Origin of the sequence: Enterococcus sp. DIV0421 (assembly GCF_051713745.1) — a bacterium.
Lineage (GTDB): Bacteria > Bacillota > Bacilli > Lactobacillales > Enterococcaceae > Enterococcus_D > Enterococcus_D casseliflavus.
Genome location: NZ_JBIOQM010000001.1, coordinates 720,857 through 778,527 on the forward strand (window position 1 = coordinate 720,857; position 57,671 = coordinate 778,527).

Below are 57,671 nucleotides of genomic sequence, written 5' to 3' on the forward strand. Positions count from 1 at the left end.
GGAGAATAAGAAGACAAGTGTACTTAATGCATTGATTTCTAAACTGATTCCTTGACGTGCTCTAGAATAGATCTCTACCGATAAGGTACTAAAGCCATTGCCTGTCACAAAGAATGTCACGGCAAAATCATCGAGTGAATAAGTAAAGGCCATGAAATAGCCAGCGATGATGCCTGGTGTCAAGAAAGGCAAAATGATATTTTTAATGACTTGAAAATTATTCGCGCCTAAATCACGGGCAGCATCAATCATTGAATCGTTCATCTCTTGCAGTTTCGGCAAGACCATCAACACCACGATCGGGATACTAAAGGCGATATGCGAAAGCAATACGCTGAAAAAGCCTAAGCTAAACCCACGGAACAAGTTGCCGATCATCGTAAAGAAAATCAAGAAGCTGGCACCAATGATGACATCTGGTGAAACCAACAAAATATTATTCAAACTCAACAATGCCGTTCTCGTTCGGCGTTTGCGGGTATAGTAGATGCCCATCGCACCAAATGTGCCGATGATCGTTGCCAGTAATGCTGATAAAAATGCCAGCATAAAGGTGTTCAACACGATGATCATCAAGCGGGTATCTTGAAAGACGGATTGGTAATGTTCAAAAGTGAAACCCGTAAAAGCATTCATGGTGCCTCCTTCATTGAAGGAATAGAAAATCAAATAAAAGATCGGCACGTACAAAAGAATAAAGACGACGATCAGATAAAGATTCGACCAGCGAAATTTTTTCATTTACGTTGCCCTCCTTTTTTCTTTTCTCCCGTAAACAGCATCACGAGGAACATAGCGATGATCAAAATGACGCCGATGGTTGAACCCATGCCCCAGTTTTGGGTAACGAGAAAGTGCTGCTCGATCGCCGTACCAAGCGTGATTACGCGATTGCCCCCAATCAAACGGGTCAACATGAAGAGGGAGAGCGACGGAATGAAGACGGCTTGGACGCCGCTTTTCACACCGTTTAACGACAGAGGGAAAATCACTCGTCGAAACGTATCATAGCTGTTTGCCCCTAAATCGCGGCTGGCACTGATCAAAGAGGGATTCATTTCTTCTAAGGCATTAAAAATCGGCATAATCATAAAGGGCAGTTCGATATAGACGGCAACCGTCAAAAAGCTAAAGTCGGTAAACAAAATCTGCTTTGGTCCAACACCCATGATTTCTAGGAAGTTGTTGACACTGCCATGAATGCCGAAGATCCCAATAAACGCATAGGCTTTTAACAATAAGTTGACCCACGTTGGTAAGATGATCAACAGCAGCCATAAATCTTTGTGACGCAGCTTAGTTAAGAAATAGGCTGTCGGGTAGCTGATCACTAAGGTAATCAAGGTGATCAAAAAGGCATACCAAACCGAGTTTAAGGTCATGATCAAATATTTGCCAGAACCTAAGTAGCTTTGATAATTGACCAGCGAAAAGTTGCCGTTCATATCAAAAAAGGATTGGTAGATGATCAATAAGACTGGTGCAATAACAAATAGCAATAACCAAAAGACATAGGGTATCGCATAAAAACGACGCATTTTCGTCATTAGCTTTCCCTCCTAATCTTCGTAGCTCTCTAAACGAGCATCAAAATCTTCTTCGGACTCATTGAAACGCATGACGTGGATATCTTCTGGTTCAAAGGAAAGACCGATCTTGCTTCCTTCAGTGGCTTTTCTTGTAGAGTGAACCATCCACTCGTTGCCTTGTTCGTCGTAACAAATGATCTCGTAATGCACGCCTCGGAACAATTGCGTGTCTACTTCAACGACCAGCTTGCCTTTTTCCGCCGTCGTCAAATTCAAATCTTCTGGACGGATCACGATCTCAACAGCTTCATTCGGCCGCATCCCGCCATCGACACATTCAAATTGCTTGCCGACAAACTCCACTAAGTTGTCTTCGATCATCGTACCTGTGACGATGTTGCTTTCACCGACAAAATCCGCCACGAAATGGTTGATTGGTTCATCGTAAATATCCACTGGTGTGCCGCTTTGGACGATCTTCCCTTTGTTCATAACGAAAATCTCATCACTCATGGCCAACGCTTCTTCTTGGTCATGGGTGACAAAAATAAAGGTGATGCCTAGTCGCTGCTGCAATTCCCGCAGCTCGTATTGCATGTCGGTTCGCAATTTCAAATCCAATGCGGACAATGGTTCATCCAGGAGCAATACTTTGGGTTCATTGACGATCGCTCGTGCGATTGCGACCCGTTGGCGTTGGCCTCCTGACATTTCGCTGATTTCACGATTCTCATAACCAGGAAGCTGCACTAGCCGCAACGCTTCTAAGACTTTTTTATTCACTTCATCTTTTGGTAATTTTTTGATTCGCAGACCAAATGCCACATTTTCAAAAACGTTCATATGTGGGAATAAGGCGTAATCTTGAAAGACAGTATTCACTTGCCGTTGATTGGCAGGAACGTCATTGATTCTTTGTCCATCAAAATAAACGTCGCCTTCTGTTGCGTCCGAAAAACCCGCAATGATGCGTAAGATGGTTGTTTTTCCACAACCTGAAGGACCTAACAATGTATAAAAGCGACCTTCTTCAATATCAAAACTCACTTTTTTCAAAACTGTTTCATCATCATCAAATCGCTTCACCACATTGTTGAATGAAATTATTGTTTTTCCCACACTCTTTCCTCCTGTACTATAAATAAGAATCTGTCACGACTACAAGCACACGGCTTTTTTTGCCCGCAATATTTTTTAATTGATGCGGCTCAGTCGCCTGATAATAAATCGATTGGCCTTTACGAGCCTTGTACTGCGTTTCTCCTAGTGTCAAGGCCACACTGCCCTCTAAGACATAGATAAATGTTTCTGCTAACGATGGTTCAAAGGTCTTGTATTCGCCCGCTTTATCAAAGGTCAGCAAGACTGGCTCCATTTCTTTTTCATTGGAATCGGGAATCAGCCACTTCAATTCATAGCCATTTTCTTCATCATAATAAAGCGTGCTGTCTTCTTCGCGATAAACCACTTGATGCTGCGCATTTTCTTCTCGGAAAAATTCCTCTGGTGTCACGCCTAAAACTTCTAAGATCGTAAAAAAAGTTTCCATAGAAGGCGAACTCAAATCACGCTCCAACTGTGAGATATAGCCTTTCGTCAAATCGGTCCGCTCGCCTAATTCTTCTTGGGTCAAATTCTTTTGAACGCGCAAATTGCGCAGCTTCTCGCCAATCTCCATGTTCATTCCCCCTTTGATTGACACAACTTCAAATAAAAAAGTTTGCTATAAGTAAACTTCATGTTTAATTTCACTTTTTCTAGTATACAAATAATTGCAAAAAACACAAGCCTTTTTTCTTCATTTTTTTGAATTCTTTTCTCCCTGATCAAAAAAAGGAGTGACGCTAAACGCTTGTGTTATAAAGGAAACAATTGGCGGTCCCGGCATTTTCGCTTTTCAAAGGTTTAAAAGAACAACTTCTATTTTAACGAAGAAAAGGTAGATTTAATAATAATCTGTTTTTACTGATTTTTTGATAAGAAGACCTGCCTTTTCTTGCTTCACTGGTTAAAAAAATAAAACTTATGGTATTATGAGTACAAACCATCAAAGGAGTGTCTGAAATGACGAATTTCTCTACCTTTCGTGTCATGAATGAACCAAATTTTACTGCTTCACTCACAACTGCAACCCTTGACGAGCTGCCAGCAGGCGATGTGCTTGTCCGTGTTGATTACTCAGATGTCAATTACAAAGATGCCTTGGCAGCAAAAGAAAATGGCGGCGTGATCCGCACGTATCCGATGACGCCGGGAATCGATTTAGCAGGGGAAGTCGTGGACAGTCAGTCTGCTGATTTTGCCCCAGGCGACCAAGTCTTAGTGACAGGTTATGGCTTAGGGGTTTCTCACCCAGGCGGTTACAGTCAATTTCAACGGGTCCCAGCCGAGTGGCTCGTGAAACGTTCTGCTGGTTTTTCAGCAAAAGACAGTATGACCTATGGCACTGCTGGGTTCACAGCAGCTTTAGCAGTGCAAGAATTAGAACAGCTGCACTTAGCAAAAGACGCTGCTATTTTGGTGACAGGCGCTAGCGGTGGCGTCGGCAGTGTCAGCATTGCTTTATTGAAAAAACTGGGCTATACAAATATAGTGGCGCTATCTCGGAAAAACGATGCGCAATGGTTGTTAGACCTAGGCGCAGCAAAAATCATTAGTCCTGATGACGTGGTACCAGAAAAGGTCAAACCATTAGCAAAACAAACGTTTGCAGCGGTCATCGATACAGTTGGCGGTCCATTGCTTGCGGCAGTGCTTCCGCAAATCGCGTATGGGGGCGGTGCCTTCTTATGCGGCAATGCTGGTGGAATCAAAATCGAAACGACTGTCTTACCCTTTATTTTGCGTGGGATTCGCGTAATTGGGATCGATTCGGTCAATGTTTCCCATGAGATCCGCTCGGCATTATGGGAGAAATTAGCGGGTGAGTGGAATGTGATCGATCAGCTTTACACGAAAGCCATCACTTTGGAAGACTTGCCAGAAACATTGGCAGCTTTATTAGCTGGTACGCACCAAGGACGGACGATCGTTGAGGTGTCACAAGCGCAATGAGAATTTTGATTACGGCTGGCGGTACTTCCGAAAAAATCGATGATGTCCGTGCAATCACGAATCATTCCACGGGCTCACTTGGTCAAGCCATTGCCAAGGAATGGCTGCAATACCCTGAGGTGGCCATCGATTACGTTACGACGAAAACTGCCAAACAACCGCCGACCGATCCACGCGTTACCTGTCATTTCATTGAAGGGACCACGGACTTGTTGACGCGGTTGACCGATTTATTGACGACCCATTCGTATGCTGCTGTGATCCACAGTATGGCAGTCAGTGATTTCACCCCTGCTGCTCATTTTTCAGAAGCAGCGTTTTATGAAGCAATCAACGATGCCCTACCAGCTTATGACAACCAGGTCACTCCGGCATTGATGGCACATGTGCTCTCACAATCTGAAACAACGGCAGGCAAAGTTTCTTCCAATACTGATCATTTGTTTTTAGTGTTGAAGAAAACCCCAAAAGTGATCCAAACCATCAAAGCATTACAGCCGACAACCTTATTAGTCGGATTCAAATTATTAGTAGACGTAGCGGAAGTCGAGTTGTTTGCGGTCGCACGAAAAAGTCTGCTAGCTAGCCAAGCGGATTATGTGTTGGCCAACGACTTGACGCAAATTTCTGGAAACCAGCATGTCGGACACCTTTTGACACAAGAAGGACAAATCGGGACTGGCCGCACAAAAGCTGAGATCGCAACCTTGATCGTTGACACATTACGCAATGACCTGCGTGCTTAGCTAGATGTTTTTTAGAAAAGGAGAAAGAAACATGAAACAAAAACACGTTCTGCTTGGCGTCAGCGGCAGTATCTCTGCATACAAAGCAGCCGACCTAACCAATGAATTAACCAAAAAGGGCTATGCAGTGGATGTCTTAATGACTCAAAACAGCACACAATTTATTACGCCTTTGACGTTACAGTCATTATCCAAACGCCCGATCCATGTAGATGTTATGCAAGAACGTCAACCAGATCGGATCAATCATATTGAACTAGCCAAACAAGCCGATCTTTTCTTGCTCGCCCCAGCTAGTGCCAACAGTATTGGCAAGCTGGCGCATGGGATAGCCGATGATTTGATCTCAACAGTTGCCTTAGCGTTGCCGTTATCCGTGCCCCGCTTGATTGCGCCAGCCATGAATACCGTCATGTACGAAAACCCGATTGTTCAAAGAAATTTGGGGATTTTGAAAGAAGTCGGCTTCCAAGAGATTGAACCCCGTGAAGCGTTACTGGCTTGCGGTGATTTCGGCAGAGGCGCATTAGCAGCAACAGAAACGATTCTCGAAAAAGCATTGACTGCTTTGGAAGTACGGAGTGTCTAACAATGAAAAAAATATCAACTTTTGAACTTGTCTTAACAGCTTTCTTTTTAGGAATCTTGATTCTTTTAGCATCGGTTCCCTTTCTTGGGTTTATTCCCTTAGGACCAATAAATGCGACAACGATGCACATTCCTGTGATCATCGCTTCCATTGTATTAGGCCCTCGGATCGGCGGCTTTTTAGGCGGCGCCTTTGGGATCATCAGTATGGTGCGTTCGACCTGGATCATCACCCCGCTTTCTTTTGTCTTCTCCCCTTTCGTACCGATTTATGGGAGTGATCAAGGAAGCTGGAAAGCGATCCTCGTAGCGTTGATTCCTCGTATTTTGATTGGTGTCGTTCCTTACTTTGTGTACAAAGGCTGTCAAAAAATCTGGAAAAACAAACAGCAAAGTCTTTCGCTACTGATTGCTGGTGTCGCTGGAGGCTTGACGAATACGATCCTGGTAATGAACTTGATCTACTTCTTGTTCCAGCAAGAATATGCGGAGGTTGTGGGGAAAGCTGGCAATGCTGTCTATGCAGCGATTTTAGGTGTAATCTTCGCCCAAGGTGTACCTGAAGCCATTGTAGCGGGAATCGCCACGATGGCAGTTGGAACCGTCCTTTTACGCTTAGTCATGAATCGCAAAAAAAATCGTATCTAAAAAAATAGCGACCGCCCAAAGTTAGCTTTTTGGCTAACTTAGGCGGTCGCTTCCCTTTTGAGTGTCTTATAAACTTTGTGTCACTTGGAGTGCTTCGACAAGCTCTTGATACTGCTCTTGGGTCAAATACTCTTCATAAAATGTCAGATAATCATCGATATCTGCTTGGGTCAAATAAGGCAGCTCTTGCTTGATTTGCAGCAGCAGTTCTTCAAACTCCTCATCCGTCAGCATATAAGAAGACCAATCATCGGTTTCATCATAGCTATCCCAGTACTCATCATCATAATCATTTTCATACCCATCGTCATAGCTGTCATCCCAACCATAATCATAGGGAGAAAACAATTCTTCTGGGTCAATCAATTCTTCCGCTGTAGGGATTGCAACAGCAGTATCACTTTTCTTCCCTGTAAAAGTCACCGTGGCTCCGATAGTGGTTTGCAGCTCATCCGCTTGCACGAAGTGAAAAGCCATTTTCTGCTGATTTGTTTTCGTATTGACGGTCATGGTTAAGTCAAACTGCTCGACTTCTTCCAACATCGTTTCTAATTCGGCGACTTGCTTTTGATCGGCGCCGTGTTCTTGGGCATAATCTGCATAATCTGCCAATTCTTCTTTGGTAAACGTGTGGCTGATCGTATCTCCATCTCTTTTGAAAGCATCCGGTTCAAAGGTTTTCAGATAGTCTGCAAATGTCTCATTATGAAAAAGACTGTTCATGGTAAAGAGGTTTTCAGGCTCTTTTTCTGCTTCGGTTGTCCCCTCGCCGTCCTCTGCAAAAGTTCCTTCGCCAAAGTAAGAATCTAAGGTTTCTTGATCGATGCGCAGGTATTTGCCTTCATATTCCGCAGCGTCTGGTTTTGTCCCATAACTGTCACTACCAAATGCGCTGATATACCCTTGCAGTGTTTCATAGATTTCAGCTGACACATACGCTTCTTGTTTTTCTGGATCGACGATCAGCTTGATCGGCAGCTCCTGCCCCCCAAAAGCGACTGCCAGATTGAGTAAAATCGCTTTGGTTTCTTTGTCCTGGACGAAGTCCCCTTTAAATGACGAGCCGACTAACTGTGACATCAACATAGAGGCATACCTATCGGCTTCTTGACCGTATTCGCTGCTGCTGCCCATCTCAAAGGTATCGATCGTCGCTTGGAATTCACCAGCATTCGCTGCTTGCTGATTCGTCAACTGTTCGGCAAACTGTTCTTGCGGTAATTTCGTACAACCGCCGAAAAGAAAGGCGAACCCAACAAACAAAATGACGCGTCCCCACTTTTTCATCCTGCTCACTCCTTTTCGTTTATTGTACCGAAGACTGAGAAAGCTTACAAACCTAAGCTCTTTTTTATCAGCTCTCATAAAAAAAGACTGCCCCTCGGGACAATCTTTTCGCTAATCTATTCTTCGCCGATGATTCGGACTTCTGTTTCTAAGGTGACATCAAAGGTTTCTTTGATGACTTGTTGGATATGAGCGATCAGTTCAACGTAATCCGTTGCAGTGGCTTGATCGACATTCACGATAAAGCCCGCATGTTTTTCCGAAATTTGGGCTCCGCCCCATTTCAATCCTTGTAAGCCTGCATCTTGGATCAGCTTTCCGGTAAAATGACCGACTGGACGTTTAAAGACACTCCCACAAGAGGGGTATTCTAGCGGTTGCTTCAATTGCCGCAATTCTGTCAGTTCATCCATCCGCTTTTTGATTTGCTCTTGATCGCCTTTTGCTAAATCAAAGCGACTGCTTAAAATGATCATCTTTTGCTCTTGTAATTTGCTATGACGATAAGCAAATTCCATTTCTTCCTTGGTATAAGTCACGATTTGACCATTAGCCAGCAAAACGTCGCAGGACGCAAAGACATCTTGGATCTCGCCATCATAGGCGCCAGCATTCATAAAGACGGCACCGCCGACACTGCCAGGAATCCCGCAGGCAAATTCAAAACCAGTCAACGATTCATGCAAAGCGACATAGGTGGTATCGATCAACTTTGCTCCAGCATCGACGATCAAAGAAGTGCCGTCCACCACGATTTGGTTCATTTCTGATAGCATGATCACCACGCCACGAATACCACCGTCACGGACGATCAAGTTGCTGGCATTTCCTAAGACGATCCAAGGAATCGCTTGTTCTCGGCAATAATCAAGCAGCTGTTTGGCTTCATCTGCTGTTTTGGGAAAAGCCAAAATGTCTGCCGGCCCACCAGTTTTTGTATACGTATAGTTCAATAAGGGTTCATCTTTTAATAAGGCAATTTCAGGGAATTGCGCAATCATCAAGTCTTTATTCACGAGAAGGTTTCCTTTCACAATAAACATCTCACTTATTTTAGCATGTTCAAGGAAAAGTTGCTACCTCTGGTGAATATGATCTTCAACCAATCCCCCCTCTTGAAGGCAAGCATTCCTCCTTGTTTTCCTCATTCCGCTCACTTGCTTTGCGCTTCTGGCTTTTTTAGGTAAAATGGGAGGCGTAGTGGAAAATAAGGAGGAGTCTCAATGAAATTTATTTCTTGGAATGTGAATGGTTTACGGGCCATCGTTAAAAAAAATTTTTCTGAAGTGTTTGAAGCCCTCGATGCTGATTTCTTTTGTTTACAAGAAACAAAGCTGCAAGAAGGTCAGATTGAATTGGATTTACCAGGCTATCATCAATACTGGAATTATGCGGAGAAGAAAGGCTATTCTGGCACAGCAATTTTCGCAAAAGAACCTGCACTATCGGTCCGTTATGGATTAGGAATCGAAGAACATGATACGGAAGGTCGCGTCATCACGCTGGAGTATCCTGAATTTTTCTTGATTACTTGCTACACACCGAATTCCCAAAATGAATTGCGCCGCTTGGATTATCGCATGACTTGGGAAGATGCCTTTTTGGCTTACTTGACTGAATTGAAACAACAAAAGCCAGTGATTCTCTGCGGTGATTTGAATGTTGCCCATAAAAATATCGACATCAAAAATTGGAAAACCAATCAAAAAAGTGCTGGGTTTACACCTGAAGAACGGGAAAAGTTTTCGACTCTTTTGGCTGCTGGCTTTACCGATACGTTCCGCTATTTCTATCCAGATGCAGAAGGTATTTATTCTTGGTGGAGCTACCGTTTCAACGCTCGCAAAAACAATGCTGGCTGGCGCATCGATTACTTTGTCGTTTCGGATGACTTAAATGAGCGCTTGCTAGACGCCAAGATCCATACAGATATCATTGGTAGTGACCATTGTCCGGTGGAACTGGATCTCAACTAACCGTAAGAAAACTTCAGTTTTTCTTAACGTTTGTTCGCTTTTCATTCTTTGATTTTGTGCTAGAATGGCAATGAGGTGAGTCTGATGAATTTTATCGCAATGGACTTTGAAACAGCAAATTATCAAAAGCATAGTGCCTGTTCCCTTGCACTAGTCATGGTACAAGATAGCAAAATCGTGGGCGAATATTACACATTGATCCAACCGGAAACGGAATTTTTTTGGAAAAACATTCAAATTCATGGCATCCGTCCAGAAGATGTACAAGAAGCGCCTAAGTTTCCTGACGTATGGAAACAAATCCAACAATATTATCAACTGAACAGTTTGATCGTTGCGCATAACGCTGGTTTTGATACTGGAGTTTTGGCGGGATGTCTTGATTATTATGGGTTGTCACAACCAAATTATCTTTCCTTATGCACGGTGCGAACGAGCCGCAAGCTGTATCCAGAATTTACGAACCACAAATTAAACACGGTTTGTGAGCAATTACAGATTCCTTTACTAAACCACCATGATGCACTAGAAGATAGTCGGGCATGTGCCCAAATCTTATTGCGTCAAGAAGAAGAATTTGGTATCGATCCATTAAAAAAATTGGTTTTAGTCAAATAAATAAGAACGTGCGTCCTAAAGTCAGCATTGCGCTAGCCTTTAGGACGCACGTTTTCATTTAAGGAAGGATTCATTTTAAGTCAGATCGATCCAATAATGACAGATTATAGCGCCATCTTCAGGATCAATGACTTTTTCTGTCAATTTACCACCGTTGTTTTCAATGACTTTGGCGGAGGCGCGATTGGCTTCTTCACAGGTTACTAACACGTTGTTCAAGCCAAATTGTTTGGCCTTTACCAATGACTGTGCCAACATTGCCGAGCCGATGCCTTGATTTCGATGGTCTGGGTGCACTGAATACCCGATGTGTCCGCCAATTTGGCGCAAATACGCATTAAGTGTCAGACGCAGATTCAAGAGACCGACCACTTTTTGATCTTGGATAGCCAGATAGGTACGGGCGGGAACGAATCCTTCTGGTACCGTTTCTGCTGTTTTAAAATCCACCAATCCCTCTAGCCAGTCTTTGGCTGTCGGACTTTCTACAAGTCCTGCCCCACCATGGATGACTTCTTGATTCTTCTCGAAGGCTTGCCGATACGCTTCGATTTGATCGCAGTCTGCGATCGTCGGTTCCCGAAACTCCATTTCCTTCACTCCTTTTTTATGATTCAAAAAGACGTGCCATCATCAAGACGTCAACTTTTTGCCCCTCGCGGGTTTGCACCGCTTCTTTCATACAGCCTTCTGTTAAAAAACCAAATTTTTGATACAGATGGATCGCCCGTAAATTTCTCGCTTGAACGGTCAACTCGATGCGGGTCAATTCGCCAACTTCTACTACCCAGTCCAGTAATTCTTCAATCAGGAGCGAACCTAAGCCTAAGCCCCAATAGTCTTTTAAAATCGAGATACCGATCTCCCCGACATGGGCTAATTGCCACTCTTCATGGCCTTTGACTGATGCCATGGCGATCAATTGTTCTTGATCAAATGCCAACAACAGCAAATAGTCGTCCCGTTCATAGATAGCGTCCAGCTGTTCTGCCAATAAGGCTTCTGGCAACGCCAAGCCGCTTTCGTCCATCAAAAGAAAATCCGTTTCTTCTCCTAGCTGTTGACTGACTGCTAACACAGCTTTGGCATCAGCACCCGTGGCTTCTTTGATCTGTAATTGGATCTCACTCATGGGCTGCCTGCCATTTTGTTGTGATCCGTTGCAAAAAGGCGGTTGCTTTGGTGCCATATGCATGACATTTCACAAGACGTTTTTGTTCATCTGTATCATCTTTTTCCAAAATCAGTTCTAAATAATCCTCTGGCAGGGAGGCTTCTAAGAGATTGCCCCATTCGATCACACACAAGCCATCCCCTTCGAAATAATCATCCAGTCCTAAATCTTCTGCACCGTATTCCACCCGATAGACATCCATATGATAAAGCGGTAGCCGCCCATTGGTATATTCACGAATGATCGTATAGGTCGGACTTTTGATCAGTTGCTCGATTCCTAGCCCCAAGGCGATGCCTTTCGTCAAGGTTGTTTTGCCAGCACCTAAATCGCCCGTCAATACCAGATTATCCCCTGGCTCGGCTGCCTCTCCAATGATTTTTGCAAATGCTGCGGTTGCTTCTAAGTCGTTAATGGTAAACATAGTCCCCATCCTTTGATCAATCTAATTTACTAGTTGCTAGTATAGCTTGTTTTTCAAGGAATTGTAAAGAAGGAGCTTAGGGAAAATTTCCCGACGATCACTGGATCGTTGCTTTTGCGCACACTTCCTCCTTTGCTGCCCTCAACTTTCCAAGAGCAAAACAAAAAACTGACCCTCAAGGGATCAGTTTTTCATAAGTGCAGCGATTGGCTGCTTATTTTTCCATTAGTGTTTGTGCCGCAGTAATGATTGATAATTTGTAGACATCTTCTTCATTTGAACCACGAGACAAATCAGAGATTGGTTTGTTCAATCCTTGTAAGATTGGTCCAATCGCTTCAAAGTTACCGAAACGTTGGGCGATCTTGTAACCAATGTTTCCTGATTGTAAATCTGGGAAAACAAAGACGGTTGCTTTACCTGCTACTTCAGATTCAGGAGCTTTCAATTGCGCAACTGCTGAGATATACGCAGCATCGAATTGCAATTCTCCATCGATTTGGTATTCTGGTGCCAATTCTTTGGCGATTTTTGTTGCTTCAACGACTTTATCTACTTCTGGTGCTTTCGCAGACCCTTTCGTTGAGAAGCTTAACATAGCAACTTTTGGATCGATTTCAAATAATTCAGCGGTTTTCGCTGAGTCAACAGCGATTTCTGCCAATTCTTGTGCAGTTGGGTTTACATTGATGGCACAGTCTGAGAACAAGTATTTTTCTTGGTCACGACCACGAACCATTAAGAAAGCACCACTTGTACGGCTCACACCTGGTTTTGTTTTGATGATTTGTAAAGCGGGTCTTACTGTATCACCCGTAGAATGGATCGCTCCTGAAACCATTCCTTCAGTAATGCCCATGTAAGTCAACATTGTACCGAAATAGTTGACATCTTTTAAGATTTCTTCTGCTTGTTCTTTCGTTGCTTTGCCGTTGCGGCGTTCCACAAAAGCTTCAACCATTTCATCCCAACGATCATAATTTTCAGGATCTAAAATTTCAAAGTTTGATACGTTGATTCCGCGAGCTTCCGCTGCTTTTTCGATTTCAACCGGGTTACCGATCAAAACAGGTTCAATTAATTCTTCTGAACGTAAACGGCTAGCAGCACCTAGGATACGAGGATCTGTTGCTTCAGGAAAAACGATTTTGATATGACGACGCACGATTTTAAATTTTAAACTTTCGAATAATTCCACGGGTAAAGACCTCCAGTTTTTTTATACCCTTCCATTGTACAATAATTGCGAAAAAAAGAACAGATAAAAATCCTGTATTAGTCGATTATTTTAAATATCGTTACCTTTTTCACAAGTTTACTCATTCTAAATAACACAGTTTTACAACTGTGTTATTTTTTCTGGCAACGCCCAGGAAATCGGTTCTTCTCCTAACGCCAGCAATGCTTGATTGATCTTAGAAAAAGGCTTCGAACCAAAGAATCCTCGATGCGCTGATAACGGACTTGGATGAGGCGCTGTTATAATAATATGTTTGCTAGTATCTAGCAAAGCGGCTTTCTTTTGGGCGGGTTTGCCCCAAAGCACAAAAATGACCGGTTCTTCTCGTTGATTCAATTTTTCGATGATCGTATCAGTCAGCTGCTCCCAGCCATGCCCGTGATGTGAATAGGCTTGCCCTTCACGTACTGTCAACACGGTATTCAACAATAAGACCCCTTGTTGCGCCCAAGGTACGAGATAACCGTGGGACACAGGTGGAATCCCTAAGTCATCAGCTAATTCTTTGTAAATATTCCGCAACGAAGGCGGTATTTTGACCCCCGGCTGCACGGAAAACGACAGTCCGTGGGCTTGGTGAGGCCCATGATAAGGATCTTGACCTAAGATGACAACTTTTACGTCATGGTATGGCGTCAGTTTTAAGGCTTCATAAATATGATCCATCGCTGGATGGATCGTTTGCTGGGCATATTCTTGTTTCAAGAAAGCCCGCAGTTGTTGGTAGTACGGCTGCTCAAATGATTCCTGCAATTGTTCTTGCCAATCATTGTCCAATAGTCGTTTCATGGCGAATCTCCTTTGTTTTCTTCTAGGATAACAAATCCCTCCCCTTAGAAACAAGAATTACTCTTCGAAAGAAAAAAAATGCGCGATTTATGGTACACTATTTGTAGAAACGATTAAGAAAGGACGCTGACAATGATCAAATTAATTGCTTCTGATATGGATGGTACGCTTTTAAATGCTAGTATGCAGATTTCAGAAGAAAATATCCAAGCAATCAAATATGCCCAATCCAAAGGAATCGAATTTATGGTCGCAACTGGCCGTAACCGCAAAGAGGCTTTGCCGCCGCTGCAAGAAGCCGGGATCGACTGTGCAATGATCACCTTGAATGGTGCCCAAGTCTACGACGAAGCGGGTAATTCATTATTTACTGTGCCGATCAGCCATGAACAAACTCGTTCGTTGATCGACCTACTCAAAGAAAACGACATCTATTTTGAGATCTCCACGAGCAACGGGATCTATTCGGAAAGCCAAACACGTCGGATCGAAAATTTTGCGATCCACACGGCAGAAGCAATGCCCCATTTAACCCATAAGATGGCGATTGCTATGACAGCAGCCCGTTTGGAATTTTTACCGATCAATTATGTCGATGATTTCAGTGAGTTGTTTTCGATCGAAGAATTAGAATTTTTGAAAGTGATCTGCTTCCATCAAGATGGTGCGCGGGTATTGGGTCCTATCACGAAAATCATCGATGGGTACGGCGATCTAGTGGTGACTTCTTCTGGACAAAACAATATTGAGATCAACCACCGAAACGCGCAAAAAGGAATCGCAGTGGCGCATGTCGCTAAAGATCGGATGATCTCACTGGCGGAAGTGATGACGATCGGTGACAACTTAAATGACGTAAGTATGCTGCAACTGGCAGGCGTTAGTTTTGCAATGGGAAATGGCGAGTTAGAGGTAAAAGAAGCCGCGAAGTATTTGACGGACACCAATATTGAGTCTGGTGTCGGCAAAGCGATCGTTCGGGCAATTGATGAAAATCTTTAAATCACGCAGCTTTTTGGGGATACATGAGGAGGCGTAAGTATGTCAGAATTTTTCATCCAAGACAGACAACTTAGCAGAGTCACACGCACCATTGTCAAAGATGAAACAGGCAAATCACTGTTTTTAATGGTGGGCCGTTGGGGAACTAAGGGCGATGCTCTTTCCCTTTACCGCTTGAATGGGCAAATGGTTGCTAGTATCAAACAAATCAGTTTTACTTTTGGTACGCGCTTTGAGATCTACAAAGACTTTGAGAAAGTCGGTACACTGCAGAAAATCTTTAACTGGCCGGGTGATTTCTACTATATCCAGCAGCTTCACTGGGCGGTCCACGGCGATATCTACAATCATCGCTATGGGATCCATCATTTCAATAAAAAGATCATGGAAATGGATAAGGCGACCTTATTGACGGGGGATTATTATGTACTGGATGTCGTTGATGATCAGGATGCACCGGTCTGCATCTGTATCGCTGCCGTCATGGATTACTGGCTGTACAATCGGCACCGCAAGAAAGACCATCCTCTTGAGCTTCGACTAACAAATGGAACCAGCTGAAAAATCAGCTGGTTCTTTTTTGCATATGGTCGTATAGGTGGCCACTGATCTCTCTTTGGGCCACGACTTCAAAGCCATGCTTTTCATAGAGCCGCTTCGCATGGGGATTTGCTCGGTCAACACTCAAGCCGATCACCTCATAGCCATCTCTAGAAGCAATTTTCGGCAACGCTTCTAATAAGGCTGAGCCGACACCTTTGCCGCGAAATTTCTCAGCCACACAGATGGTATCTAAGTACCATTCATTTGGTAAGGTTTCTTCATCGATAAACAGCTTCATGTCTTTACTCAAACCGTACTGTTCCAGCACTTTATCTAGAGGCTGATCGATCGTCGCCTCTTCTTTGTCTGGGTATCCAAAGGCGACCCCAGCAACCTCCCCGTCGATCTCATTGACCAACGCACGGCGAAAGCCGTAACGATAGTCGGGTTCTAGCATGGCATCTGCCAAGATCTCTAAGGTCTTTGCTTCACCGATCTCTTTGACAAACGGCAATTCCATATCCTTTAAAATGACTAAAACGAGTTCAGCCATGACAAAGCGATCTTCTTTTTTTGCAAATCTTATCACGTTTTCTCCTCCTTACTTCTATACATAGAATAACAATTCTCTCAAGAAAAACCAAGTTGAATCGACAAAGGATCCACACAAAGTTTTCCTTATTTATTCATGCAATTCCAACGGCAAGCCGTCCGGATCTTGGAAAAAGGTCATTTTCTTATTCGTAAAGGTATCGAAACGAATCGGTTCACACGCAATTCCTTTGGCGGCTAACTTTGCCACGACTGCTTCAATATTTTCCACCGCAAATGCCAAATGTCGCAAGCCAGCTGCTTCGGGGAAACTTGGTCTTGCTGGTGGGTTTTCCACCACAAACAGTTCTATTTCTGATTCCCCAAAGCGCAGGTCGATTTTTACATCTTTCTTTTCTGGGCGCGCATGTTCACGAATCACTTCAAAGCCTAATTTCTCTACATAAAATTCTTTGGTCTGCTGGTAATCACTGGCGATGATCGCCACATGATGCATTTTTGAAAACATTATTGCCACTCCTTTGTATTGGACTCCTCTCTCAGTTTAAAGCCTTTGGCTGCATTTTACTAGAAAAGACTGCCGAAGTTCTCCTCTTTTCATAAATGGTTTCTGTTATACTAGAAAGCGGAAGGTGATGAAAAAAATGAAACTACTTTATATTTCAATCTCTGGAAATACCCGTGCATTCGTCAACCGCTTGTTGGCCTATGCGGATCAGCAAGACACTCCGAGTACTTGGGAAGCCAAAGAAATTCATGACAATAGTGTCTTTGAACAAGAAGACGAACCTTATGTGGTTTTTGTCCCTACCTATTTAGAAGGTGGAAATGGCGTCGATAACGGCGATCAGGAGATTCTCACAGAAACCATGCGGGAATACATTGACTATGAAAACAACGCAGCTCTTTGCTTAGGCGTGATCGGCAGTGGCAACAAAAACTTCAATTATCAATATTGCTTGACCGCAAAGCAATATGCGGAGCAATTTTCGATCCCGTTCTTAGCGGATTTCGAGCTGCGAGGCACGACCCAAGATATTGAACGGATCTATGCTTGTTTGAAAGAAATCGATCCTGCCCACAGCAACACTTAACTTTAGCCAGCATTCATTAGCCATTAGGAGGACTTTTGCATATGGAACCACAAACGATGGTCATTTTGATCATACTCGCCAGCATTCTCATCTTGACCGCATTAGATATCTGGAATCGATACAAAGTACGCCGTTACGTTCGGCTTGCTTGGGGAAAGCTTCCCCGTCAGCCCCGCTTTGATAAAGAAGCGAGTTTGAAAAAGGCTTGGCTGACTGAGAAGAAGTTTCACGATTTTGATAGCGAGGTCGATGACATCACTTGGTATGACTTGGATGGCTTTTCGTTGTTTGAGTCCATTAATCTGACGTTTTCCAGTGTTGGTTCAGAAGCGTTGTACCAGCAGTTACGCAATTTTCGCTTCAGGACGGACAAACAGCTGACCAAATTGATCGACTTTTTTGCTGCTGACAGTGCTGCACGCGAACAATCCCAATATACGTTTGCTCGTTTAGGAAAACAAGATGATAATTTTTCGAAAGCCTACTTGGCCAATGAAGCGGCGCAATCGATCGGTTCTCTGCCTTTCTTTGTCTTTTTAGGTGTGCTGCCGTTAGTCGGCATCTTGCTGCTCCTGCTGGGGTTTGTCCAAGGCATCCTGTTGACGTTGGTCAGTGTCGTTTTCAATACGATCTATTACTCCATCAAAAAAGCCAAGCTGGAAACAGAACTGAACAGCATGCGCTATTTGGTTCAAACGATTGCCTGTGGCAGTCAGATCGCTAAAATCAACACGCCCCTCCAAGATGAGATCAAACAATCCTTGGCACCATTAAAAAAGATCACTCGTTTCGCTTTCTCGTTTCGTGCCAAAAACGGCAGCGAAGGAGATATGTTGTTTGAATACATCAATATCATTTTTATGCTGCCGTTTATTTCCTATCAAACGGTCACTACTACCCTGGCAAAGCACCAACAAGCAGCCATCGATCTGTGGAATTTGCTGGGAAAATTGGAAGTCGCAGCCGCCATTTTAAATTTTCGCACGTATATGCCCATCACTTGCCTACCGACCTTCCAAACAAGCGGAGGTGTACAAGCAACGGGTACGTATCACCCGCTTCTAAGTGAAGCAGTCATGAATGATGTTGCTTGGACCCACAATACCCTCGTGACTGGCTCCAATGCCTCGGGCAAATCGACGTATGTCAAAAGCATCGCCATCAATTGCATTTTGGCACAAACGATCCAGACAGCAGTTGCCGAAACTTTTACGATGGTTCCCGGTCACGTCATTACCTCGATGGCTGTTGAAGATGATTTATTTGAAGGCGACAGCTATTTCGTGGCGGAGATCAAATCCATCAAACGCCTGCTAGACACCGTTGCCACGAACCAGCGCTGCTATTGTTTTGTTGATGAGATTTTAAAAGGAACCAATACGGTGGAACGGATCGCTGCTTCTGCCAGCATCATCCATTGGCTGCGAGCCTACCCATCATTGGCATTTGTCGCCACTCATGATATTGAGCTGACTGAAATATTGAAAAATGACTGCTGCAACATCCATTTTTCTGAACAAGTCACGGAAGATGACGGCATCTCCTTTGATTACAAGGTCAAATCCGGTCCTGCCTTGAGCCGCAATGCAATCGCCCTCTTAAAAGTCATGGGCTACCCTGAAACGATCGTTCAAGACGCCTATGCCGCCGCCAATGATTTTGATCAAAACCGTAAATGGCAGGATTTATAACTTCATACAAACAAAAGCGCCTTATCCTGTGACTAACACTGGGATAAGGCGCTATTTTACGTTTCAGTTAGTCAAACAAACCAGTCGTTAAACTGTATTGCTCTCCTTGTAACACATCGTATTGGATCAAATTGTAGGCATCATAGATTTCTTGGGCTTCTTGATCCAATGCAAGGGTCGTCTGCCATTGCCCGCCTTGATAGTATTGACCCATTTCAAAAGCTGGCAGCTCATCTTGCAAGGCCAATAACAACTGGTAAAACCCGCTCGTTGGTTGGTCACTGGCTTCTAATAGGTTCGGCGCAAAGTAAAAGGGACTTGTTACAGGTACATCTTCTGGGGCAAAATTTCCTTGCGAATCGACCATCAAAAACTCCGTTTCATGCAGGGCAGCCGTTTCATTTTGCTCCTTGATCTCATCGGCATAAATGCCTGGTAAATGATCCCCCCAAAAGACGACCAGCGTTCGCCGATCCAGCTGTTCTAATTCAGCTACAAAGTTTTTCAATGCTGTACTGCTGTAGGAGATATCCTGCAGGTAGTTTTCCAAAGAAGCCATATTGCCCGGACCGCTTGCTTGGTAAGTCAAGGTATCGTATTTACCAGCATACGGCATATGGGTCTGCATCGTCACTAAATGGACAAATTGCGGTTGCTGATCGTTTTCCAACAATGCCAGCACTTCTTTGTAGGCCGCCTCATCAGAAATATAAGGATTATTTTCGATTTTGTCGGTATAGGTCATCGTCTCTTGATCGATAAACTGTTCAAACCCCATCACGCCATAGACATCCTTGCGTTTGTACATCGATGTATCGTAAGGATGGATCGCCGTTGCCGTATACCCGGACTGTTCCAAGAAAGAAACCAAGGATGGCAGTTGCGTCAATTTCGGCACCAGCATCGTGTAAGGCGTTGTCATCTGTGGATTCAATAGGCCCATGGCAAAACCAGTCAACGCTTCAAACTCGATGTTTGCCGTACCGCCCCCATAATTTTGCGAAAGCATTTTTCCACTGATGGTTTGATCAGCGACGTGGTAATAGTCTTTCAACGGATCGCCGGTGATCGACAAGCCATTTAAATGGCTCGGGTCGGAAAAGCTCTCGCTCATCACATAGACGATATTTGGTGCTTCACTTTCACGGTCTTGATTTTTCTCCGCAGCCTGTGCATTGTAGGTGTCCGCAATCGCTTGGATCGCTTCTTTTGAATACCCCTCAGGCTTCGTCATGGCATCTACCCGCAGGTTGTACAAAAACCCACCGATAAATCCCGTATTGTAGTAGTTCATTTTTTGTGAATACGGAATCCAGAGCGCCGTCTGATTGTAGGCTTTGCGTAAAAGGTTGTTGCTGTCATTGAAGTGAGAAACATAGACTAAGCCCAGCGAGCATACGACCAGCACCGCTCCTCGCATCACTTGCAAACGCAGGTTTAATTTGCGGCTGCGATAGATACTCCAGCCGATTGCCCCGATCGCCGCCAGAGCGAAGAGGATGGCTACGAAAAAGGCGCCATTGCCGATCATGGTTCGTAGAAGGTCGAATTGAGTGACCATCTTTAAATCATCGGGATAGATTGGTTCTTGGCGATAGACCATCTTTGTGTGGTTGGCATATCCTAAGATTCCGATGACGACACTATAAAAGACGCCTCCGATCAGTACCGAACCTGCCAAGCTGGCAAACACCCCATACACCAGCAGTAGCACCCCACAAGCCAAGAAAAACTTTGCTGTATGCCACGAAAAGGCAAATTTCAGAGCTAATTCAACGGAAAGATTGTTTTGACACCATTGCAAATATAAATTACTGAAAATGATCAACAGGACGATGGCGATGCCTTTTAATGCGATCTTCAGATAAGGATGGATATTTATTTTCACGAAGGAACATTCCTCCTTTTCTACACGTTCTAGGTACCCTCGTATTTTATGCTTTCGAGGCAAGAAAGTAAAGCCGAGGTAAGAAGCTTTTGTTATTTTTAAAGAAAGCAAGCCTCATAAAAAAAGAGTCTAAGGTTTCTTGCCCCCTAGACTCTTCTTTCTATCCGAATGGAACTCAATCATTGGTTTCGTTTATTTCCAAAAATCATCAAAAATCGTGACTGGCAAGTGGCGTTTGTGTTGCGTTTTGTTCCACCAGTTTTCAATGGTTTGTTGGGCTTCAGCCGAAATTTCCTTGCCTTCTAAATAGTCATCGATGTCGTTGTAGGTCACTCCTAAAGCTGCTTCATCTGCCACTAAAGGTTTGCCATCTTCCAAGTCCGCAGTTGGGACTTTTGTATACAACGCTTCTGGCGCGCCTAAGTATTGCAAGAGTTGACGGCCTTGGCGTTTATTCAAACGAAACAGTGGTAAAATATCGGCTCCGCCATCCCCGTACTTCGTAAAGAAGCCGGTGATGTTTTCCGCAGCATGATCTGTTCCCAGAACAGCCCCTGCTTTTTCACCCGCAATAGCATATTGCGTGATCATCCGTTGACGGGCTTTGATATTGCCTTTGTTAAAGTCGGAAACCGCTAACCCTGCTTCTTCCACCGCTTGTACTTGCGCATCGACGGCGGCTTTGATGTTTACCCGCAGCTCAATGTCTGGTTGGATAAACGCTAGTGCTTTTTTGGCATCTTCTTCGTCTGCTTGTTCCCCATAAGGTAAGCGTACCCCTATGAACTGATAGTTAGGATTCCCAGTTTCGCTGCGCATTTCCTCCATCGTCAATTGCGCAAGCCGTCCAGCTAACGTCGAATCTTGTCCACCACTGATCCCCAAGACAAACGTATGCAAGAACGGATTCTTTTGCAGATACGCCTTTAAAAAATCAATACTCTTACGAACTTCTTCTTTCGGGTCGATGGTCGGTAAGACTCCTAATTCTTTGATAATTTCTTGTTGCATGGTCATAGAAACGCCTCCTCTTATTTTTTGAAGCAGCTGACTGATCCTAGGACCAGCGCAGTTGCGGATTACAAAATCGCGCCATTGGTTTGTTTGCGTACTTTTTCAATCGTGCGCATTTTATGATCCCAGCATTCTTGCGAAAGATCGACTGGGTATTTCTGTGGATTCAAGTCACGTTTGTACTCGTCCCAAAGGGAATCCAAGCAATTCGTCGCATAGGCTTTGATGTGTTCTAAGTCAGGCACTTGATACACTTGCTGGCCATCCACAAAGATGTCTTGCAATAATGGTCGCGCATCAAAGTTCGTCACTGTTTTGTTGATAAAGGTATGAACAGGATGGAACATGAACAGTTCGTCTTCTGCTTGTGGATTTTCTTCCCATAGCGTGACATAATCGCCTTCTGACTTGCCGTCAGATTTACGGGTGATCCGCCAAACTTGTTTTTTCCCAGGAGTCGAAACCTTTTCAGCATTGCTGGATAATTTGATGGTGTCGATCATTTCTCCCTGCTCATTTTCGATGGCCACCAGTTTATAAACCGCGCCTAATGCCGGTTGATCGTAAGCGGTGATCAGCTTGGTGCCGACACCCCACACATCGATTTTCGCCTTTTGCATTTTCAAGCTTAGAATCGTATTTTCGTCTAGATCATTGGAAGCATAGACTTTGGCTTCCGTGAATCCCGCTTCATCCAGCTGTTCACGGACTTTTTTCGAGATATACGCCATATCGCCGCTGTCGATTCGCACACCTAAGAAATTGATCTTATCCCCCATCTCTTTGGCCACACGAATCGCATTTGGCACACCTAAGCGCAATGTATCATAGGTATCGACTAAGAATACGCAATCTTTGTGGGTTTGGGCATACGCCATAAATGCATCATAGTCATTGCCGTAGGATTGCACGAGGGAATGGGCGTGGGTTCCGCTGGCTGGGATGCCAAAAATCTTCCCTGCCCGCACATTACTCGTCGCATCTGCTCCGCCAATATAAGCCGCTCGGGTCCCCCAAACGGCTGCATCCAATTCTTGTGCCCGCCGTGAACCAAATTCCAACAAGGGATCCGTGCCGATCACGGATTTGATGCGGGCCGCTTTCGTGGCGATCAGTGTTTGGAAATTGACCATATTCAGTAACGCCGTTTCGATCAACTGTGCTTGTGCCAACGGCCCTTCTACTTGAATGATCGGTTCATTGTTGAAGACTAAATCGCCTTCTAAAGCAGAACGAACGGTACAAGCAAACTTGAACTCCTTTAGATACTCTAAAAAGGCTTCTGGATAGCCACCGATTTCTCGCAAGTAGGCAATATCCGTTTCTGAAAAGGATAAATCGTTCAAATAGTCGATCAATCGTTCCAGACCGGCAAAGATCGCATAGCCGTTTTCAAAAGGCATGTCACGGAAATAGCATTCAAACACCGCATTACGATCGGCTCTGCCTAACTCCCAATAGGTTTGCATCATGTTGATTTGGTAGAGATCGGTGTGCAGCGTCAAGCTGTCATCTTTAAATAATTTCTGCATGTTCTTACTCCCTCTAGCTTACTTCTTCTCATTATAGCAAAAAAAACACAAAAGACAGAAAATCTTGTTTTTTCAAAAAAAAGTTGGGTTTTTGCTAGTAGAAGGCAATCCATCTGAGAACAAATTGCTCAAAAGCATGGGTCAGCCTCCTACTTATTGGCGCATCATTCCTGCGCGCGTGTAAGGTCGCCCCTTTGTTCAACGTTTGATTGCTCTTGCAACGTGCATGTCCCAACTTCTTTCAACTACTATTCTTTCACAGGCAATTGAACAAGAATGACATCTTTCCTCGGTTTAGAAAAGGTGATGCCTCTTGCTTCCATTTCTTTACGAATATTAACATTGACGGTCACGTCTTTGCGATCGACCTTCAGCAAACGATGAATCGCTGTGTCGACTTCTTCCCGACTGATTTTCTTTTTATTGTTGATCAATACTAAAGAAATCGTATCAAAACTATCCACATAGAGAATCTGCGTCCGATCAAGCGAGTACAATTTATAGTATTTGATCGCTATTTTGTCGAATAGATACTTGGAGATGTTCGGGTAAAAAGTTTCCATATTTAGATTTTGGTTTACTGGGGTTTCAATCAACTTCATGCACAACATCCTCTCTCGAAACTAATTCTGTTAAAATAAAGCGGCCAACACCGCCGTCTTCCGCGCGCTCAATGGTTCGATCACAAACTGCTTTGATCGCTGGGCTGGCATTTGCTACAGCCAAAGAAACATCCACCGCTTCAAACATCGCAAGGTCATTTTCACCATCACCGATCCCGTAGCTTTTGGCAGCGGGAAAAGCTTCTAAAAAGGAACGGATCGCGGCACCTTTGGTCGCCAATGGATCAACGATCTCCAGTGTTTGGACAAAGGATTGAAAAATCGCAGCCGTTTCTGATTGGATCATCTCCCGTAGCCGTTCTCTTTTTTCGTCTGACGCTTCCATCAGTTCGATTTTGATGACCTTTATCTCTGGATGTTCCTTCATAAACTGCAGCACGTCGTCTTTATGAAGACATTCGTTGTAAAAGAACTCATATTTGTAGTCAGCGATGATTTGTCCTCGCTCCCCTAACTCCGCGAGTAACTGCTTGCGGCTTTCTTGAAACTGCGCTTCATACAAATGCGCTTGTGGGGAAATGATGCCATGGTCAGTATGTAAGAAATAAAAAACCTCTTCTGTTTCTAAGATACCAATCACTTGCGCCAATGTCTTATAGGGCAAGGTATGCGTCAAAACAGGCGCTTCTCCTTTTACCATCAGACCAGCGCCGTTTCCAAAAATCACATCGCAGGAAAGGCCTTCTTCCGCCATCATATCTTGAACAAGCTCAAATCCTCGCCCTGTGACAAACACAAAGTGATCCCCTTGGGCTTGCAAACAACGGATGGCTTCTTTATTGATCTCATGAATCGGGTGCCCCATTTCTTGGAACGTCCCATCAATATCAGAAAAAACTATTTGCATCTTATCTTCCTTTCTTTGTTATAATTATAGCACATTTTAAAAAACGCAAAAAAATTTTCTTGACTTTGTCGTTACGTCAACCTTTAGGATACAGGTGTAAGGAGGGAAAAGCCGATGGAATATACGATCAGTGCCTTAGCTAAACTGTCAGGAGTCAGCAGCCGTACCCTGCGGTATTATGATCAGATCAAGTTGTTACAACCGCAACGCACCAACTCAGCTGGTTACCGTATCTACGGGAGACAGGAAGTCGATCGCCTACAGCAGATTTTATATTTTAAGTCTTTTGGGCTGTCATTAGAAACGATCCGCGGAATCTTGGATGAGCCACAAGAATCGATCCAAACGGTCTTGTTGCAGCATTACCAACAGCTTTTACAAGAGCGAGCAGCCCTGGACAGTCTTTTGACCACCTTAGCGCAAACAATTGATTATTATGAAGGAGAAAAGACGATGACCGATCAAGAGAAATTCCGTTATTTTAAGGAACAAAAAATTCGTGAAAACGAAGCGAACTACGGTGCCGAATTACGAGAAGCCTACGGTGAGGAAATCATCGAACAAAGCAACCAAAAGTGGCAGCAGATGACCCAAGTCGATTATCAAGCACTGACCGACAACGAAAACCGCTTGTTGCAGCTGATAAAAGAGCTATTGAATGAAAAGGAAGGGAAACGAATCCCTTCTGACAAAGCCGAAAAGGCTTTTGCTGCGCATCAAGCATGGCTTAAGCAAGCAGCGCCCTTTTACTCAGCAGAATATCACCGATCTTTAGGAGAAATGTACGTTCAAGACGAGCGTTTTACCGCCTATTACGATCAAAAAGCAGGCGTCGGCAGCGCGCAGCTGTTGAAACAGATCATTGACCATTACACCAAATCCCATTAAAAAAACGATGCGCAAGCACTGCCCGCTCAGGGGCACTGTTTGCGCATCGTTTCGTCTGTAGCTATCGTTTGATGAACTCATAGGGCATGCGATAGTTGCCGCTTTTTTCCATTACCGCCAATTGGACGGCGGTCTCCCCGCAAGCTTGCAAGTGATGATCGATCGTTGAAAGCTGCAGCAGCTCGCTGATGTATAGATTGTCCCGTCCAATCACGAGCCATTCTCCCGGCGCCTGCGACTGGATCCCAGCAGCAACATGATCCCCATTGGTGAAAATCGCTTCGACTCCTTTATCTGCAAAATAAGCAGCCGCTTCTTTTCCATCTTCTTCCGTCAAACAATCCCAAAAAATCAAGTCTTCGGAAAAGGTCGAAAAATAGTCATGAGCCAAACGGACCGTGATTTTTGAATTGCTGCTGAGCTTGCGGCTACGTCCCAATGTCACGCCGATTTTCTGGATGCCTTGTTCCTTAAAATACGTGAAGACCTCCTTGATCGATTCCTCTCGATCGATATAAGTGCAGCCGTCAGTCAAATACGAGATATTTTCACAAAAGACGATGCGTCCGTATGAACGATAAGGCAATAAGGTTTCGATCGGATTCGCCCGCGAGGTAATGATCAAAGCATCAAAGCTTTTCGCCGCAAATTCTTGCAAATATGCTTCCTCTACTTGCGGATCATAGTTCGTGGCTAAAAGCGTCACCTTATAGCCACGAGCAAACGCTGCTGTCGTGATGCCGCTCAATAATCGATCAAAATAGGGATGATTGACAAACGGTAGGATCACGCCGATGTTTTTGGTTTTGCCGACACTTAATGCCCGCGCCGTGTAATTCGGAATATAGTTGACCTCTTCCATGACAGCCAGGATCTTACGACGCTTTTCTTCACTGACATAAGGATTGTTATTAATGACTCGTGAAACCGTTGAGACCGAATAGCCGGTCAAGCGTGCAATATCCCGAATGTTTGCCATGACTCACTGCTCCTTAAACGAATAATTGTTCTTTCATATAGTCTATCACACTTAGCCCACATGTATAAAATTCATAGTAATCGTTGTGATGGATAAATCCGATGCGCTGAGACCCGAAGTGTTCATCACACGTCAAGTGACTGATCTCATCCACAGGAATTTCTACTAACCGTTCTTGAAAGAACCCTTTTGGCTTCGTCAATACCAGTTGTTGTCCATCAAATGCCAACGTCACATAACAACATTCCGCACCATTTTTCTTCATGTATGTATTCATGTTTCCATCCCGCCTTCCTTTTTATAAATCAAGCATACTGTATGAAACGCGTCTCAGAGCAAGTCATTTGTTTCACTTTTTGACAAAAACCGATCGCCCTTCATGTGAATCACTTCGCATATTTTGCTTTTGTTGGTACAATAAAAAGAGAACAGTGCGAAAAAAAGCGCTATTTTTTAAGGAGGACCGCAAAGTGACATTAGAAGAAGCTTTTTTATTAGACACCTTGCGTTGCCGCTTCAAATTTTTAAGAGAAGAACGCGGATTGAGCCCAAAAGAAGTATGCCAGCATCTCGATGTGTCTTACCCCGATTACACCTTATACGAAGCAGGCGATCGCTTACCCGATGTATTGACGCTGCTACACGCAGCTTCCCTCTATAATGTTTCTGTCGATTACTTATTAGGACAGACAGAACGACCAGAACGGTATTTATGCTAACAATCGACTTTATCGAAAAAACGATCAAATGGTCGTTTTTTCTTTTGCCTCTTTTCCACTTTTCATCGATTAGCAACAATTGTTATCTAATCAAATGAAAAAAATCAAATCATGCGGTTCTTCTTGAAAAAAATGATAGAATAAACCATCATACATAGAAGGAGTTCAAACAAACATGACCTATGCACTAGAACTAACCGATTTACGCAAAGTCTATGCTACCGGCGTTGAAGCGTTGCGGGGCATAAATTTGACGGTGGAAGAAGGCGACTTTTATGCCTTGTTAGGCCCAAACGGCGCTGGAAAGTCCACCACCATCGGCATTATCACCTCTCTTGTCAATAAATCTTCCGGAAGCGTCAAAGTCTTCGGCTACGATTTAGACAAAGAATTGGTCCAAGTCAAACAACAGATTGGTCTAGTTCCCCAAGAATTCAATTTCAATCCCTTTGAAACGGTCCAGCAGATCGTTGTCAATCAAGCCGGGTATTATGGTGTCCCCCGCAACGAGGCCATCAAACGCAGCGAAAAATACTTGAAGCAGTCGAATTTGTGGGAAAAACGCAATGTTCGTGCGCGGATGCTGTCGGGCGGGATGAAACGCCGTTTAATGATTGCTCGTGCCCTGATGCATGAACCACGGCTATTGATTTTGGATGAACCGACGGCAGGTGTCGATATCGAATTACGGCGGGAAATGTGGAGCTTTTTGCGGGAATTGAACCAAAAGGGCACAACGATCATTTTGACGACCCATTATTTAGAAGAGGCGGAAATGCTTTGCCGCAACATCGGGATCATCCAATCTGGTGAACTGATCGAAAACACCAGCATGAAGTCCTTATTGGCAAAACTGCAATTTGAAACCTTTCTTTTTGATATCGCACCGATCAAACAAGCACCAACGATCACTGGGTATCCGATCCAAATGGAAGATGAACAGACCATCGCTGTTGAAGTCGCTCGAGATCAAGGCGTCAACGATCTTTTTGCCCAATTCAGTCAGCAAGGGATCAATGTCCTCTCCATGCGCAACAAATCCAATCGCTTGGAAGAACTATTTTTGAAAATCACCGAAGAATCACACGAAGCGGAGGAAAACCATGTTTAGTCTTTATTTTACAGCCTTAAAAAGTTTAGCGGTCAAAGAGACCAACCGCTATTTACGGATTTGGGTGCAGACCCTCGTCCCACCCGTCATCACTACTTCCTTATACTTTATTATCTTTGGGAAAATGATCGGCAGCCGCATCGGCGAAATGGGCGGCTTTTCTTATATGGAATTTATCGTTCCTGGGCTGATCATGATGTCGACGATCACCAGTTCTTACTCTAATGTGTCTTCTTCCTTCTTTTCACAGAAGTTTCAAAAAAACATTGAGGAACTCTTAGTGGCGCCGGTCCCTACCCACGTCATCATTTGGGGCTTTGTCTTTGGCGGACTTGGACGTAGTATCTTGGTGGGCACATTGGTGACCATCATTTCCCTTTTCTTCGTCCCATTACATGTTTATTCTTGGGTCATCGTTGTCTTAACCCTTGTCATGACCGCCATCTTATTTTCATTAGCAGGGTTGCTAAATGGGATCTTCGCCCAATCCTTTGACGATGTTTCCATCGTGCCAACCTTTGTTTTACAACCATTGACCTATCTTGGAGGCGTCTTTTACTCCATCAGCATGCTGCCGCCAATTTGGCAAACGATCTCCAAAGTCAACCCGATCGTGTATATGATCTCTGGTTTCCGTTACGGATTTTTGGGCACCATCGATGTCCCGATTTTCCTCTCCATCGGTATTTTGGTCTTGTTCATTGTCGTCTTATACAGCGTATGCTGGTACTTGATCCAAAAAGGCCGCGGGCTGCGTAGTTAATTGAACTTAAAATTTATTTTATAGCTTCTTAGCGATTCCCAGTGGGGGTCGCTTTTTTTCATTTAATTTTAGAAACTACTCCTAAAGACTGATTTATTGGCAATTATTTGTGATAACCTTAACTTATTAACGTTTTTAGAGGAGGAATGAAATGATCGTTTTAGAAACAAGAAAGTTAACGAGGGTTTATGGAAAAGGAGAAACTAGATTCGATGCCTTGAAGGGCATTGATTTAAAAATCTATGCGGGTGAGTCAGTGGCAATTATCGGTAAAAGTGGTTCAGGTAAGTCCACATTGATGCACTTATTAGCCTTGTTGGACCAGCCGACTAGCGGAGATCTATTTTTACTTGGAAGAAATGTCAAAGGAAAAAAGGCTGCTGAATTAAACAAACTGCGAAACGAAACCTTTGGCTTCGTGTTTCAGCAATTTTTTATGAACGCCAAAGATACGGTTCATGACAACGTGATGCTGCCATTGAAAATCAGCGGTATGCGTCGAAATCAACGAAAAAAACTGGTAGATGAAGCACTACAAGCCGTAGAATTGGGTGATAAAGCAAAAAATAAAGCATCTGACCTTTCTGGCGGTCAAAAACAACGGGTCTGCATTGCCCGAGCACTCGTCAACAAACCAAAAATCATTTTTGCCGATGAGCCCACCGGAAATCTTGATTCAGCGACGGGAGAAAAAGTCGAAGAGCTATTATTTGATCTTAACGAAAAAGAAAATATCACCCTAGTCATCGTCACCCACGATCCTGATCTAGCTGCTCGCTGTGATCGGCAGATCCATATTAAAGATGGTTTAGTGATTGAGGAGGACGATAAATGAAATTCAACGATTTGTTAAAAACTTCTGCGAAGAATCTGTTGCGAAATAAAGGCCGAACGATCCTGACGATCATTGCTATTTTTATTGGTGCCTTTACCATTTATCTGACTATGGGCATCAATACCGGTATTAACAATTACCTCGACCAACAAATTACAGCTGTCGGTGACAATAGCCTACTAGCAGTCTACAAAATGGATGGCAGCAATAATATGATGCCAACATCCAATATTCAAGAATATGATCCAAATAAATCTTCTGCAGAAGCTAACGTAATTACACCTGCAGATATGGAAGTAATTGAAAGTATCGAGCATATTGATACCGTTAAACCAATCAGCTTTTTAGTAGCAGATTACATTCAGGGAAGTTCCAATACGAAATATCAACTCAACGCAATGGCTTCTGGTGATATCGATTTAGAATTAGAAGCTGGTCGACAAGTCAATAATGAAGTTGATGGATTTGAAGTCATTCTTGATCAAGATTATGTGGAAATTTTAGGTTTTAAAGATGCCCAAGAGGCTTTGGAAAAAGAAGTTACTATTGGTGTTTCTTCACAAGCAACTGGCGAACAAGAAACTGTAACAGCAACAATTGTTGGGGTTCGCCACTTTAGCTTTGTTCAAGCTGGTAGGACTATTTTTAATCAGGCTTTGAGCCAAAAAGTGGTGGAGATTTATGAACTAGGCTTACCAGAAAATTTAAAAAACCAATCTTTTATTGTACAGGCTTATCTAGAAGAAAACTTATCCAGTGAAACAATCGATACCATCAAAGAAGCTTTACTAGAAAATGGCTTCCAAGGAATGACTGTGGAAGATGAAATCAATATGTTTCGTATGGTAATTGATGCAATTACTGGCGTCTTGACTTTATTTGGGGCAATTTCGCTGTTAGCCGCCAGCTTTGGCATCATCAATACATTGTATATGTCTGTTCAAGACCGCACCCGAGAAATTGGTTTAATGAAAGCCTTAGGGATGAGCCGCAGTAAAGTTTTTCTGACCTTTAGTTTCGAAGCACTCTTAATTGGTTTCTTCGGCGCTTTCAGTGGGATCATCGCCGCTTTTAGCTTAGGAAATGTCATCAATGACTATGCTTCAAGTACGTTTCTTGAAGCTTTGACCGGATTTCAATTAATTGGTTTTTCTTGGTCGAACACGCTGACTGTTATGGGTGTCATCTTATTAATTGCCTTTTTAGCCGGCACATTACCTGCTAATCGAGCAGGTAAACTAGATCCAATCCAAGCTTTGCGTTATGAATAAAAATAAATAGTTACTGGACAAACAAAAAAGATGAACTTCGTTAACGAAGCTCATCTTTTTTCTTTTATTAGGCATTCAAGACGACTTTTTCCAGCAATGCACCGGCTTGGTGTCTGCCTTCTAAATCAGTACTTCCAGAAAATTGTTGCACGCGATCCATGTTGGTGATCAAAACGATCACCATGGTTTCTTTGCCTTGCTGCTTGATAAACGGCAGATCCATTTGTGCCAGTTTGGTTTGCGGAGTGACTTGCTCCCCAGCTTTGACAAAGACTTCAAAGCCTTGACCGCCAAGGGAAACTGTATCGATCCCCATATGCACAAGAACTTCAACGCCGTTTTGGGTTTTGATCCCGACGGCATGTTTTGAAGGGAACACAGTGGTGACTTCGCCACTGACTGGTGCAAAGATTTGGCCATCTTGTGACTCGATGGCATAGCCTTCTCCCATCATTTTCGTTGAAAAAACTTCATCTGGTACATCTTCTAATGGGACGTATTCACCATGGGTCACGGCATGCAGATCCACTTCGTTGGTGTAACGATCGCCTTCTGCTGCTTGATTTGGTACCAAGAACCAGCTCATGGCAAAGGATAAGCCGATCGCCAAGATGATCCCTAGAACGGCGTAGATAAAGTATTCCCCGATATAGGCTGGCAAACTAAAGATACTTGAAAGAATGTACCCATAAATACGAACACCGAAGAAACTGATGAAGGCAGAAGCCACAGAACTACCAACTGTTGCTGAGATAAAGGCTTTTTTATACTTCGACAAAATCCCGAATAACGCAGGTTCTGTGATCCCTAACAAGCCTGAAACCGCCGACGATAGAATGATCGATTTTTCTTCTTTGGTTTTGACTTTGAAATAAATAGCTGCTGTTGCGCCGGTGATTGCCATATTTGCCATAAACATCATTGGCATCAGCATATCATATCCTTGATTGGCAAAGTTTTGCAAAGCGATCGGGGTCATGGCATGATGCAGTCCCGTGAAGATTGCGATTGGTCGAATCGCCCCTACCACGATTCCTGCTAAGACAGGCGAGATAGTGAATAATCCAGCCACGCCAGCAGCCAATAAGTTTCCTAGATGGATACTGATTGGGCCAATGACCGTTAATGTCAAGATACCAGCGACAAACAACGAAATCGTCGGTGTAAACACGGTGCGCAGAACTTGTGGTAAGAGTTTATCGACCCAACGGTAAATATAGCTGAGTGCCAGCACGGCAAAGATAATGGGAATCACTGTCCCTGCATAGTTAAAGACGGGTACTGGCAATACGCCGAACAAACGAAAGGCGGAAATGCTTCCTTCGGCTACCGCATTGGTCATTGTTGGAAATTGCAGCGTTGCCGCGATTGCGATCGCTAAATATTGATTGGTTTTAAAAATCCGAGCGGCAGAAGCAGCAACAAAAAATGGCAAGAATGTGAATACGCCGCTCGCAATCATGTCGATCACTAAATAGGTATCTGTTTGATTAGAGATGACATTCAATGCCACCAATCCAGCCATCAATCCTTTGATCATTCCTGCGCCAGCGATAGCTGGAACGATCGGACCAAAAACGCCAGAAACGGTATCCATAAATAAGGAAACGGCGCCTTTTTTCTCAGATGACTCCCCTTGGTTCGCTTCATCAAGTCCTAATTCTTTGGCCAAAGGTGCATAATAATCAGCAACATCCGTTCCTATCACTACTTGCAGCTGATTGCTTTGATATTTTGTTCCTACGACTTTGGGTGTTTTTTCTAACGCCGCATAGTCGACTTTTTTCTCATCCTTTAAATCAAAACGCAAGCGAGTCATACAGTGCCATGCATTGTTGATATTGTCTGATCCGCCAACATCTTTAATGATCTGTTTTACGATGTCTTCTTTGGTCATCTTTTTTTCCCCCTGTTGTTTGCTAACGGTCCTGATCCTTTTGACGGGCGCCCTTTCAGGTGTTTCCGTTTTCACACACATAGTAGCATGCTCACACAGACTTGTAAAACCAGTCCTTTTTTGATAAAACTAGAATAAAAACGCTATATATCAACGTTTTATTATAAAATAGGCAAAAATTGGACTGGTTTTATGGTGTATATCCAGTTTTTATTAGACCAAATTGACAGCGGTTGCCAAGCATGTTTCAATGGCTATAGCAACTAGAGACAAAAATTGGAGTGAATGAAATGACACCAACGATCATCACCGACGTCAAAGCCTTTGCGATCAAACCTGATCGTCATAACCTTGTTGTCGTTAAAGTAGAAACGAACAAAGGCGTATCTGGGTTAGGTTGTGCAACCTTCCAGTTTCGCCCACTAGCCGTAAAAACCGTCGTTGACGAGTATTTACGCCCCCTCTTACTTGGCCGCGATGCCAATCAAATCGAAGATCTTTGGCAAGTGATGAATGTCAATTCTTACTGGCGGAATGGTCCGATCACCAACAATGCCATCTCAGGAGTCGACATGGCTTTATGGGACATCAAGGGACAATTAGCCAATATGCCATTGTATCAACTGTTAGGTGGAAAAGCGCGTACGGCGATTCCCGCCTATACCCATGCCGTGGCAGATAATCTCGAAGACCTTTATCAAGAAATCGATCACTTCTTGGCTGAGGGCTATCGCTATATCCGTTGCCAATTAGGTTTTTATGGTGGAAATCCTAGCCAACTGCAAACACCCGATCAGCCCATCGCTGGTTCCTATTTTGATCAAACAGACTACATGGACACAACACTGAAAATGTTTGCTGCGATCCAAGAACGATACGGCAATCAATTTCAAATGCTGCATGACGTGCATGAACGGCTGCATCCAAACCAAGCGATTCAATTTGCAAAAGCCGCTGAGCCTTTCAATCTCTTTTTCCTAGAAGATATTTTGCCGCCGGATCAAAACAAGTGGTTGCAGCAACTCCGCAGCCAGTCGGCGACCCCGATCGCGACCGGCGAATTGTTCAATAATCCGATGGAATGGCAAGAGCTAGTCAAAAATCAACAGATTGACTTTATGCGTGCCCATGTCTCACAAATTGGTGGGATCACGCCAGCATTGAAATTGGCTCACTTCTGCGATGCGATGGGCATTCGGATCGCTTGGCACACGCCGTCTGATATCAGCCCTGTCGGCTTAGCCGTCAACACCCATCTAAATATCCATCTCCATAATGCCGCGATCCAAGAAACGATTGCGATCCCAGCAAATACCCAGTCGGTCTTTGGTGGTAGTCCGCAACCTGAAAACGGCTATTTTTATCCCATCGAGAAAAGTGGGATCGGAATCACGTTCGATGAAGCAGCAGCTGCGGAATTTCCCGTGGTTTACCGTCCTCATGAATGGACCCAGAGCCGTACACCAGACGGCACTTTGATCACTCCTTAAACACAACAAAAGACATCCCCTGTCCAATCGACAGGGGATGTCTTTGTTCTCTCTGGGTAAGGACAACGCAACTGGCACATTTGCTTTTCCAAAATCAATCGATGCGTGAGCGATGGATCTCACGGTCAAAGGGACGGATATAGGTCACAGCATAATCAATGGCAACGATATTGCTGAACTCATACACGCGGCCGTCTTCTAAAATCGCCCGATTGCTGATCTGCATTGCCGGTGTTCCCCGCTTGCACAATAAAATACCCGATTGCGCGGTCGATGTGGTGATGGGGGTATAGCTGGTAATGTAGTGGGAAATTCGGTATCCGCAGCTTTCGACATAGCGTTGGATCGAGTGCTCCACGATTTCTTGTGTCAATTCGGGAAATAGGCTGACGGGCAATTTAGAGGTTTCCAGCTGTTCGATTTTATAATTGACGATCCGCACTCGTTCAAAGGTCCAGACTTCCTCATCTGGGCCTATTTGGAAAATCTGCTGTTCATCCAACGTTGCTACCGCCTTATTCAAGGAAATCATTTTGGAATGGATGCGGTCATAAGGGGTGCGGGTCAAGGAATTAAAGATCATTGGGTTTTTGACCCATTTTTCATGGATAAAAATCCCTGAACCTTGTACCACTTTGACGATCCCGATCTCTTCAAGGTTTTTGATTGCTTGCTGGATCGTAAACCGCGAAACGCCATAGGTTTGCGCAAGGGTTCTTTGGTTGGGTAATTTGCCGGCAGAAAATTCTTCCTGATAGATTTTACTCAACAGATCTTGCACGATAAATTCACGTTTTTTCATAATGGCTCCTTCATTTGAGCGGGAGCGATCTCGCTCATGGACCAACTGCAAGCCTTCATATCGATACGACCACTGGCTTTGAAGACCACCCCTTCATCGACGAGTGCTGCTTTTCGCCCATTGGCGGAGGGACCAACTAAGACGCCATCTGCCCGCACGACACGATGGGCAGGGACATCCTGAGGGCTCAAGCGCATCGCTCGACCGACTGCTCGCGCGCCGTTGATTTGTCCCAATTTCCACGCAATCTGACTATAGGAGACGACTTTACCAAAAGGGATCTGCCGCGCCAGCGCATAGACTTCTTCATAGAATGGATTCATACTGTTCGCTCCTTCTTTGATTCTTTCTATCATAGTACTGGATTCCCTGCCAATAGTAAATGAACAGACGCAACTTTAGCAATAGCCATACAAACACTCGATTCGTTCTCTAGCAAGCCAAGAACGAATCGAGTAGTCATTAGTTTGGAAAATCAAAGTAGGTTTTCGCATTGTGATAAGAGATATCTGCGACGATCTGCCCTAAATATATTTCATCTGCTGGTAGTTGTCCGTCTTCTACCCATTCACTGATCACCTGACACAAAATCCGCCGGAAATACTCGTGGCGTGGATAAGACAAAAAGCTGCGAGAATCCGTCAGCATGCCGACGAAGTTTCCAAGAATCCCGCCTTCTGCTAGGGTCGTCAACTGATATCGCATACCAGAATACGTATCATTGAACCACCAAGCAGAGCCTAATTGCAGCTTGCCTTTGCTCTCTTCTTGGAACGCCCCCATCAGCGCAGTCAACACTGGATAATCTTTGGGGTTCAGTGAATACAAAATCGTCTTCGGCAGTAAGCTTTCCGCCTGAAGCTGCGCCAATGTCCGACTTAAGCCGCTCGCTAGACGGTCGTCCCCCATCGCATCACCGCCACTATCAGGCCCTTGTTGTTGGAAAAGCTTTTGACTGTTGTTGCGAGTCGCCATCAGATGCAATTGCGCGGTCCAGCCTTGCTTTGCGTATTGGCGCATCAAGTCAATCAGCAAGCCGGTTTGAAACTGTCTGATTTCTTCATTAGTCAGTGTCCCAGTGGTCAAACGCTTCTGAAAAATCGCTTCAAGTGCAGCGGTATCGTAGGCTTCCTCTCCAAGACGTGACAGACTGTGATCTGCTAAACGACAGCCCCGTTGGTGGAAGTAGGAAATACGCACGGCCAATGCTTCAACCAGCGTTTGATAGCTAGTGATTTCTTTGCTCGCAGCTGCAGCCAATTGCTTAAGGTATGCTGGAAATTCTGAATTCTGCAGATTAATTGCTTTGTCAGGACGAAAGGTAGGATACACAGCAAAGGATTCTTCTGCCAGCTTTTGATGATACGTCAACAAATCAATGGGATCATCCGTCGTACAGATCACCTCAACGGCCATCTTTTTGATCAGCCCTCGTGGTGAAAATTCCTTCGTCTGCAACTGTTGATTGGCTTTTTCCCAAATGCTTGCTGCATTGGCTAGTGTCAACCGCTCATCAATACCAAAGATTCGCTTCAATTCCAAATTGGTCCAGACATATAATGAATTGCCAATGCAAGCCTCCAAGGTCTGCGCCCAAGCACAGAATTTTTCGTAGTCATCAGCATCGCCAGTGATCAAAGATTCTGCAACACCATTGGCTCGCATCAAGCGCCATTTGTAATGGTCCCCCGCCAGCCACGCTTGGGTCAGATTGGTGAAGTTTTGGTCTTCGAAAATCTCTTTCGGATCTAAATGGCAATGGTAATCAATGATCGGCTGCTTTTTTGCATACCCATGGTATAACTCTTTGGCAAAGCTGTTTTTCAAAATAAAATCGTCAGTTAAAAACATTTCTTCGCTCCTTTTCTTAACGCTCCACGCTCTTGTCGATGGCTTCCCACAACCCTAATAAGTAGGAAGCGCCGATCGCCCGATCATATAAGCCATAGCCTGGACGTCCCGTTTCTCCCCAGATCATTCGCCCATGATCTGGTCGAATATAGCCGTCAAAGCCATTTTTGTACATCGCTTCTAGGATCTGATACATGTCTAACGAGCCTTCAGAGGAGAGATGCGGTGCTTCATAAAAGTCTTTGTCATTGCCCAAGTATTGAATGTTACGAACATGGGCAAAAGGAATTCGATCCCGGCGACAAAACTCAGCCAAAATCTCATAGACATTATTGGCTGGGTCTTCGGCGATACTGCCAGTACAAAGTGTGATACCATTTGACGGACTGTCGACCACGTTACAGACCCAATCCAGATCATCACGGTTTTTAACGATACGCGGCAGACCAAAAATCGAATAGGGAGGATCATCTGGATGAACAGCCATCTTGATGCCGACCTCTTCGCAGGTGGGAATGATGGCTTTTAGGAAATAAGCAAAGTTTTCTCTTAATTTGTCATCATCGACATCCTTATACGCAGCAAACAATTCTTTGACATGAGCCAAACGTTCTGGTTCCCAGCCTGGCAAGGTATAGCCAGAGCTTGACTCCTCAACTTCTTTGACGATCTCTTCTGGGTCTTTGTCGATCCCTGCTTTTTCAAATGCCATCGTAGAAGAACCATCGGCTAAGCGATAATCGAGATCCGTTTTGATCCAATCAAAAATCGGCATAAAATTATAGCAGATCACTTCGATCCCGTATGCTGCCAAATTACGAATCGTTTCTTTGTAGTTTTCGATATACAGGTCTCTCGAAGGCAAGCCAATCTTGATGTCATCATGAATATTGACACTTTCGATCACCTTCAGAGAAAGTCCAGCTGCTTCGACTTCTTCCACGAGCGCCTTGATCCGTTCTTTGGGCCAAACTGCTCCAGCAGGCAAATCAAAGAGTGTACCGACGATGCCTTTCATCCCAGGAATTTGACGGATATCTGCTAATTTGATTTTATCGTATTCTTTTCCATACCAACGAAATGTCATTTCCATTTTTTATTCGATCCCTTCTACTGTTTCATGTAATGTTTTACGGACTGCGCCGGTTCCTGTTAGCATCTTAGCGAACAAGTGACCCACGTTTTCAGCGATTCCTGCTTGATAGAGATCCAACCCGAAAATCTGCGGATTTGCTAAGATTGGGCGAATGATCCCTTGAACATCGGCGGCTGTCCCTAACTGACACTCCCGTAAAATCTCTTGCAATTCTGCTAAGAGGGGATCAGGACTTGGGACAAATGGATGGCCTTCATCATCGATCGCTAAGAGATAACGCAACCAGCCAGCAATCGCTAAGGGAATGAAAGTCAGCTCAGAAGCCGAGCCTTCTTTCTCCACATACTTTTTGATGGTTTCGCCAAAACGGATGGCGATTTTCTGTGAGGTGTCTGCGGCGATCCGCTGTGGGGTGTCAGGAATCAGCGGATTCGGTAAACGAAGACCGACCACCTCATCGATAAATTTCTTTGGCTGAATGATCTCAGGATCTTCCACTACCGGTAAGCCTTCACGATAGCCGATTCCTTTGATCAAAGCGACAATATCTGGATCGGTCATTTCCGCAGCAATGGATGTATAGCCGAGTAAACAGCCAAACAAACTCATTGCCGTATGCAGTGGATTCAAACAAGTTGTGACTTTCATACTATCGGTTTTGTCTACGATCTCTCGACTCGTCAAGATCACCCCCGCTTTGTCTAAATTCGGGCGACCGTTCGGGAAATCATCTTCAATCACTAAATAATGAGTCGCTTCTGTGTTAGCAAACGGAGCGATCGTCGTTCCTTTATCGGTCCGAATGACTGGCAACTGCTGAATGCCAGCTGCTGCTAATTCTTCTGCAACTGCTGTTGAAGGATTTGGCGTAATCCGATCGATCATTGACCACGGAAACGTCACTTGCGCGTTGTTTTCTAAGTATCGGACAAACGCTTCTGAAACATGCCCCAGCTTTTGCCACTCTTTTGCGATGGTGACCATCGCCGTTTGGAAACGGAGCCCATTTTGCGAAAAATTATCGGTGGAGACCATAGCGATCGGAAGAGCCCCTGATTGAAAACGATCCCATAAAAAGCTAGCCAAAATGCTCATTGTATGGTTGACCTGATGAGGACCCGCAGCGAGATCCGCTTGGACGACAGGCAAAAAATTCCCCTGACTGTCTTTTAAGCCATAGCCTTTTTCTGTGATTGTTACGGTAACCAATTGTAGTGACGGCTCACGAAATACTTTGCGTATATGCTCATAACTCGCAGTGCGGGAAGGATGGCAATAATAACTAGCCGCCGTTGACTGGAGCAATTTTTTCTCCAACCGTCCCCCTTCGTGCATGATCACTTCTAAAATGTCATTCTCGTAAGGCGCGTACACTTGATCGATCACTTGTTCATCAAAGGTTTCACACACTACGATTCCTTTTGACAACGCTTGTTGATCGATCAACGTTTGGGCTACTTCTGCGTGAAATGCCCGATACAAATTTCCCCCACCAAAGTGTAGCCATTGAAACTGAGTATCTGATTGATCCCTCACTTCTTTGGGAACGACCGGCATCGTAACTCCTGCCTGCTTCAAGGCAGCAAAATCAAACATCCTATTTCCTCCTTTTCCATGAAACTGATATATTAGTATTCTAGTTCATTCCATACTGAATTGCAAGCCTTTACAAAAGGTTATTCAACTTATATACTAGTTTTATTACTCAAAACTATCCCTAGGCACTTTCCTTCAGAGTTTTTCTTTCGAAGGGAATTGAATGCCTGATACAGAAAGAAGCGTTTATGTTGAACCCTACAAATTTTCAATCACAAGCTTATGAATCAATCAAAGAGTTGATCTTAACCGCCAAGCTGATTCCCGGTCAAAAAATATCTGAAAAGGAATTGGAGCAACGGCTAACCATCGGTAGGACGCCGATCCGTGAAGCAATTATTCGTCTGCGCCGTGAAGCATTGATCCATGTCGTTCCCCAAAGCGGCACCTATATTTCTAAAATCAGCATCAAACAAATTGAAGAAGCTCGCTTTGTCAGAGAGACGCTTGAAAAAGAAGTATTCGTAGCGGCCTGCCAAGCCGTTACAGAAGAACAGCTGAAAGAACTAGAAAAACTCGTTATTTTGCAGCGGACCTATGCCCAATTGAAAGATGAAATCGAGTTTTTCCAACTCGACGAGGCCTTCCATCAGTTGATTTATAAAATCGCCGACAAAGAGAATGTCTGGAATTGGCTACAAACGATCAATCTGCCATTAAATCGCTTCCGCTTCTTACGTTTAGAGGTGGAGGAATTGTCTTGGGAAATTATTTTGCGAGATCATGAAGAAATCTTAGCAACCTTAAAAGAAAAAGACCAAGCCAAAATTGCTCCCTTGGTCGGACAACACATTGATGTCATTGATAACGATTTGGTTTTTGTGGAAAAAGCCTTTCCCGATTACTTTACGGAGTAAAGCTATTTGAAAATCATGGACCTTAAAAACCACCCTCGTCGAGTAGATAGCCTACTTGACGAGGGTGGTTTCATATGCTGAACAAGCGAGAATACGATCATTCAATCGGGTGATAACTAAAACCTTGCCCCAGTACTTCTGAGACATTATTGACGATCACAAACGCTTTTGGGTCAATCGTCTCAATGATTTGTCTGATCTGCATAAACTCTTGGTCGCTGGCAACGATCAGCAGCACTTGCTTGTCGGCTTGCTGGTAACCGCCTTGGGCAGCCAACAGGGTCGCACCCCGAGCTGTTTTATCAAAGACCGCTTCTCGAATCTCATTCACGTGGTTCTCACTTAAGATCATGATAGATTTCTTTCGGTTAAAGCCGGTTTCAATGTAGGTCATCACACCAGAGGTGATCACGATCGATAAGATCGCAAACAAGAACTCTTCAAACCCGAAAACGAACAAGTTCATGGAAACAACGATCGCATCGGTCGCCAGCAAGCCAATCGCTGGATTCAAATTAAAGTATTTCTTGAAAATCAGCGGTGGAATCGTTGTGCCGCCGCTGGAAGACTGATTTTTGTACAAAATCGCTACTCCTAAAGCAAAAATCGCACTGCCAAAAATCACGGAAAGCAACCGGTCTTCAGCCACCATATATTCCGGAACTAAAGCAATTGCTACTGGAAAAGCAAAACTACCATAGAGGACTTTCAAAAAAGGCCCCTTCCCTAAAAAGGCATAGGCAAGAATAAGCATGAGAATATTCAAGACCATGATCACAGCCGCTCGATCCCAACCGAGTGCTGACTCTAATAAAATACCGATTCCGCTGACACCGCCAGCTGCCACATGATGCGGGCCCAAAAATAAATTGATGCTTGCCGCTAACAAGAAAAGCGCTGCGGTGATTTTTCCATAGGTTTTCAGAATTGTCATTTGTTTCCTCTTTTCTCTGTCATTTTCACGGTTTATTCAAGCTGCTTTGCAGCCATTCTTACTCCTCACTATACGCCCATTTGATGTCACCGACAAAATTTATGTTTAGCCAGAGGGAATAACCGGAAATCTGTTGGCTGATTGCCTGATTCAATCGTTCTCGCAAGGGATCTTGCTGACCTACTGTATCGAGAGGAGTTGCAGGTAAAATCACTACATCTAATTCCACAATGACTTGATTACCGACTTTGGCGGTACGTAACACAAAGTCCACCACTTCTTCTGCGCGCAATTCTTTTTCAACGATCGTCATGATGGTCTCCCGCAGTTCTTCTTTTGGAGTAGAAGAAGTCAATTCTAAAATCGCTGCTTTCAACTCTTTTATCGAAAGCTGGATAAAGAACAAGGTGATCCCGATGGAGATGATTGGGTCGACATACATCGCAAAATTCCCATAGGGACTGGCTTGGATCAGCCAGGACACAAGAAATGAACCGACGACACCCAGACTAAAGAAAAAGCCGAAACGCCATTGTTCTAGTTCCACCCAATAAAAGGGATGGGTCAGTGGTTTCTTTTTTAAGTACAAGTAAAAAGAGAAACAGTAGATCGTACCAACCAGCGAGAAATACAAACCGATTGGATCAATCATGCCATCACTGACGTGTAATAAACTAAAAGCAGACTCAATGATCCCATAAATTGAGATCAGCAGGATGATACTATATTGAATAAATACCACTAATGGCATCAATGCCTCTTTACCGAATGGGAAACGTTCAAAATCTTGGGCTTGGATATATTTTGCCACGTACAAAGCAATCAGTGACATCACTGCACCAATCAATGTATAGACCCCATCTAACAAGAGGACGTTATAACTGACCAGCAACCCAAAAAGCAAGGCCCCGCCACCATAGATACTCCCAGCGACAATCGATGCCAACAAAAGCTTGCGTATTTTTTTCTTTTCACTCATGATACTCCTCATCTTTCACAAAAAAACTATTCTTTTGATTGCGTTCTTCTATCTATAAGCCTATCTTCCCATATAAATAACATGAAAAACAGTCAATTTTTTCATACAAAGCGGAAAAAAATAGTGTTGCTGTCAATCATTCACTCTATTCTCTAATGACGTATATACGGTTTTCCTCTTCCTCTCTTTTTACATTCTGGTGTAAATCCCCTTGACTACACAGATTGATTCCCTTATCATCAAGGGTAACCATATTCAATCAGAATTTTCAGAATATTCCGTTATATTTTTCATGACGGCGATTCATTGGAAGACAGGGAGGATGAAGAGAGTGAAAGAAACAAAACAAGTCCCATGGACAGGAGAACCAAATCAACGTGCGATCAACTATTTGAATGAAGAAGGCAAAGTGATCGTTTGCCCAACCAAAGTCGGCTATATCATTGCCGTCTCTGATAAAAAGGGGCTGGAACGCAAGTTTTCAGCAAAGAATCGCAAGCGTAACAAACCAGGCGTCGTTCTTTGCAGCTCATTGGAACAGCTACATGAATTAGCCGAATTAAATGCGGAAACCGCCGCCGTTTACGAAACTTGCTGGAACAATGACGTGTTATTCGGTGCGATTTTGCCTTGGAAAGAATCAGGAAAAGCCTATATCCCCAACGATGGTTCAGAAGAATTGATGACGGACGTTCGGGGAACCAGCTGTTTTGTGATCAAATTCGGTGTCCCTGGTGAGCAGATTTCAAAAGAACTTTGGGATCAGAAAAAGAAATTGCTTTTCGCCAGCTCAGCGAACCCTTCAGGCAAAGGAAACCGCGGACTTGTTGAAGGGATCGGCGAACAAATCGCGCAAGAAGCCGATCTAATCATTGAAGGCAACGACTATGTTGCATCGATCCAACCAGACAAAACGCTGGAAACCCGCTATGAGCAAGGAGTCATGGTTTCTTTCGTTGATAAAGACGGCAACTTGATCCCTGAGCAAGGAGACCAACGTTCCATCACTCCCGCACCTGTCTTGATCCGTAAAGGACTCGATGTTGAAAAAATCCAAATGTACCTTTCTGATCACTTCAACTCATGGGACTATCGCCACGGGGAGTACTATTGATCTTTCATCGTCAACAAAGAACCGAAGAACCAGCTAGCTGTCTCCTTTTCAAGGAGAACCGCTAGCTCGTTCTTCGGTTTTTCTATCGTGTTTCTTTCAAAAGCTGAATGATCTCTGCCTGTTGTTTGATGATCGTATCTTGTTGCTTGATTTTAATCCAGTTTTGATCGATTTGGATAGCTGCTCCGAGGTCTTTGTAACTAAGGTTGGGGATCTCCATGAAATGTATTCGGTGTGCAGATAAGTCATTAAAGATCTGGACAGACAGACCATCACTCAATTCATGGATCTCTTTTTCTTCAAGATATTGGTTGATCAGATTTTCTACAGTCAAACGCTTTTTTCGTTTCTTGCCTTGTGTGCCATTCGAATTTTCGGATTTCTTGTTCGTACCAAACATTTTTGTTCTCCTTTCGTTAGGTGATCTTTTCTCCATTTTGTGATTCCGTGTCTCTTCTTCAGTAACCAAAATAAAATCGAGAGAAACCTACATATAAATATTTTGTCACAAAATAGCATTATTATCTACATGTTATTGTTTTTAACGATAAAAAAGAGGGATGAATTACGATCTGGTTTTATCTGTCTTAGAATTCCAACTTTATTTCTGCTATAATACCCTCATAAACACATAGGAGGTACTCGATGAAAAAGCATTCCTCAATTGCTTTCTAGGGGACGACGCCAATGACAGTGACTTTGGACTACACTTACTGCTGGGTTGTGGGCTGCCGCAACACAGTGCTTAGCACAAAACGAAAAAACTAAGCGTGGTACGGATTGCGAAATCGCATGAAGCTGGAAGCAGAAGTAATCGTTACGGACGGTGAATGTGTCCCTAGCCAAAGAAGCCTGATGAAGAACGAACGGAACCCTTTTCTCTCAAAAGAAATCATTCTTTTGGAGGAAAGCAAAATGAGAAAAGATGAAAATACGACCTTTGTTTGTAAAAACTGCAGTACGCCTGTGGCACCCTTGACCAATGGTTCTTACCGCAACCATTGTCCCCAGTGTCTCTACTCGTTACACGTGGATATTCGCCCGGGTGATCGTCAAAATACTTGCCATGGCTTGATGCGACCGATTGACTATCGCCAACATTCCAAAAAAGGCTATCAGCTGCTGCATGAATGCACCCGCTGCAAAAACCAGCAGTGGAATATCGTGGCACAGGATACGCAACAGCCAGACCATTTTATTGAGTGGTTGACTCAAACCGCTGCGTATCACTAAAAAACCAAAGAAGACCATGCTTAAGGCTGGTCTTTTTTGGTTATCAGAACAACGGACCCCTTATACCACTAACTGCTCATAAACATTGTCGTCATAAGAAGCGCTTGCTTTAACCTAAAAAAACAGCCCGCTGTTTCGTCGATTGGTTGACGAAATTGCGGGCTGTCCTGCTAGTGTCTTCTTGATGATTTTACGTTGGTTTGCGCTTATTCAAAAACGAATTGATTGTGATACAGTTCTGCATAAAAGCCGTCAGCCGCCACCAATTGATGGTGATTGCCTTCTTCAATGACTTTGCCATCCTTCAAGACAACGATGCGGTCGGCATTCAAAATCGTCTTCAAGCGATGGGCGATCACAAAACTGGTTCGACCTTTGATCGCTTCATCCATTGCTCGTTGAATTTTCGCTTCGGTCACGGTATCAACGTTACTGGTGGCTTCATCCAAAATCAACAATTCTGGATTGGTCAAAATCGTTCGGGCAATACTCATCAATTGTTTTTGACCAGTACTGAAAAGATTATTCTCTTCGGTGATCTCCGTGTCATAGCCTTTTTCCAACGTCATAACAAACTCATGGATATTGGCTTGTTTCGCTGCTGCAATGACTTCGGCTTCAGTCGCTTCTGGTTTCCCAAAAGCAATGTTTTCGCGAATCGTCCCTGAGAACAACACGGATTCTTGCAAAACGATTCCCACTTGAGAACGCAGCAGATCCAAGTCTAGCTCCCGGATGTCGATGCCGTCAAAGGTCACAGAACCACCATTCACATCATAGAAGCGATTCAACAGGTTCATGATGGTCGTTTTTCCTGAACCCGTCGGTCCGACTAATGCGACCATTTCGCCTTTGTTGACTGTGATCGACACATCTTTTAGGACCAATTTTTGACTGTCATACCCAAAGTCCACATGATTCAAAGCAACCGCCTCTTTGATGCCCTTCACTTTGATCCCGTCTTTTGGTTTGACCTCATTGGGTTCATCAAACATTTCATTGATTCTGCGCGCACCGGTGATCGCCAATTGAATCATGCTGTAACCAGAAGAGATCTGCATCAATGGTTGGTAATACTGCTGCGAATACTGGACAAAGGTCACAACTAATCCTAAAGCAACGGAACGTTCTAAGTCACCGTTCAATGCTAACCAGCCACCAAAGAAAATCACGATTGCCGTGTTCAACAAGGACATCCCTTGCATCAATGGGAAAAGCAGCCCCGAGTAGACTTGCCCTTTGTAGGTAGCTTCGCGGACTTGTTGGTTGTGGACCAGAAAACCGTCGATGGTTTCTTCTTGCAGTCCATTGGTGATGATGATTCGTTGACCACTGATTTTTTCATCAATATAGCCGTTTAATTTTCCGACTTCATCTTGCTGCAGATCGACATATTTGCGGGCTTTTTGGATCACGATCACCGCGATTAAGACCGCAATCGGGGTAGAAGCAATCGTTGCCCATGCCAATTCAACGTTTTGACGGAACATCATGATCAAGATCCCCACCATTAAGACTACATTGGTCAGCACTTGCAACAATGCTTGGTTCAGACTGTTTTGGATGTTATCCAAGTCACTGGTAAAACGGCTCAAAATATCACCGTCTTGATGAGAATCAAAGAATTTGATCGTCAATTTTTCCAGTTTATTAAACAAACCGATCCGCATTCTGTTGGTTGATTTCCCTACCACTTGCGTGAACAAGATACTATAAACAAAATTGGCTGCACTGGCTAAGACATAAAAAATCAACAGTTTCCAAATGATCGATAGAAAAGCTGATTTATCATCGACCCCTTGCATCAAACCACCAACATAATTCGCCAACTCTTGGAACGCTTCTCCGACAAAGACTGGCGCTTGCACTTGCAGATACGTTGCCAGAATCACCGTCACAAAAATGAATAGAAACGACCACTTGTATTGTTTTAAGTAATGGTAGAAAAATTTACTCGCTTTGAACAAATCTGTCATGGTTACTCCTCTCCTTTCTGTGTTGCGAAGATTTCTTGATAGATGGCATTGTTATTGGCTAAAAATTCATGGCTTCCTTCACCAACCAGACGTCCATTATCTAAAACGAAGATGCGGTCGGCTTTCACAACAGAGGCAATCTTTTGCGCGATGATGATCGTTGTCGTGTCTTTTAATTGTTTTTCAAACGCTTCGCGAACCAATTTTTCCGAACGAGCATCTAATGCACTCGTACTATCATCCAAAATCAAAATTTTCGGTTCACCGATCACTCCTCGAGAAATCGATAAGCGTTGCTTTTGCCCTCCAGAAAAATTGCTGCTGCGCTCGGAGACCGGCGCTTCAAACCCAGCGGTCAATTTTTGAATAAATTCACTGGCTTGGGCGATTTCCGTTGCGCGAGACATCTCAGATTCTGAGGCGTCTTTTTTCCCTTGCCGCAAGTTTTGGGCAATCGTTCCTGAAAAGAGGATCGCTTTTTGCAAGACAAAAGCGACCGTTTTACGCAAGCTTTGTTCATTGACTTCTTTCAAGTCAACGCCGCCAACTCGCACGACACCTTCCGTTGGGTCAAACAAACGGGGAATCAGCTGCGCCAGTGTTGATTTGCCGGCACCAGTCGCCCCTACGATCCCAATCATTTCGCCAGGTTTGATGGTAAAACTGATAGCCGTTAGGGCATTTTTTTCATCCCCAGGGTAACGGAAACTGACGTTTTCAAAAGCGACACTTCCAGACAACTCTTGTTCTGGGACATCTTGGTATTGCAGATCCGGTTCGGTATCTAGAATCTCTTTGATCCGTTTTAGCGAAACTGCAGCCCGCGATGTCATCATCATCATCATGCCGCCGATAATGATCGCCATCATAATTTGCATCAAATAATTCATGAATGAGGCAATTCCCCCAATCAAGGTTGGATCATCTTTCGCTAGATCACTGACAAAGAAGATCGCGCCGACGACGGCTAAGTTGGCTGCCAGCATAAAGGAGGGGATCATTACAGAGAACAAGGTTCCTACGATAATATTATGCTTCGTTAACGTTTCACTGACTTTGGAAAAGCCTTGTAGCTGGTTTTCTTCTTGAACAAAAGATTTCACCACACGAATCCCCATCAAATTTTCTTTGGCAATCCCATTGATTTTGTCGATCAAGTTCTGGATGATCATAAAGTGTTTGCCCATCCGTGTAAAGGAGAGTGCCGTAATCACTAGGACAGCGATAATTAGTAAGACGATGATCCACCAAAGTTGCGGCATGGTTGTCATCGCCAAAATGAAGGCACCGATAAATAAGAACGGGATGCGAAACAACGATTGCAACGAGATCATCACTAAGTTTTGAATTTGCGTGATGTCATTGGTCAAGCGCACCACTAGGTTTCCTGCCGAGAAGGTTTCGATATTACCAAATGAGAATGTCTGGATTTTCCGAAACATCTCTTCCCGAATATCGGCACTAACGCCTTGCGCCACTTTCGCAGAAAAAATCGTGTTGATAATCCCTGCAACAAGGCCTAGCAATGCTAGCCCAATCAGCTGCACACCAATTTTTTTCATTTCATCATTGTTTTCGGTAATAATTGATTCTAGCACTTGCTGCAAGAGCTTCGGCTGCCATAATGCAGCAACGACCATTAAAATGACCGATAATAAGGCAATGCCGGTTGCCGCTTTGTACTTTTTGACATGGCGTAAGACCAGATCCATATACGTACCACTCCTTTGTGTTTAGCAGAAAAGACTGCCAAAAAATTTCGGTTGCACAACAATTTACCATGGATCACGACGGGAAACAAGCGAACAAATAAAACAAAAAGAGCTTTCATGAAAGCTCTTTGAAAATATTGCATAAATGTTGTCGAAAATAACGAATAGTAAAGGGATTATGATGCTCCTCGATACTGGTTTGATTATTTTTTGTCGCTAAATCTTTGACTTACGATTCGCTGTTTTCCAGCTCACTTTTTTGTTTTTTTGTCAGTTTTTGTTTGACTAAATCGTAGGAAACCAAAATCATTTGTTCGATGTTTTCTTCCATCAAGGCATCAGATGCCAACTTGATGGTATTCCAATGGGTCTTATTGGCATAATACCCTGGAATGATCACGTCAGGAAATTGCTCTCGCAGCGTTTCGTTGACCTCGGGCAGATTTTTCAAAGTCAAAAACGCTGTTTCTTCTGGTTGTGGACTCATGATTCCAAACTGCTTTCCTACTAAATCAAAGTAGATTGCATCTCAATCTTCGCGATAATAGACTTTGGCTCCCGGCAAGCCTTCCCCAAATGCTTGAAATCGCTGCATTTTTTTTGCAATTTTTTCTTCAATCGATGTACTCATTGTGTTTCCCCCACTTTCTGCTATCAAAATCGCCATTTTCTGTCTCAGTTTTGACAGATTGAATCGCTTTCTGCTCTATTTCCTACTATTATATATGGTTGTCGTGGAAAAAGGGATTTTTTATCAGTGGCATGTCGACTGATAATGACGTTACATGCAGCTGTAAGCGGCGTTACATTCATTCACCTTTCTCAGAAGACACAAAAAAGCCCTCATCAGCGAGTAAGTTGTACTCGCCAATAAGGGCAATTGATTACTAGATGTCACGGACAAGATTCATTTGAGAATCTTAGTACCAACCATTTGCTTCCCAGAATGCTTTGGCAGCAGACCAAGAACCATAACGTGATGCAACATATTCATCGGCAACCTTTTCTTGGTTAGCAGCTGAATAGTCACCATTTAAGTAAGAGTTGGTTAATTGGTAACGGCCATAGTATTGTCCGTTTGTCGCTGTGTAAGAACCACCAGATTCTTTGTTGGCGATCCATTCTTTTGCTGAAGCTTCTGAGCCGCTAGCTGAAGAGCTGTAGCTTGAGCTGCTTTGTGTGCTTGCAGCAGATTGTGTGTTGCTTGATTGTGAAGCTGCTGGTTCACTTGGTTGTTGTACACTTGCTGCAGCAGTCGTGCTTGCAGATTCTGTATAAGTTGCAGTGCCATCTGTAGGGATGATCAATGCTTCCCCAACAAAAATCAAGTTTTTATCAGCAATCTCGTTTGCTTCAACGATCGCATTGATCGTATCATCAGAGCTATAACCATAAAAGTTAGTAGCGATTGTTGATAAAGTATCACCAGATTGAACAGTGTATTGTTCGTCTGCAAAGGCGTCTTTCCCACCTAAGAAAAGGCCGAAACCGGCAAGGACAGCTGTACTAAGTAAAACAGTTTTTAAAGACTTCATATAATTAAATCTCCTTCTTTGAAACTCATTTTGCGTCATTTGAGATGACTCAAGCGCATAAACAAGTCTAACATCGAAGAATATTTCATAGGTAAAGAATTCATTACAGATGATTACGAAAACGACAGTTGCCTTACGTTTCGTAAGAATTTGAGAATCCTATCATATCAAGCTTTACTCTGTTGTAATTTTTAACATTACAGTTATTTTGTTTTCAGGTAAACCAGTTAACCTTAGAAAACCTTTCCTATATTACAAAAAACCCTCTTTTTACACAGGATTGTAACAAAAGAAGGAACGAGACAAGGTCTCATTCCTCATTTACTTTCTATTTTTTCTTCACTGGGATCAATTTATTCATGACGATCGCCGCAATAGCGCTTAAAGCAATCGGTGAATCTAATAAATATTGTAAGAATTGAGGCGCAGATTCTTTGATTTCTGCTGGCATAAACAACAAGCCGATGGCAATAATCAACGGTACCCCGATAATATACAACTCCCGCTCGGAAAACTCTTCATTCTTAATGACCCGAAAGCCGCTCAACAAAATAATGACGCAGACGACCGCGAACACGCCGCCGATGACAGCAGAAGGTACTGCGTGAATCAAGGCTGAAAGTTTTCCCATGAAGGACAATAGGATAAACCAAATGGACGCCATCACAAAGACTTTTTTACTAGCAACCCCTGTGATCGAAATGATCCCTGCATTGGTAGAATAACCAGTTACAGGGGTCGTTCCAACTAAGGCGGCAACCAAGCAGCCTAACCCTTCACCGATCACGCCTTTATTGATCTGTTCATCCGTAACAGGTTCTTCTGTCACAGAACTGACCGCGTACCAAGTTCCTGTTGTTTCTGCTAGGAGAACCATATAGATCACTAGCATCGTTAAGATCGCTGAAACATCAAAATGCAGGCCATAGTTTAGAAATACCAGTTTTGGCAGACTAAAGAAAGAAGCATCCGCCACCGACTGAAAATCAACGCCTCCCATAAAGGAAGCAATCACGGTACCGATAACCAAAGCAATAATGACCGAACTGATTCGGAAGTATTTTCCCATTCCTGGAAAATAATCGCCTAACATGGAAAACAAGATCAAAATCGCCGCAGTAATCGCAGCTAGCAACATGTTTTGATTGGCACTTAGTGTTTCAGTGGCAGGATAGATATTGCTAGTAAATGCCGTTGGCAGCAGCGTCAAACCAACGATCATGATGATCGTTCCACTGACGATCGTAGGAATAAAATGACGAACGATATACTTATAGATGCCAGTAAAACCTAGTAAAATGACTGCCGCGGCACCAACAATGCTGGCACCTAACACCGTGTCCATGCCGTTGGCACCAAAATAAATACCGATGATCGCTCCAACGGGTACAAAGGATGGTCCTTGACATACGGGTAATTTCAAGAAAAAGAGGACTTGGATCAAAGAAGCGATCCCTGCTCCTAAAAAGGTCGATTGGATCAAACCTGATGCGTCTGAAGAGGACATCGCCACCGCGGTTGCGATAATAAATGGCGGCACATACACGTCCATTGCCAACACATGCTGTAATCCTAAAAGTACTGCTTGACCAAAGGGAATGTCTTCGTTCATTCCGATCGTTAAATGTTTGTTTTTCGTTGATTCCACTGTCTCATTCTCCTCATTTTTCGTGTACTTTTTTTCCTTGGACCCAGACTTGGCGAATATTTTGCATCGTTGCTAAGTACAGGATTTTTTGTAATCTTGCTTCGGGTGAAGTAAACACACCGAAGTCAGGCAAAGGATTTTCTTTTTGTCGCGTATCGATCACTTGCACATCAAACGCATACCCTTCTTTGATGACACCTACTGGTAATCTCAGTGCCTCACCGCCGCCTTTTGTCGCCAATGAGAACGCATCGATCACGGATATACGAGAATCAGCTACTCCTCGTGTGTTTTGAGGAAGCGTGACATCCACGCCATCTTCTAACATTCTCGAAGACATCACAGCTTGTTTGATGTTGTCATACAAACTCGGTGAAAAACCGCCGGAGATATCCGTTCCTAAACCAATCGTGACCCCTTGTTCTTTCAAGCGCTTGATTGGGATCACGCCATTGGCAAAGTAGGCATTTGAGATGGGACAGTGCGCAACTGCGGCGCCGGTTTCGACAAAACGAGCGCCGTCAGCTGGGCTGATGAAATTGCCATGAGCCATCACTGCTTTTTCACGCAACAAGCCAAAATCTTGCAGCACTTCGGTATCCGTTTTACCAAATCGTTCTTGAACAAAGTCATGTTCCCATTGCCCTTCACTGCAGTGGGTCTGAACATGAACATCATATTTTTCAGCCAATGCGCCTAACCCTGCCAAGCCTTCATCGGTACAGCTGGGGACAAATCGCGGAGTGACCACAGGATAAACGCCTTGTGGTGCGGTCTTTGCGATTGCTTGTACTTCTTGAATAAAACGTTCTGTATCCGCTAATGCCTCTTCTGTTGACGCGTCTCGATAAAAAGCAGGATTGGCTTGGGGATCGTCCATAACGACTTTTCCGACTAATCCCCGTTGACCAAGAGTGGCACAAGTCTTCGCCAATTGAAGGCTCGCTTCTAGATGGATCGTTGCAAAATAAAGAACCGTTGTCGTTCCTCTTGCCAATAGCTGTGCCACCAAATCTTGATAGACAGCTTTGGCAAATGCTGGATCGGCATATTTTGCCTCCAGCGGAAACGTGCATTCATCTAACCAGACATTTAACGGTTCATCTAACGCGATCCCTGCTTGCGGCCATTGTGGGGCGTGGACATGCAGATCGACAAATCCTGGTAAAAAGCACTGGCCTTCGGATAAAGCCTGAAGATTCTCTGATGCTTTTGCCAGCTCTACCTCATACCCTTGATCTGTTTTGGCAGTAACTTTCGTGATAATCCCTGCGTCATCGACTTGAATCAAAGCTTCTTCTATATATTCTAGTTTTCCATCAGTTGGAGTATGGAAAACATCTCCTTTAAAATAGCGAATGGTTGCCATTTGTTTGATTTCCCCCGTTCTCTAAGACATTGTCAGGAAAAAGCCGTTCATTTAATGTTCCTTTTTCACTAACACGATGTTCTTATTTTAACGCTATTCGAAAATAGTGCAATAAAATTCACTATCATAAAGGAAGATAAAACGCTGAACGTTCGGTTTTTATGCGATTTCAAAAAAAGACACCGTCTAGAAATAAGACAGTGTCTGCTTTTTGAGAATATTCGCTTGGTTTATCTATAACTAAGGCGTTACCTAAACTAGACTAACGGTCAGGGTTTTTCCGAGGGCGGAAGCAAGTTTGGATAATGTTTCGAAACTTGTATTATCCCCTCTCTCAATACGTGCAATGGTTGACTGAGGAACAGCGGCGAGCTCTGCAAGTTCTCTTTGTGTGAGTCCTGCACTTTCTCGCGCTTTCATCAATGCTACAGCACTAGCAAGTTTCGCTTTTTCAGCTTCATATTCAGCTTTGAATTCAGTGTCTTTCATTTTTTCTTTTAAAAAATCATTGAATTTAACTGTTGGCATCTTTGATCTCCTCCTCAAATTCTTTTCGGATCTCTATCGCTTTTGCTATTTCTTGAATTGGCGTCTTCTGCGTTTTCTTGGTGAAACCATGGGTAATAATGAATTTAGAACCTAGCCAATGAAAATATAAAGCTCTTTGAATGTTTCCTCCTATTCCTGATCTCAGCTCAAATAGGTTATCTCCCAGTTTTTTCACCCATTTCATTTTTTGAGCGATCAGTATTCCATGTTCTTCCACATTCGCAATGACTGCTAACATTTTTTTCTGGTCTTTCTCAGGTAACTGTTCAAAAAACTCAATAAATTCATTGTGTCCATTTGGTCGCTCATAAAACTCAAACTTAGGTTTGTCCATACACAAATGATAGCATATATGCTATCATTTGTCGATTCAAGTTACCGTTCATTATTCTTTCTTAGACTTTATTCCCTATAATTGGTTTCATCTTTTTTCTAGTTGATACAAAACTACTTAACATTCTCTTTGTCGATTACACCGAATCAACTCCAAATCATTTCTCCATCATTTCTCTTTACGATTCCTACGAAAAACCACCAGTCCGCCTACTAGCAAACAGATTACTCCTGCAATCGATCCCCATTTTGCTGGCTCTAAAAAGCTTTGGATCCTTGAGGTCTGATTCGTTGCCGTCGTTCCTGATAGCTGAAACAAGAAAGCCAGCGGCTGATGTTCAAAACGAAGAATGACGAACAGGAGTGTCATCAAAAGAAATTGATGTACCAGACTCCCTTTGTTTTGTGTGGCATACTTGGCTAAACTCTGCTGCTCAATTGCTTCCGGTTTTGCCGCCAAATACTGTTTCGTAAGCCATTGATTCAATCCCGCATTAAAGAAGCTAATGACGAATAAACTTATTGGAATCAGTGTGTCGCTGCTGAACAGAAGAACACCTGCCATCAGCCCAAGTAAATATGTTGGTACCAGCTGCTTTTCTAAACGATGAGCAAGTTTTCCTCCGAGAAACATGGCACCAAAAAGGCCCAGTGCATATGGTAAGTAAACGTGAGTGCTTAGCGCTTGTGCTCCAAATCGACCGGTAACATACACCGAGCCGAAAAGAAAAAGAAAGTTACCGATCACTCCCCGAATAAAGGTGAGAATGTTCAAGTGAAGCGGCTGTCTCCACGACTTACTGCGTTTCGTTAAAGTGATCAGCATCAAAGTAAAGAGAAACAAGAAACCAGTGATCGCCCATTCAAACAGGGCATTCGACTTGATCAGCCTTGCTGCTCGCAAGCCAAACAGTAAGAGAAAGAAAAAGAAATACAACAAAAACTGCTTGTTGAATAACTGGTTGCGCTGCATCAACGGTCTTTTTGGGAGGTTGTTGACGGTTTGGCTACTCTTAGCTGCCAGCACAAAGAGTGCAAAATAACTGCCAAATAGGCCAATGCCTTGAAGGTCATCAGGCAACCGTAAGGCAAAGAGTAAAACGAAAAGAAAGAACAGCGCCTCCTTCCAATCATTTTTCAGCGGCTGTTCAGTGAGCTTGACTTTTTGGCGTACCATCAGGTCAGCTGGCGGCAGCCAAGAAGCACTGATCCCCAACAAACTAGCAGCTGGCAAGAGTGCAGCGCTCCACCAAGTGCTCAAAATACCCACCAATGCGCCGGCGCCGCCGATCAAGACACTGGCTGCTAACAATGATGGTGCGAAAAGCGCCGTAAGCGTCTGTAAGAAAAAGACCCCTGTCATGCGAAAGGTATAAAAGAGCGCAAAGGCTAATGCTGCACTTAGCGACTGCTCTTTGCTCAAAGATAAAAAATAAAGATACGGGATGATCGTGATCGTATTGCTGATGATCAAAAGTGCGGTATGGGATTTTTTGTATATCATCTAAATTCCTCTACTATTGATTGTAGTCTTATTATTTTTTCTATTCTTGATAGTAGATAGTCATTATAAGCAAGTCCTCTATTTAATCCAAAGGCCATTCCTATCCTCCACCACCTTTAATTTACTATTCGGCTGTAACTGGCATTCGATTTCTCCCCCTTGAAGCTTCACTCTGATTGCTTCTTGCTGATAAGTGATCGTAAAGGTCAGTGATTCGATTTTCTGTGGCAAATGATTCGCCAAGTGAAGTCCGCGATCATAGGTCAGACCAGCAAAACCATAAATCAAACTCAACCAGCTGCCGCCCATATTGGCAGCATGAACACCGTCTACAACATTCTTTTGCAAATCATTGAGATCCATCAGTGCGGTATCCATGAAGTAGCGATACGCTTTTTCAGTGTCGCCGATTCGGCTAGCCATCACACTAAAGATTGAACGAGACAACGAGGAGTCATGGGTCGTCACCTGCTCGTAATAGTCATAGTCTCTTGTTAATTGATCTGCTGAAAATTCATGGGTAAACAGCATCTCTGCTAAAACCGTATCTGCTTGCTTGCATACTTGATACTTATAAATGATCATTGGATGATAGTGAAGCAGAAGCGGATAATTCTCAGCAGGTGTTTCCTCAAATGGCCACAGCGCTTGATCTAAGAAGGAATCATCTTGTTTCGTTAGCTGCCGCTCTTCATCGTAACCGAAGTACATCAGGTCAGCTGCTTTTTCCCAATCGGCAATCAATTCTTGATAGACATGGTATCGTTTGGCCAATTCGACCGCATAGCGTAAGTTATTTTGTACCATTTTGTTTGTATAAAAATTGTTGTTTACCAAAGCGCTGTATTCGTCTGGTCCTGTCACTCCATGAATACAAAACCGCTCTTGTCCTTCTTTTACAACAAACGTGCCATAATGAAACCAGAATTTCGCTGTTTCAAAAACGACTTCTTGACCAATTTCTTCAATAAAGGGTTGATCACCCGTGATACGTTCATATAATTGAAAGCCATAAACGATATCGGCATTGATATGCAGCTGTGCTGTACCTGCTGGATAATAGGCACTCGTTTCATTACCGTCAATCGTACGCCAAGCAAACAATGCCCCAGCTTGATTCAATTCTTTTGCTCGTTTTTTGGCTTGCGGCAAAATACTTGCACGATAGGAAAGCAAGCTTTTGGCTATCTCGGGGTTCGTATAAATGAAGAAAGGCAGTAGATACATTTCTGTATCCCAAAAATAATGTCCTTCATATCCTTCACCCGTAAGCCCTTTTGCGGCGAAATTCGTTTTCCCATCCCGCCCTGCACCTTGGTTCAAATGAAACAAATTGAAACGGATCCCTTTTTGCAAATAGTCATCACCCACAATTTGAATATCGCTGGCTTGCCAGAAAGATTGATAGTAATCCGCTTGTTCTTTTAATAAGACAGAAAACTTGTCGACGCTCTGCTGAAATGGTGTCTCACCAATCCTTTGCAACAATTTGACCTGAAAAATCGAAGTTGACGGTTCTCCAACAGTCAAATGCTGCTTTTCTTGATGTAGCTGAATAGCGATTTTCTTTTGACTATTTGGTGCTGTCCATACTTGGTATGCGCCCATTTGTTCTTTTTCCAATTGATGATTCTTACTGGCAACTCGAGGATCATCTGTTTTATTGACAGAGAATTGCTGATTTAATGTGTGGGAGAGTTCGATCGGTTCTGAAAAATCGGCTGTTATCACTTCATAGCGACAAACATAGAGTTCACTGCGCGTCATTGAC

58 protein-coding genes and 1 pseudogene (2 of these 59 running past the window's edge) are annotated in these 57,671 nt (G+C 43.7%); 20 read left to right on the top strand and 39 right to left on the bottom strand.

Features of this window, described 5'->3' with window-relative positions; translation table 11 throughout:
• The 4 genes in view from IGI96_RS03415 to IGI96_RS03430 are tightly spaced (at most 16 nt apart) and all read right to left on the bottom strand, a layout consistent with a single transcriptional unit that may run on beyond the window.
• Positions 1-741: the 5' portion of an ABC transporter permease gene (locus IGI96_RS03415; RefSeq protein WP_005228535.1), read on the bottom strand. 96 nt of this gene lie to the left of the window's left edge; 741 of the gene's 837 nt are visible here — the first part of the coding sequence; it begins with the start codon at positions 739-741; its stop codon lies beyond the left edge, outside the window.
• Positions 738-1,547, bottom strand: a complete 810-nt coding sequence (locus tag IGI96_RS03420) for an ABC transporter permease (RefSeq protein WP_005234157.1) — start codon at positions 1,545-1,547, stop codon at positions 738-740. Before IGI96_RS03420 ends, IGI96_RS03415 begins: the two co-directional genes overlap by 4 nt.
• A gap of 12 nt (positions 1,548-1,559) precedes the next feature.
• Positions 1,560-2,648: an ABC transporter ATP-binding protein gene (locus IGI96_RS03425; protein WP_005228533.1), complete on the bottom strand. Its 1,089-nt coding sequence runs from the start codon at positions 2,646-2,648 to the stop codon at positions 1,560-1,562.
• A 16-nt stretch (positions 2,649-2,664) separates the two neighbouring features.
• Complete coding sequence (locus tag IGI96_RS03430) at positions 2,665-3,207, bottom strand: helix-turn-helix domain-containing protein (protein WP_015510239.1); 543 nt, start codon at positions 3,205-3,207, stop codon at positions 2,665-2,667.
• Between the two features lie 386 nt (positions 3,208-3,593).
• On the opposite strand from IGI96_RS03430, the gene IGI96_RS03435 reads away from it, so the two are divergent.
• The 4 genes from IGI96_RS03435 to IGI96_RS03450 are packed head-to-tail and all read left to right on the top strand — an operon-like array spanning position 3,594 to position 6,565.
• Positions 3,594-4,583, top strand: coding sequence for an acrylyl-CoA reductase family protein (locus IGI96_RS03435; RefSeq protein ID WP_086337942.1), 990 nt, complete (start codon positions 3,594-3,596; stop codon positions 4,581-4,583).
• A complete protein-coding gene (gene coaB, locus IGI96_RS03440; RefSeq protein WP_086337941.1) occupies positions 4,580-5,329 on the top strand; it encodes a phosphopantothenate--cysteine ligase in 750 nt (249 codons plus the stop codon). Before IGI96_RS03435 ends, coaB begins: the two co-directional genes overlap by 4 nt.
• Before the next feature lie 31 nt (positions 5,330-5,360).
• Positions 5,361-5,918 (top strand): phosphopantothenoylcysteine decarboxylase, encoded by a 558-nt coding sequence (gene coaC / locus IGI96_RS03445; RefSeq protein ID WP_005228528.1) that lies wholly within the window; start codon positions 5,361-5,363, stop codon positions 5,916-5,918.
• A gap of 2 nt (positions 5,919-5,920) precedes the next feature.
• A complete protein-coding gene (locus IGI96_RS03450) occupies positions 5,921-6,565 on the top strand; it encodes an ECF transporter S component (RefSeq protein WP_005228527.1) in 645 nt (214 codons plus the stop codon).
• Positions 6,566-6,631: 66 nt separating this feature from the next.
• Here IGI96_RS03450 and IGI96_RS03455 read toward each other — a convergent pair whose 3' ends face one another.
• Positions 6,632-7,852, bottom strand: coding sequence for a hypothetical protein (locus IGI96_RS03455; RefSeq protein WP_034869132.1), 1,221 nt, complete (start codon positions 7,850-7,852; stop codon positions 6,632-6,634).
• 116 nt (positions 7,853-7,968) lie between these two features.
• Positions 7,969-8,853, bottom strand: coding sequence for a UDP-N-acetylmuramate dehydrogenase (gene murB, locus IGI96_RS03460; RefSeq protein ID WP_371875350.1), 885 nt, complete (start codon positions 8,851-8,853; stop codon positions 7,969-7,971).
• A gap of 222 nt (positions 8,854-9,075) precedes the next feature.
• On the opposite strand from murB, the gene IGI96_RS03465 reads away from it, so the two are divergent.
• Together IGI96_RS03465 and IGI96_RS03470 are read left to right on the top strand one after the other, a co-directional pair.
• Positions 9,076-9,828 carry an exodeoxyribonuclease III gene (locus IGI96_RS03465; protein WP_005234144.1) on the top strand — a complete coding sequence of 251 codons (753 nt, stop codon included), beginning with the start codon at positions 9,076-9,078 and terminating at the stop codon, positions 9,826-9,828.
• 84 nt (positions 9,829-9,912) lie between these two features.
• Positions 9,913-10,446 carry a 3'-5' exonuclease gene (locus IGI96_RS03470; protein WP_010749886.1) on the top strand — a complete coding sequence of 178 codons (534 nt, stop codon included), beginning with the start codon at positions 9,913-9,915 and terminating at the stop codon, positions 10,444-10,446.
• A gap of 75 nt (positions 10,447-10,521) precedes the next feature.
• Here the strand turns inward: IGI96_RS03470 and IGI96_RS03475 are convergent, their stop codons facing one another.
• From IGI96_RS03475 to IGI96_RS03495, 5 genes are all read right to left on the bottom strand, one after another.
• Complete coding sequence (locus tag IGI96_RS03475; protein ID WP_086337940.1) at positions 10,522-11,037, bottom strand: GNAT family N-acetyltransferase; 516 nt, start codon at positions 11,035-11,037, stop codon at positions 10,522-10,524.
• Between the two features lie 16 nt (positions 11,038-11,053).
• Complete coding sequence (locus IGI96_RS03480) at positions 11,054-11,578, bottom strand: GNAT family N-acetyltransferase (protein WP_010749888.1); 525 nt, start codon at positions 11,576-11,578, stop codon at positions 11,054-11,056.
• The gene (tsaE, locus tag IGI96_RS03485; protein ID WP_010749889.1) at positions 11,571-12,044 is read right to left on the bottom strand and encodes a tRNA (adenosine(37)-N6)-threonylcarbamoyltransferase complex ATPase subunit type 1 TsaE; all 474 of its coding nucleotides are present in this window, start codon (positions 12,042-12,044) and stop codon (positions 11,571-11,573) included. Before tsaE ends, IGI96_RS03480 begins: the two co-directional genes overlap by 8 nt.
• A 214-nt stretch (positions 12,045-12,258) precedes the next feature.
• Positions 12,259-13,242, bottom strand: coding sequence for a phosphate acetyltransferase (gene pta, locus IGI96_RS03490; protein ID WP_005228517.1), 984 nt, complete (start codon positions 13,240-13,242; stop codon positions 12,259-12,261).
• Between the two features lie 141 nt (positions 13,243-13,383).
• Positions 13,384-14,073 (bottom strand): uracil-DNA glycosylase, encoded by a 690-nt coding sequence (locus IGI96_RS03495; RefSeq protein WP_016608882.1) that lies wholly within the window; start codon positions 14,071-14,073, stop codon positions 13,384-13,386.
• A 132-nt stretch (positions 14,074-14,205) separates the two neighbouring features.
• On the opposite strand from IGI96_RS03495, the gene IGI96_RS03500 reads away from it, so the two are divergent.
• Entirely contained in the window at positions 14,206-15,075 is an 870-nt protein-coding gene (locus tag IGI96_RS03500; RefSeq protein ID WP_086337939.1) for a Cof-type HAD-IIB family hydrolase, read from the top strand.
• Positions 15,076-15,114: 39 nt separating this feature from the next.
• Complete coding sequence (locus tag IGI96_RS03505) at positions 15,115-15,636, top strand: LURP-one-related/scramblase family protein (protein ID WP_438784827.1); 522 nt, start codon at positions 15,115-15,117, stop codon at positions 15,634-15,636.
• A 4-nt stretch (positions 15,637-15,640) separates the two neighbouring features.
• On the opposite strand, the gene IGI96_RS03510 is transcribed toward IGI96_RS03505, so the two are convergent.
• Entirely contained in the window at positions 15,641-16,207 is a 567-nt protein-coding gene (locus tag IGI96_RS03510) for a GNAT family N-acetyltransferase (protein WP_005228513.1), read from the bottom strand.
• 93 nt (positions 16,208-16,300) lie between these two features.
• Positions 16,301-16,678, bottom strand: coding sequence for an SMU1112c/YaeR family gloxylase I-like metalloprotein (gene gloA2 / locus IGI96_RS03515; protein ID WP_005228512.1), 378 nt, complete (start codon positions 16,676-16,678; stop codon positions 16,301-16,303).
• Positions 16,679-16,814: 136 nt separating this feature from the next.
• Between gloA2 and nrdI the strand changes: the two genes are divergently transcribed.
• Both nrdI and IGI96_RS03525 read left to right on the top strand, forming a co-directional pair.
• A complete protein-coding gene (nrdI, locus tag IGI96_RS03520) occupies positions 16,815-17,264 on the top strand; it encodes a class Ib ribonucleoside-diphosphate reductase assembly flavoprotein NrdI (RefSeq protein ID WP_005228511.1) in 450 nt (149 codons plus the stop codon).
• Positions 17,265-17,305: 41 nt separating this feature from the next.
• A complete protein-coding gene (locus IGI96_RS03525; RefSeq protein ID WP_086337938.1) occupies positions 17,306-18,955 on the top strand; it encodes a MutS-related protein in 1,650 nt (549 codons plus the stop codon).
• Between the two features lie 67 nt (positions 18,956-19,022).
• Here the strand turns inward: IGI96_RS03525 and IGI96_RS03530 are convergent, their stop codons facing one another.
• The 5 genes from IGI96_RS03530 to IGI96_RS03550 all read right to left on the bottom strand — a co-directional run bounded on the left by IGI96_RS03530 (position 19,023) and on the right by IGI96_RS03550 (position 24,859).
• A complete protein-coding gene (locus IGI96_RS03530) occupies positions 19,023-20,843 on the bottom strand; it encodes an LTA synthase family protein (protein WP_086337937.1) in 1,821 nt (606 codons plus the stop codon).
• A 192-nt stretch (positions 20,844-21,035) separates the two neighbouring features.
• Complete coding sequence (gene nadE, locus IGI96_RS03535) at positions 21,036-21,860, bottom strand: ammonia-dependent NAD(+) synthetase (RefSeq protein ID WP_010749896.1); 825 nt, start codon at positions 21,858-21,860, stop codon at positions 21,036-21,038.
• A gap of 62 nt (positions 21,861-21,922) precedes the next feature.
• A complete protein-coding gene (locus IGI96_RS03540; protein ID WP_086337936.1) occupies positions 21,923-23,389 on the bottom strand; it encodes a nicotinate phosphoribosyltransferase in 1,467 nt (488 codons plus the stop codon).
• Positions 23,390-23,637: 248 nt separating this feature from the next.
• On the bottom strand, positions 23,638-23,991 hold the full coding sequence (locus tag IGI96_RS03545) for a DUF1827 family protein (RefSeq protein ID WP_010749898.1): 354 nt from the start codon (positions 23,989-23,991) through the stop codon (positions 23,638-23,640).
• Positions 23,978-24,859, bottom strand: coding sequence for an HAD-IIB family hydrolase (locus IGI96_RS03550; protein ID WP_086337935.1), 882 nt, complete (start codon positions 24,857-24,859; stop codon positions 23,978-23,980). Before IGI96_RS03550 ends, IGI96_RS03545 begins: the two co-directional genes overlap by 14 nt.
• Positions 24,860-24,973: 114 nt before the next feature.
• Here IGI96_RS03550 and IGI96_RS03555 point away from each other — a divergent pair, with 114 nt between their 5' ends.
• On the top strand, positions 24,974-25,747 hold the full coding sequence (locus IGI96_RS03555) for a MerR family transcriptional regulator (protein ID WP_074535470.1): 774 nt from the start codon (positions 24,974-24,976) through the stop codon (positions 25,745-25,747).
• Positions 25,748-25,808: 61 nt separating this feature from the next.
• On the opposite strand, the gene IGI96_RS03560 is transcribed toward IGI96_RS03555, so the two are convergent.
• Both IGI96_RS03560 and IGI96_RS03565 read right to left on the bottom strand, forming a co-directional pair.
• A complete protein-coding gene (locus IGI96_RS03560) occupies positions 25,809-26,726 on the bottom strand; it encodes a LacI family DNA-binding transcriptional regulator (RefSeq protein ID WP_010749901.1) in 918 nt (305 codons plus the stop codon).
• A gap of 13 nt (positions 26,727-26,739) precedes the next feature.
• Positions 26,740-27,003, bottom strand: a complete 264-nt coding sequence (locus tag IGI96_RS03565; RefSeq protein WP_005228502.1) for a hypothetical protein — start codon at positions 27,001-27,003, stop codon at positions 26,740-26,742.
• Between the two features lie 193 nt (positions 27,004-27,196).
• Here IGI96_RS03565 and IGI96_RS03570 point away from each other — a divergent pair, with 193 nt between their 5' ends.
• From IGI96_RS03570 to IGI96_RS03590, 5 genes are all read left to right on the top strand, one after another.
• The gene (locus IGI96_RS03570; protein WP_005234115.1) at positions 27,197-27,445 is read left to right on the top strand and encodes a helix-turn-helix domain-containing protein; all 249 of its coding nucleotides are present in this window, start codon (positions 27,197-27,199) and stop codon (positions 27,443-27,445) included.
• A gap of 175 nt (positions 27,446-27,620) precedes the next feature.
• Positions 27,621-28,556: an ABC transporter ATP-binding protein gene (locus tag IGI96_RS03575; RefSeq protein ID WP_005228500.1), complete on the top strand. Its 936-nt coding sequence runs from the start codon at positions 27,621-27,623 to the stop codon at positions 28,554-28,556.
• A complete protein-coding gene (locus IGI96_RS03580; RefSeq protein ID WP_005228499.1) occupies positions 28,549-29,319 on the top strand; it encodes an ABC transporter permease in 771 nt (256 codons plus the stop codon). The genes IGI96_RS03575 and IGI96_RS03580 overlap by 8 nt, the downstream gene beginning before the upstream one ends.
• A gap of 151 nt (positions 29,320-29,470) precedes the next feature.
• Positions 29,471-30,154 carry an ABC transporter ATP-binding protein gene (locus IGI96_RS03585; protein WP_005228498.1) on the top strand — a complete coding sequence of 228 codons (684 nt, stop codon included), beginning with the start codon at positions 29,471-29,473 and terminating at the stop codon, positions 30,152-30,154.
• Complete coding sequence (locus IGI96_RS03590) at positions 30,151-31,425, top strand: ABC transporter permease (RefSeq protein WP_086337934.1); 1,275 nt, start codon at positions 30,151-30,153, stop codon at positions 31,423-31,425. The genes IGI96_RS03585 and IGI96_RS03590 overlap by 4 nt, the downstream gene beginning before the upstream one ends.
• 67 nt (positions 31,426-31,492) lie before the next feature.
• Here the strand turns inward: IGI96_RS03590 and IGI96_RS03595 are convergent, their stop codons facing one another.
• Positions 31,493-33,322: a glucose PTS transporter subunit IIA gene (locus tag IGI96_RS03595; RefSeq protein WP_086337933.1), complete on the bottom strand. Its 1,830-nt coding sequence runs from the start codon at positions 33,320-33,322 to the stop codon at positions 31,493-31,495.
• A gap of 290 nt (positions 33,323-33,612) precedes the next feature.
• On the opposite strand from IGI96_RS03595, the gene IGI96_RS03600 reads away from it, so the two are divergent.
• Positions 33,613-34,812 carry an enolase C-terminal domain-like protein gene (locus IGI96_RS03600; protein WP_074933270.1) on the top strand — a complete coding sequence of 400 codons (1,200 nt, stop codon included), beginning with the start codon at positions 33,613-33,615 and terminating at the stop codon, positions 34,810-34,812.
• A gap of 94 nt (positions 34,813-34,906) precedes the next feature.
• On the opposite strand, the gene IGI96_RS03605 is transcribed toward IGI96_RS03600, so the two are convergent.
• From IGI96_RS03605 to IGI96_RS03625, 5 genes are all read right to left on the bottom strand, one after another.
• Positions 34,907-35,614 (bottom strand): GntR family transcriptional regulator, encoded by a 708-nt coding sequence (locus IGI96_RS03605; RefSeq protein WP_005228494.1) that lies wholly within the window; start codon positions 35,612-35,614, stop codon positions 34,907-34,909.
• Positions 35,611-35,937 (bottom strand): MGMT family protein, encoded by a 327-nt coding sequence (locus IGI96_RS03610; protein WP_074933265.1) that lies wholly within the window; start codon positions 35,935-35,937, stop codon positions 35,611-35,613. Before IGI96_RS03610 ends, IGI96_RS03605 begins: the two co-directional genes overlap by 4 nt.
• Before the next feature lie 139 nt (positions 35,938-36,076).
• Entirely contained in the window at positions 36,077-37,465 is a 1,389-nt protein-coding gene (uxaC, locus tag IGI96_RS03615) for a glucuronate isomerase (protein ID WP_438784828.1), read from the bottom strand.
• Between the two features lie 16 nt (positions 37,466-37,481).
• Entirely contained in the window at positions 37,482-38,558 is a 1,077-nt protein-coding gene (gene uxuA / locus IGI96_RS03620; protein WP_074933260.1) for a mannonate dehydratase, read from the bottom strand.
• Positions 38,559-38,561: 3 nt separating this feature from the next.
• Positions 38,562-40,157 (bottom strand): mannitol dehydrogenase family protein, encoded by a 1,596-nt coding sequence (locus tag IGI96_RS03625; protein ID WP_086337931.1) that lies wholly within the window; start codon positions 40,155-40,157, stop codon positions 38,562-38,564.
• 188 nt (positions 40,158-40,345) lie between these two features.
• Between IGI96_RS03625 and IGI96_RS03630 the strand changes: the two genes are divergently transcribed.
• Positions 40,346-41,014, top strand: coding sequence for a GntR family transcriptional regulator (locus tag IGI96_RS03630; protein ID WP_015510256.1), 669 nt, complete (start codon positions 40,346-40,348; stop codon positions 41,012-41,014).
• A 97-nt stretch (positions 41,015-41,111) separates the two neighbouring features.
• On the opposite strand, the gene IGI96_RS03635 is transcribed toward IGI96_RS03630, so the two are convergent.
• Both IGI96_RS03635 and IGI96_RS03640 read right to left on the bottom strand, forming a co-directional pair.
• On the bottom strand, positions 41,112-41,948 hold the full coding sequence (locus tag IGI96_RS03635) for a YitT family protein (RefSeq protein ID WP_005234105.1): 837 nt from the start codon (positions 41,946-41,948) through the stop codon (positions 41,112-41,114).
• Positions 41,949-42,006: 58 nt separating this feature from the next.
• Complete coding sequence (locus IGI96_RS03640) at positions 42,007-42,927, bottom strand: cation transporter (protein ID WP_015510258.1); 921 nt, start codon at positions 42,925-42,927, stop codon at positions 42,007-42,009.
• Positions 42,928-43,249: 322 nt separating this feature from the next.
• On the opposite strand from IGI96_RS03640, the gene IGI96_RS03645 reads away from it, so the two are divergent.
• Positions 43,250-44,041 (top strand): L-threonylcarbamoyladenylate synthase, encoded by a 792-nt coding sequence (locus IGI96_RS03645; protein ID WP_034859003.1) that lies wholly within the window; start codon positions 43,250-43,252, stop codon positions 44,039-44,041.
• Positions 44,042-44,123: 82 nt separating this feature from the next.
• On the opposite strand, the gene IGI96_RS03650 is transcribed toward IGI96_RS03645, so the two are convergent.
• Positions 44,124-44,441, bottom strand: a complete 318-nt coding sequence (locus IGI96_RS03650; protein ID WP_074933251.1) for a hypothetical protein — start codon at positions 44,439-44,441, stop codon at positions 44,124-44,126.
• A gap of 515 nt (positions 44,442-44,956) precedes the next feature.
• Here IGI96_RS03650 and IGI96_RS03655 point away from each other — a divergent pair.
• Positions 44,957-45,274, top strand: coding sequence for an RNHCP domain-containing protein (locus tag IGI96_RS03655; protein ID WP_170927546.1), 318 nt, complete (start codon positions 44,957-44,959; stop codon positions 45,272-45,274).
• 206 nt (positions 45,275-45,480) lie between these two features.
• Here IGI96_RS03655 and IGI96_RS03660 read toward each other — a convergent pair whose 3' ends face one another.
• The 10 genes and pseudogenes from IGI96_RS03660 to IGI96_RS03705 all read right to left on the bottom strand — a co-directional run.
• A complete protein-coding gene (locus IGI96_RS03660; protein WP_086337929.1) occupies positions 45,481-47,250 on the bottom strand; it encodes an ABC transporter ATP-binding protein in 1,770 nt (589 codons plus the stop codon).
• Between the two features lie 2 nt (positions 47,251-47,252).
• The gene (locus tag IGI96_RS03665) at positions 47,253-48,962 is read right to left on the bottom strand and encodes an ABC transporter ATP-binding protein (RefSeq protein ID WP_060791424.1); all 1,710 of its coding nucleotides are present in this window, start codon (positions 48,960-48,962) and stop codon (positions 47,253-47,255) included.
• A gap of 229 nt (positions 48,963-49,191) precedes the next feature.
• Positions 49,192-49,629, bottom strand: a pseudogene (locus IGI96_RS03670) (MmcQ/YjbR family DNA-binding protein).
• A gap of 253 nt (positions 49,630-49,882) precedes the next feature.
• Positions 49,883-50,497: a LysM peptidoglycan-binding domain-containing protein gene (locus tag IGI96_RS03675; protein WP_005228480.1), complete on the bottom strand. Its 615-nt coding sequence runs from the start codon at positions 50,495-50,497 to the stop codon at positions 49,883-49,885.
• Positions 50,498-50,825: 328 nt separating this feature from the next.
• On the bottom strand, positions 50,826-52,109 hold the full coding sequence (locus IGI96_RS03680) for a uracil-xanthine permease family protein (RefSeq protein WP_086338707.1): 1,284 nt from the start codon (positions 52,107-52,109) through the stop codon (positions 50,826-50,828).
• Positions 52,110-52,158: 49 nt separating this feature from the next.
• Positions 52,159-53,514, bottom strand: coding sequence for a guanine deaminase (guaD, locus tag IGI96_RS03685; protein WP_086337928.1), 1,356 nt, complete (start codon positions 53,512-53,514; stop codon positions 52,159-52,161).
• Between the two features lie 252 nt (positions 53,515-53,766).
• A complete protein-coding gene (locus IGI96_RS03690) occupies positions 53,767-54,042 on the bottom strand; it encodes a helix-turn-helix domain-containing protein (RefSeq protein ID WP_005228477.1) in 276 nt (91 codons plus the stop codon).
• Entirely contained in the window at positions 54,029-54,397 is a 369-nt protein-coding gene (locus tag IGI96_RS03695) for a type II toxin-antitoxin system RelE/ParE family toxin (protein WP_060791427.1), read from the bottom strand. The genes IGI96_RS03690 and IGI96_RS03695 overlap by 14 nt, the downstream gene beginning before the upstream one ends.
• A gap of 168 nt (positions 54,398-54,565) precedes the next feature.
• The gene (locus IGI96_RS03700) at positions 54,566-55,900 is read right to left on the bottom strand and encodes a hypothetical protein (protein WP_086337927.1); all 1,335 of its coding nucleotides are present in this window, start codon (positions 55,898-55,900) and stop codon (positions 54,566-54,568) included.
• Positions 55,901-55,978: 78 nt separating this feature from the next.
• A protein-coding gene (locus IGI96_RS03705) for a glycoside hydrolase family 65 protein (protein ID WP_086337926.1) crosses the window boundary here: on the bottom strand, positions 55,979-57,671 show its 3' portion. It continues 419 nt past the right edge of the window; the window shows 1,693 of its 2,112 coding nt (coding positions 420-2,112); its start codon lies beyond the right edge, outside the window; its stop codon occupies positions 55,979-55,981.

Coding starts and splice junctions, on each gene's coding strand:
- IGI96_RS03420 (WP_005234157.1), bottom strand. CDS start 1,547: ATGACGAAAATGCGTCGTTTTTATGCGATACCCTATGTCTTTTGGTTA.
- IGI96_RS03430 (WP_015510239.1), bottom strand. CDS start 3,207: ATGGAGATTGGCGAGAAGCTGCGCAATTTGCGCGTTCAAAAGAATTTG.
- IGI96_RS03435 (WP_086337942.1), top strand. CDS start 3,594: ATGACGAATTTCTCTACCTTTCGTGTCATGAATGAACCAAATTTTACT.
- coaB (WP_086337941.1), top strand. CDS start 4,580: ATGAGAATTTTGATTACGGCTGGCGGTACTTCCGAAAAAATCGATGAT.
- coaC (WP_005228528.1), top strand. CDS start 5,361: ATGAAACAAAAACACGTTCTGCTTGGCGTCAGCGGCAGTATCTCTGCA.
- IGI96_RS03450 (WP_005228527.1), top strand. CDS start 5,921: ATGAAAAAAATATCAACTTTTGAACTTGTCTTAACAGCTTTCTTTTTA.
- IGI96_RS03455 (WP_034869132.1), bottom strand. CDS start 7,852: ATGAAAAAGTGGGGACGCGTCATTTTGTTTGTTGGGTTCGCCTTTCTT.
- murB (WP_371875350.1), bottom strand. CDS start 8,853: ATGATTGCGCAATTCCCTGAAATTGCCTTATTAAAAGATGAACCCTTA.
- IGI96_RS03465 (WP_005234144.1), top strand. CDS start 9,076: ATGAAATTTATTTCTTGGAATGTGAATGGTTTACGGGCCATCGTTAAA.
- IGI96_RS03470 (WP_010749886.1), top strand. CDS start 9,913: ATGAATTTTATCGCAATGGACTTTGAAACAGCAAATTATCAAAAGCAT.
- IGI96_RS03475 (WP_086337940.1), bottom strand. CDS start 11,037: ATGGAGTTTCGGGAACCGACGATCGCAGACTGCGATCAAATCGAAGCG.
- IGI96_RS03480 (WP_010749888.1), bottom strand. CDS start 11,578: ATGAGTGAGATCCAATTACAGATCAAAGAAGCCACGGGTGCTGATGCC.
- tsaE (WP_010749889.1), bottom strand. CDS start 12,044: ATGTTTACCATTAACGACTTAGAAGCAACCGCAGCATTTGCAAAAATC.
- IGI96_RS03495 (WP_016608882.1), bottom strand. CDS start 14,073: ATGAAACGACTATTGGACAATGATTGGCAAGAACAATTGCAGGAATCA.
- IGI96_RS03500 (WP_086337939.1), top strand. CDS start 14,206: ATGATCAAATTAATTGCTTCTGATATGGATGGTACGCTTTTAAATGCT.
- IGI96_RS03505 (WP_438784827.1), top strand. CDS start 15,115: ATGTCAGAATTTTTCATCCAAGACAGACAACTTAGCAGAGTCACACGC.
- gloA2 (WP_005228512.1), bottom strand. CDS start 16,678: ATGTTTTCAAAAATGCATCATGTGGCGATCATCGCCAGTGATTACCAG.
- nrdI (WP_005228511.1), top strand. CDS start 16,815: ATGAAACTACTTTATATTTCAATCTCTGGAAATACCCGTGCATTCGTC.
- IGI96_RS03525 (WP_086337938.1), top strand. CDS start 17,306: ATGGAACCACAAACGATGGTCATTTTGATCATACTCGCCAGCATTCTC.
- nadE (WP_010749896.1), bottom strand. CDS start 21,860: ATGACCATGCAACAAGAAATTATCAAAGAATTAGGAGTCTTACCGACC.
- IGI96_RS03540 (WP_086337936.1), bottom strand. CDS start 23,389: ATGCAGAAATTATTTAAAGATGACAGCTTGACGCTGCACACCGATCTC.
- IGI96_RS03545 (WP_010749898.1), bottom strand. CDS start 23,991: ATGAAGTTGATTGAAACCCCAGTAAACCAAAATCTAAATATGGAAACT.
- IGI96_RS03550 (WP_086337935.1), bottom strand. CDS start 24,859: ATGCAAATAGTTTTTTCTGATATTGATGGGACGTTCCAAGAAATGGGG.
- IGI96_RS03555 (WP_074535470.1), top strand. CDS start 24,974: ATGGAATATACGATCAGTGCCTTAGCTAAACTGTCAGGAGTCAGCAGC.
- IGI96_RS03560 (WP_010749901.1), bottom strand. CDS start 26,726: ATGGCAAACATTCGGGATATTGCACGCTTGACCGGCTATTCGGTCTCA.
- IGI96_RS03565 (WP_005228502.1), bottom strand. CDS start 27,003: ATGAATACATACATGAAGAAAAATGGTGCGGAATGTTGTTATGTGACG.
- IGI96_RS03575 (WP_005228500.1), top strand. CDS start 27,621: ATGACCTATGCACTAGAACTAACCGATTTACGCAAAGTCTATGCTACC.
- IGI96_RS03580 (WP_005228499.1), top strand. CDS start 28,549: ATGTTTAGTCTTTATTTTACAGCCTTAAAAAGTTTAGCGGTCAAAGAG.
- IGI96_RS03585 (WP_005228498.1), top strand. CDS start 29,471: ATGATCGTTTTAGAAACAAGAAAGTTAACGAGGGTTTATGGAAAAGGA.
- IGI96_RS03590 (WP_086337934.1), top strand. CDS start 30,151: ATGAAATTCAACGATTTGTTAAAAACTTCTGCGAAGAATCTGTTGCGA.
- IGI96_RS03595 (WP_086337933.1), bottom strand. CDS start 33,322: ATGACCAAAGAAGACATCGTAAAACAGATCATTAAAGATGTTGGCGGA.
- IGI96_RS03600 (WP_074933270.1), top strand. CDS start 33,613: ATGACACCAACGATCATCACCGACGTCAAAGCCTTTGCGATCAAACCT.
- IGI96_RS03605 (WP_005228494.1), bottom strand. CDS start 35,614: ATGAAAAAACGTGAATTTATCGTGCAAGATCTGTTGAGTAAAATCTAT.
- IGI96_RS03610 (WP_074933265.1), bottom strand. CDS start 35,937: ATGAATCCATTCTATGAAGAAGTCTATGCGCTGGCGCGGCAGATCCCT.
- uxaC (WP_438784828.1), bottom strand. CDS start 37,465: ATGTTTTTAACTGACGATTTTATTTTGAAAAACAGCTTTGCCAAAGAG.
- uxuA (WP_074933260.1), bottom strand. CDS start 38,558: ATGGAAATGACATTTCGTTGGTATGGAAAAGAATACGATAAAATCAAA.
- IGI96_RS03625 (WP_086337931.1), bottom strand. CDS start 40,157: ATGTTTGATTTTGCTGCCTTGAAGCAGGCAGGAGTTACGATGCCGGTC.
- IGI96_RS03630 (WP_015510256.1), top strand. CDS start 40,346: ATGTTGAACCCTACAAATTTTCAATCACAAGCTTATGAATCAATCAAA.
- IGI96_RS03635 (WP_005234105.1), bottom strand. CDS start 41,948: ATGACAATTCTGAAAACCTATGGAAAAATCACCGCAGCGCTTTTCTTG.
- IGI96_RS03640 (WP_015510258.1), bottom strand. CDS start 42,927: ATGAGTGAAAAGAAAAAAATACGCAAGCTTTTGTTGGCATCGATTGTC.
- IGI96_RS03645 (WP_034859003.1), top strand. CDS start 43,250: ATGAAGAGAGTGAAAGAAACAAAACAAGTCCCATGGACAGGAGAACCA.
- IGI96_RS03650 (WP_074933251.1), bottom strand. CDS start 44,441: ATGTTTGGTACGAACAAGAAATCCGAAAATTCGAATGGCACACAAGGC.
- IGI96_RS03655 (WP_170927546.1), top strand. CDS start 44,957: ATGAGAAAAGATGAAAATACGACCTTTGTTTGTAAAAACTGCAGTACG.
- IGI96_RS03660 (WP_086337929.1), bottom strand. CDS start 47,250: ATGACAGATTTGTTCAAAGCGAGTAAATTTTTCTACCATTACTTAAAA.
- IGI96_RS03665 (WP_060791424.1), bottom strand. CDS start 48,962: ATGGATCTGGTCTTACGCCATGTCAAAAAGTACAAAGCGGCAACCGGC.
- IGI96_RS03675 (WP_005228480.1), bottom strand. CDS start 50,497: ATGAAGTCTTTAAAAACTGTTTTACTTAGTACAGCTGTCCTTGCCGGT.
- IGI96_RS03680 (WP_086338707.1), bottom strand. CDS start 52,109: ATGAACGAAGACATTCCCTTTGGTCAAGCAGTACTTTTAGGATTACAG.
- guaD (WP_086337928.1), bottom strand. CDS start 53,514: ATGGCAACCATTCGCTATTTTAAAGGAGATGTTTTCCATACTCCAACT.
- IGI96_RS03690 (WP_005228477.1), bottom strand. CDS start 54,042: ATGCCAACAGTTAAATTCAATGATTTTTTAAAAGAAAAAATGAAAGAC.
- IGI96_RS03695 (WP_060791427.1), bottom strand. CDS start 54,397: ATGGACAAACCTAAGTTTGAGTTTTATGAGCGACCAAATGGACACAAT.
- IGI96_RS03700 (WP_086337927.1), bottom strand. CDS start 55,900: ATGATATACAAAAAATCCCATACCGCACTTTTGATCATCAGCAATACG.